Consider the following 56,971-nt stretch of genomic DNA (forward strand, 5'->3'; position numbering starts at 1 on the left):
TAGTGCACGGTCTTGAGCACCATGAACAGCGTGTCGTCGTAGCGCTCCAGCTTGGGCCGCTGGTGGGCCTGCACCGCGTCCTCCACGGCCAGTTCGTGCAGGCCGAAGGTGTCGGCGACGCCCTGGATCTGCTCCTCGTCCGGCTCGTACAGGCCGATCCAGACGAAGCCCTCGTGACGCTTGCGCACCTCGCGCACCGCGTCGGTGTGGGTCCAGCGCCCGGGCAGGCGCTTGCCGTCGATGTACACGCCGCAGTCCACGACATAGGCGGACAGGGGCACCGGGATGGGCGGCGCGACCCGCCCGTTGGTGCGGGCGGACCGACCGCGCAGACCGCTGAACGAGGGCAGGCTGGGCATACGGCCTCCAGTGTTGGACGGTTCGAACAGGGCGAACGCGTCCGGGCCGGACCCAGGCAGTTACACGGACGAGTGAACCTGGTCGGCGGGGACGCGGTACCTACTACTGGCACTGGACATCTGGCGTCCCTCACCTCCTAAGGTCGACGGGCGGAGCGGTGGATTCGCTCACACACCGTTGCAGAGACTACTCCTCGCGGGGCGACACTGTCGTCCCCGGCCGCCGAGGTCCGGGCCACACCTGGGAGGTGGACGTGCAGTTCGGGCGTTATTTCGAGGAGTTCGAGGTCGGCGCGGTGTACAAGCACTGGCCGGGCAAAACGGTCACCGAGTACGACGACCACCTGTTCTGCCTGCTGACCATGAACCACCACCCGCTGCACATGGATGCCCACTACGCGGCCGAGACCACCGACTTCGGCAAGAACGTGGTCGTGGGCAACTACGTCTACTCGCTGCTGCTGGGCATGTCGGTGCCGGACATCTCGGGCAAGGCCATCGCCAACCTGGAGGTGGAGTCGCTGCGGCACATCGCGCCGACCTTCCACGGCGACACCATCTACGGCGAGTCCGAGGTGCTGGACAAGACTCCGTCGAAGTCCAAGGACGACCGCGGCATCGTGTACGTGGAGACCCGCGGCTACAAGCAGGACGGGACGGTGGTGTGCGTGTACCGGCGCAAGGTGATGGTGCCCAAGCGCGCCTACGGCGACAGTCGCGGCGGCGAGCAGCCCGGCCGTCCCGAGCCGAAGCTGTAGGCCGTGAGCGTGGAACGGGCCGCGGCCAGGCTGCGGGAGTTCGCCGAGCGGGACGCCGCGGCGTCCCCGCTCTACCAGCTGCTGGCCGGCCGCGCGGCCGAGGACGCCGAGGTCGCGGCCCTGCTCGGGGACCGCGACCCGCGGCTGCTGCTGGCCGCGGCGCACCGGCTCGTGCAGGCCGACCCCATCCATCCGCTGTCGGCCTACTACGCCACTCTCGGCGGGGCCTCCGGCCCGGACGAGGGCACGTGGCCGCTGTGGCGGCAGTTCGTGCTGGAACGGGCCGACCGGGTCCGGGAGCTGGTGTCGACCCGGTCGCTGCGCACCGACGACGTGCGCAGGGCGGCCCTGGTGTATCCGGCGGTGGCGCTGGCGGCCAAGCAGGCCCGCGGCCCGGTCGCGCTGCTGACCGTCGGCTCGTGCGCCGGCTTCCTGCTGCTGATGGACAAGTTCGGCTACCGCTACCAGACCGGGGCCGCCGGGCAGTTCGCGGCCGGCCCGGCCAAGACGCCGCTGGGCCTGCACTGCGTGCTGGGCGGCGACCCGCCGCCGCTGCCCAAGAAGCTGGCGGTCAAGGCCCGGGTCGGCCTGGACGCCGCGCCGGTGGACGCCGACGACCCGGACGAGTTCGCCTGGCTGGAGGCCTGCGTGTGGGCCGACCAGCCGGAACGGGTGCGCTGGCTGGGTGTGGCCGCCACCATGCTGGCCAAGGAGGGCCCGGAGCTGGTCGCCGGCGACCCGGTGGACGGGCTGGCCGACGCGGCCGGGCGGCTGCCGGCCGAGCTGCCGCTGGTCGTGGTGGACAGCGGGCTGGGGCTGGGCGAGCGGGCCGGCGACTACGTGGCCGCGCTGGGACGGCTGGCCGCCGGGCGGCCGCTGTGGTGGGTCAGCGACGAGCCGTACGACTCGGCCCTGCACGTGCTGATGCCCGGCCGCGATGATCTTCCGGGTGAACCGGGTGAGGGCGTGCTGGGGCTGGTCCGGTGGCTGGACGGGCCGCCGCAGGCCCAGGCGCTGGCCCGCACCGGGCGGCACGGGCAGCGGCTGGAGTGGTTGCCTCCCACCGGGTGACACACGCGCCGTGGCCGCGGTAGCGGCGTTGGTGCTTTCGGGCAGTTCTCCGTGGTCCGGCCCACCCCGGCCCAGATGATCAAGGTGTGATCATCTGGGCCGGGCGTTCCACGAGGTCAGAGTGGCTGCGAGACCGTCCGTGAGCAGGTTGAGACGTTCGAGTGTGGCGAAGGTCTCGGCGTCCACCCAGGCCGCGTCGGCGGCGTCGTCGCCGGGGCGCAGCGTCCCGCCAATTGCCTGGCAGGAGTAGTCATGGATGTCGAAAACGCCCACCGGGGCCGGAAAGGACACCGATCCGATCAGGTGACCGACGATGACGCTGAGTCCCGTTTCCTCCAGTAGCTCGCGCTCGACCGCCCGCTCGTCCGACTCGCCCTGCTCCACTCGGCCGCCCGGCAGCGACCAGCGGCCCTGACCTGGCGGTTTCCCGCGCTTAATGAGCAAAAGTCGACCGCGCGAGTCGTGTGCGATCCCGCCAACGCAGCGAGTACGCTGACCTTCGTCCGAGACCATGAACACGGAGCGTAGCGACTTTCCGCTCCGTGCGAGCAGCGCTGACCCGAGCGCAGTACAAACCTCCCGAAGCGAACCTCGGTGCGGTACAACCTTGTGCAGCGAGGGTGTGAAGGCTGCTTTAAGTACTTGGACGGGGTTGGTCGCCGTGAACCTGAAGAAGATCCTCATCTGGGCCGGCGTTGCGTTGGTGCTCTTCTTCTTGGTGAGCTCACCGATGCAGGCCGCGGGCTTGGTGCACAATGTCCTTGGCTCGCTTCGCACCGGTGCCGAGGCGCTGATCAGTTTCGTGCAGAACCTGTTCTAAGCACCTGGCGGGGAGGGGAACGCGTTCGTGTTCGCACCCAGGGATCCAGACGAGTACCTGCTCGGGACCGAGCGCAGGGTCATCCGGGTGCGTCGGCACTGGGCCACGCTGCTCTGGGACATCTTCGAGGCGGCGGCGCTGCTGACCATCGCCGTGCTGATCTCGCACCTGCTGCCGCTGGACGCGGCGGTGGTGCAGAACATCCTGTGGTACGCGGCGTTGCTGGTGCTGCTGCGGTTCGCCTACTTCGTCATCGAGTGGTGGGTGGAGCGCATCGTCGTCACCGACAAGCGCTTCATGATCACCAGTGGCGTGTTCGTGACCAAGGTGGCGATGATGCCGGTCACCAAGGTCACCGACCTCACCTACGAGCGCAGCCTCGGCGGCCGCATGTTCGGCTACGGGACGCTGATCGTGGAGTCGGCCGGCCAGATCCAGGCGCTCAACAAGATCGAGTACCTGCCCCGGCCGGAAGAGGTCTACGACGCCATCTCCGAGCTGGTCTTCGGCGACAAGAAGGCGCAGGCCGAGCGGTTCTCGATGATCAAGGCGCAGCGCGCCGCCCGCGGCAAGAAGATGGTCCCCTGACGCCCGTTCGACACCGAAGGGCCCCCGACCGCCACCGGTCCGGGGGCCCTTCGTTTTGCCACATGCGCTTCCTATGTGGCGTCTGAACCCACATGGGAAGCGCATGTGAAAAAACGGGGGGGTGGGGCGGAGGGGGCCGGCCCTAGGGTCGCGGGCATGCCTTCGGTGACCCAGCCCGCTGATCTGTCGCTCGTCCGCGACTCCTACGACCGCGTGGCCGACAACTACGTGGAGATGCTCCAGAACGACGGCATGGGCGACATCCGCCGCCATCCCTGGCTGCTCGCCGCCCTGACGGTGTTCGCCGACGCCGTGCGCGGCCTCGGCCCGGTGCTCGACGTGGGCTGCGGCCCCGGCACCGTCACGGCCTACCTGGCCGAACGGGGCGTGGACGTCGCCGGCGTCGACCTGTCGCCCCGCATGATCGAGCACGCCCGCCGGCTGCATCCCGAATGCCGGTTCAGCGTCGGCTCGTCGACCGAGCTGGAGCTGGCCGAGTCCTCCCACGGCGGCCTGATGGGCTGGTGGTCGCTGTTCAACCTGCCCCGCGACGTGCTCGCCGAGGTGCTGGCCAACTACGCCCAGGCCCTGGTCCCGGGCGGCCAGGTGATCATCGGCACCCATGTCGGCGACGGCGAGGTGCAGCGGACCGAGTGCTACGGGGGCGTCCCGGTCAACTGGACCACCTATCGCTGGCAGCCCGAGCAGCTGGCCGCCGTCATCGAGGGGACCGGCCTGAGGATCACCGCCGACCTGCGGCTGCCGCGCGACGAGTTCAGCGGCCCCGGCGTGATCCTGGTGGCCCAGCGGGCCGGGTAGCCGCATATTTCGTGCATGTCAGGGCCGTGAGGCAAGCTGAGGGGCGTGCCCATCGACCTGCATGCCCACACGTCCTGCTCCGACGGGACCGACTCTCCCGCCGAGCTGATCACGGCCGCGGCCGCCGCCGGCCTGGACGTGGTCGCGATCACCGACCACGACACCACCGCCGGCTGGGCCGAGGCGGCCGCGGCGGTGCCGGCGGGCATGCGGCTGATCCGGGGCGCGGAGCTGTCGTGCGAGTCGCCGAACGGCCGGGGCGGCACCTGCACCGTGCACCTGCTGGCCTACCTGTTCGACGCCGAGTCGCCCGCGCTCAAGGCCGAGCAGAGCCGGCTGCGGGCCGAGCGCCGGACCCGGCTGCGGCGGATGGCCGAGCGGATGGCCGCCGACGGCTTCGCCGTCGACCCGGACGACGTGATGGACCGGCTGCCGGCGGACTCGCCCGGCGGCCGGCCGCACCTGGCCCAGGCGCTGATCCGGGCCGGCGTGGTGGCCACCGTCGACGAGGCGTTCGCCAAGTACCTGGGCACCGGCAGCCGCTACCACGCGCCCCGCACGGACACCCCGGTCGAGACGGCCATCGACATGATCGCCGAGGCCGGCGGCGTGACCGTGCTGGCCCATCCCTTCGCCAGCCGCCGGGGCCCGATCGTGACCGCGTCGGTGATCGCCGACCTTGCCGGCCTTGGCCTGTCCGGCGTGGAGATCGACCACCCCGACCACGACGAGCCGACCCGGGCCCGGCTGCGTGCCCTGGCCGCCGACCTGTCGCTGGTCGCCACCGGGTCGAGCGACTACCACGGCACCAACAAGACGGTCCGGCTCGGCCAGGAGACGACCGCGCCGGAGATGCTGGACGCGCTGGTCGACAAGGCCAGCGGCACCCCGGTGGTCGTCGGGTGATCTTCAACCTGGGCCTCTACCTGACCGCCACCATCACCCTCACCGTGATCATGGACCCGCCGGGCAACATCCCGGTGTTCCTGAGCCTGGTCGGGCGCAAGAGCCGGGAGGCCCGCAACAAGGCGGCGCGGCAGGGCGTGCTGGTGTCGCTGGCGGTGATCTCGCTGTTCGCGGTCGGCGGCGAGGCCATCCTCTCCTATCTGGGCATCGGGATTCCCGCCCTCCAGGGCGCGGGCGGGCTGCTGCTGTTGCTGATCGCGCTGGACCTGTTGACCGGCAAGGGCGCCACCGAGCCCGAGGCGGTCGAGGACGTCAACATCGCGCTGGTGCCGCTGGGCACGCCGCTGCTGGCCGGCCCGGGGGCAATCGCCGCGACCATCGTGTTCGTGCGGCAGGCCGACGGGCACGCCGCCAGCTACTTCGCGCTGGCCGCGGCCATCCTGACCGTGCACCTGATCAACTACCTGGTGCTGCGCTACTCCAGCCTGCTGATCCGGCTGATCAAGGACAGCGGCATCGTGCTGGTGGCCAAGATCGCCGGTCTGCTGCTGGCGGCCATCGCCGTGCAGCTGGTGGCCGACTCGGTGAAGGGGTTCATCTCGGGTGCGAGCTGACCGCTACGGTGGGTCGGTGCCAGATCAGCTCGGACTGTTCGAGAGCATGCCGCCCAAACTGGTGCGCGTCACGCCCGCCAAGCTCGCCACCTGGACGGACTGCCGACGCCGCTACCGCATGGCCTACCTGGACCGGCCCACCCCGCCGCGGGCCGGCGCGTGGGCCCACAACACGCTGGGCGCGGTGGTGCACAACGCCCTGCGAGCCTTCTTCGACTTGCCGGTCGAGCGCCGCACCCCAGAGCAGGCCGCGGCCATGGTCACCCGCAGCTGGAAGGGCGACGGCTTCCGCGACGTCGACCAGCAGGCCGAATACCGTGACCGCGCAAGGGAATGGGTGTCGCACTACGTCGAGGACACCGACGTCAGCGGGGATCCGATCGGCCTGGAGCGCTGGGTTTCCGCGCCCGCGGGGCGAATCATCGCCGAGGGCCGCGTCGACCGGATTGACGTCAGGGAAGGCGAACTGGTCATCGTCGACTACAAGACCGGCCGCCACGCGCTCACCACCGACGACGCCCGCGGCTCACAAGCCCTTGCCCTGTATGCGATCGCGGCCCGCCGGACGCTGCGCAAGCAGTGCCACCGGGTCGAGCTTCACCACCTGCCGACACGGTCGGTGGCAGCATGGGAGCACACCGAGGAATCGCTCGCCCGGCACCTGGCCCGCGCCGAGGAGAGCGCCGACGAGCTCACCGTCGCCGGCGACACCTTGGCCGCCGGCGGCGATGCCGACATCCTGTTTCCGCCGGCCCCCGGGCGGCAATGCTCGTGGTGCGACTTCCGGCGCAGCTGCCCGGAGGGCGGACAGGTCGCCGAAGACCTTGAGCCGTGGTCGATGCTGGCGCCGTAGGAGGTGACGTGACCGAGACGATGACCGAGCCCGAGCGGAAGACGAAGCCCCGCCGCAGCGTGCTGCGCGGCGCGAGCGGGGCGGTCGCCGCGTGCGTGGCGATCCTGCTGCTGGTGGTGCTGGCGTCACAGATCTTCTTCCAGCTACAGGGATATCCCGGCCTCGGCTGGCCGGCCGTCGGCGCTCACCTGCTCGCCGCGGCCATCGCCGTGCTGCTGCAACGCGTCGCCGACCGCCGCACCGGCGTCGTGTCGGCGTTGGCGTCCCTCGCCGTCCTCCTCACCGCCGCCGCCACCTTCTGGCTCCTCTGGTGGTCCTGACCCCCACCCCCGATTTTGTGCTTGGAAGGGGGCTTTCCTTCACTCGGAGTGGAGGAAAGCCCCCTTCCAAGCGTTGTTGCGGGGCGAGTTGGGGGTTAGGGGGCGTCGGAGAGCCAGGCGCGCCAGGTGGGGAGGACGGTGCCGAGCAGGCCGTCGGGGTTCTCGGTGTTGGGGGAGTGCTTGGCCCCGGTGACCACGGCGAAGTCGGCGTCGAGGCGGTCGGCCATGTCCCGCTGCGAGGCCACCGACCAGGCGTCGTCCTGCTCGCCGCAGATGACCAGCGCGGAGGCGCCGGCGGTGCGCAGCGCGGCGGCCAGCTTGGTCACCAGGTCCGGCTCGTAGCGCAGGCCGTCGGCCATGCCGAGCAGCCCGGCGGCGGTGGAGCGCACGAACCGCGTGCGCTTGAACTCCTTCAGGTCGACCGGCACCTCGGCCCAGCCCGGATCCTCGGCCGCCCGAGACTCCAGCACCTGGTGCGCGGCCTCCACGCCGTGCTCCCGCAGGATGGCCTCGCCGGTGTCCAGCGCGCTGCGGCGGTCGCCCGGCGGCAGCTCCGCGGGCCCCGAGTCCATCAGCGTGAGGCCGGTGACGGGGGCGTGGGCCAGCACGGCGGCCCGCACCACCAGCCCGCCGTAGGAGTGGCCCAGCAGCAGCACCCGACGGCCGTCGGCGGCGATCTTGGCCACCAGGTCGGCCAGCACCGTGCCCAGCGCCGCCGGCCGGTAGGCCGCCTCCTGGTCCGGCCCTGGCGACTCGTACTGGCCGGGCAGGTCGACGGCCAGCACCTCGATGCCGGCGTCGGAGATCGGGTCGACCAGCGGCGCGAAGTCCTCCTTGGAGCCGGTGTAGCCCGGCACCAGCAGCGCCGTCGCGCCCAGGTCCGTGCCGGCGGCGGGGGCCCGCAGCGCGGCGATCGGACCGTAGCGGCCGGGCAGGTCCACTCGGCCGGCGCGGTTGGAGGTCAGCTGGGACGGTGGCGCGGCGGTCATGACTGGGAGTCTGCCGCACCGTGGATGCAGCGTGTAGTACCGGATCAGCGCATCGCCACGAGCGTGTCGCCACGCTGCTCGAACAGCACGTTGCCGAGCGTGGCCAGCCGCACCTGGCCCTGGTAGCCCTTGCGGTCCACCTTCACGTCCGGGCCGCGCACCCCGGTGGCGGGGTCCATCACCGCCAGGCCGCCCGGCACCGGCACCAGCAGCTTGTCCGCGTACACCGTGCCCGGGCCGAAGGTGCCGTCCAACGTCCACATCGGCTCCAGCGTGGACCCGGACAGCGCCACCGTCTTGGTGCCGGTGAACCAGGTGACGACGCGGGCCCCGATGCTGTTGGTGGTGGTCCAGCTGTTGGGCTCGCAGTCGGTGGCCGGCTGCGGCTGCTGCACGCAGGTGACCGGCACGACCGGCTCGACCAGCGAGCTGGGCGTGGCCGACAGGTCGACGCCGGTCAGCGGCACGGTCTCCACCTGGGACCCGGTGTTGTTCCAGATCACCAGCCGGCTCGGGTTGGGCAGCGCCACCGCCTCCCGCTGGTCGGTCAGCGCTACGATGCGACCGCCGTCGCCCGGCACCTGCACGCTGAACAGCACGTTCGGCTTCTCGGCGTCGCCGTCGGTGCCGCCCGGGCGCAGCACGGTGAACCGGTTGTACTGCTCGTCGGGGCAGCGCTCCAGCACGCCCAGCAGGTTGGGGCCGGCCAGCTCCGAGCTGTAGACGCAGTTCAGCCGGGGCTGCTTGTCGTGGTTGACCTGCGCGGTCACGGTGCCGTACTGCTGGGTCTGCACCAGGTCGGAACGCCACGTGTCGATCAGCTTGGTCCCGCTGGTGGAGACGAACGTGGGGTCGCCGATGAGCTGGGTGTTCATCTCGGCGTCGCCGTTGCGCTGCGCGCCGCGCTTGCCGGTCACCGCGTCCAGCGCGGTGACCTCGCTGCAGTTGTGCGTCTTGTGGTAGACGGCCAGCGCCTTGCCCCAGGCCGCCGACACCGTGCACAGGTCGAGGTTGGTGCGGTCGTAGCTCCACCGCACCGCGCCGGTCACCGGGTCACGCCCGGACACGGTGTGCTTGTCGCCGGTGACCGCGGTCGGGCCGACCACCACCGGCTCGGGCGTGGCCCCGCTCGGCGCCTGCCACAGCTGCTTGAACTCGGCCGGCACCGCCGTCGGCTTGGGCGGCACGGTGACGTTGGTCGAGCCGGTCTGCGACACCGTGGCGGCGGCGTCGGAGTTGCGCCACCACACGGTGGCGCCCCCGGCGACGACCAGCACGATCAGCACGACCGCGGCGTAGTCGCGCTTGCGCCGGAACCGCGTGCGCGGGCCCGCGGGCGCCGGCGGCGGGACGTGCTCGGCGGACTCGTCGAGCACGTCTTCCTCGACCGCGGCGGCCACAGGGGCGCTCTCCTCGGGGCTGTCCACGGGCCCTAGTCTGCCGAACGCTCCGTGTCGCCCGTGTTGGCCTGCTCGCCCGCGGCCACGTCGGCGCCCGAGCGGCGACGGCGACGGACCCGGCGTGGCCGGTCCGACTTGGGCGCGTCCTCGGCGCTGGCCTGCGCCTCGTCGGCCGGCGCGGCGGCCTCGCCCTGCACCACGCCGCCGCGGCTGCGGGTCCGGTTGCGCTTGCGGCGCGGCTTGGTCTCGGCGGTCTCCTCGCCGTCGGCGGCGGCCTGGCCCTGGCCGGCCGGGCGGGACGCGCCGCCGCGGCCGCCGCTACGGCTACGGCTGCGGCCACGGGACTTCTTGCCGCCCGACAGGTCCTCCTCGACCTCGGCCGACAGCCCGGCCCGGGTGCGCTGGCTCAGCGGCAGCCGGCCGGTCACGTCGGTCGGCACGTCCAGGTCGGTGAACAGGTGCTCGGAGGTGGAGTAGGTCTCCACCGGCTCCGGGATGCCCAGGCCCAGCGCGTCGGAGATGCTCTTCCAGCGCGGCTCCTCGTCCCAGTCGACCAGGGTGATGGCCACGCCCTCGCGGCCGGCCCGACCGGTGCGGCCGATCCGGTGCACGTAGGTCTTCTCGTCCTCGGGGCACTGGTAGTTGATGACGTGCGTCACACCTTCGACGTCGATGCCGCGAGCGGCCACGTCGGTGGCGACCAGCACGTCCACCTTGCCCGAGCGGAACGCCCGCAGCGCCTGCTCGCGCGCGCCCTGGCCCAGGTCGCCGTGCACGGCGGCGGCGGCGAAACCGCGCTCGGCCAGCTCGTCGGAGATCTTCTGGGCGGTGCGCTTGGTCTTGGTGAAGATCATCGTCAGGCCGCGCTCGCGGGCCTGCAGCGCGCGGGCCAGCAGCTCGCCCTTGTCCAGCGAGTGCGCCCGGTAGACGAACTGCTTGGTGCGCTCATGCACGGCGCCGGCGTCATTCTCCTCGGCCCGGATGTGCGTGGGCTGCGTGAGGAAGGTGCGGGCCAGCTTGATGATCGGGCCGGGCATCGTCGCCGAGAACAGCATGGTCTGGCGCTGCTCGGGCACCATGCGCAGGATGCGCTCGATGTCGGGCAGGAAGCCCAGGTCGAGCATCTCGTCGGCCTCGTCGAGCACCAGGTTGCGGACCTTGCCCAGCACCAGGTGGCGCTGCTCGGCCAGGTCCAGCAGCCGGCCCGGCGTGCCGACGACCACGTCGACGCCCTTGCGCAGGGAGGCGATCTGCGGCTCGTACGGACGGCCGCCGTAGATGGCCTCGACCCGCACGCCCAGGTGCTTGCCGGCGTCGGTGATGTCGTGCGTGACCTGCAGGCACAGCTCGCGGGTGGGCACCACGACCAGGGCCTGCGGCACGCCGTCGCCCGGCGTGACCACACGCTGTAGCAGCGGCACGCCGAAGCCCAGGGTCTTGCCGGTGCCGGTGCGCGCCTGTCCGATGACGTCGTCACCGGCCAGCGCGATCGGCAGCGTGAGCTCCTGGATCGCGAACGTGCGTTCGATGCCGGCCTCGGCCAGTGCCCGCACGATCTCCTCGCGCACGCCGAGCTCGGCGAACGTGGGGGAGTCCGTGCGCACGGGCGCGCCGGCGGTCAGCGGATGGGACGTGTCGACCTCGGGCAGACCGGCCTCGCTGTGCTCCAGCGTCACCGGATCGAGCCGGGTGTTGTTGCTGACGGTCAGAGTGATCGCCTCTCTCGTACCAGCGCGCACCGGCCTGGCTGGGCCGCTCGACCACGCCCCGGGCGTTGTGTCTCGCCCGGCGGGTCGCGGGAGGGCCGACGAGGTTGTCGTGCGCGCACCCTGTCCACATGGCGGCGCTAGTCACCGCCGTGCTCGGTCAGCCCGGTCGGCGGTGGGACTCGTGGAACCGATCATCCCAGGTCGCGCCGCCGCCATTACCAGGCGTCAGGGCGGGAGTCTACCTGCCCGGACGTCGTTTTGGCTCGTCCCGCGGCGGCTAGGCTCTGCGGATATGAGCGAGGCGGACGAGGTTTTGGCTGAGGGCGTCGCGGATCTGTTGGGGGTGTTGGCATACGGCGAGCTGTCGGCGTTCGATCGACTGGCCGAGGACGCCCGCAGCGCGCCGACCCTGGCCGGGCGGGCGGCGCTGGCGAGCATGGCCGCCGCCGAGATCGGCCACTACCAGCTGCTGGAACGGTACCTGGGGGAGCACGGCGTGGCCATCGCCGACGCGATGGCGCCGTTCTCGGCCGCCTTCGACGCGTTCAACGCGTCCACCGCGCCCCGGTCGTGGCACGAATCACTGGTCAAGGCCTACGTCGGCGACGGGCTGGCCGCCGACTTCTACCGGGAGGTGGCCGGCTGGCTGGACGAGCCCACCCAGAAGCTGGTGCTGGAGGTGCTGGCCGACACCGGGCACTCGGCGTTCGCCGAGCGTGAGGTCAAGGCCGCCTGCGAGGCCGACCGCAAGGTGCGCGACCGGCTCACCCTGTGGGGCCGCCGGCTGCTCGGCGAGGCCCTGACCCAGGCCCAGCACGTCGCCGCCGAGCGGGACGCGCTGGCCGAGCTGATCATCCGCGGCTCCGGCGACCTGGCCGGCATCGGCGCCCTGTTCAAGCGCCTGCAGCAGTCCCACACCAAGCGCATGTCCGCCCTGGGCCTCGGCTGAACCCCCGCGAGTCCCGCCCAGCGTCACAGCGAACGTGTGAAACGGATTCGTCACTTCGCCCTGACGCTCAGCGGGACAGCGGGGGTGTTCGCCACCGGCTGATGGGTCGGTGGGGCAGGGTTGTGACCGGCTCTACTAGCCTTGACATCGAGAGTTGCACGGATCCGGAGGTCAGCGTGGAGATCAAGATCGGCGTCGTGGAGAGCCCCCGGGAGCTCCTCGTCAACAGCGACCTGTCGCCGGACGCGGTCGAGGCGCTCGTCGCCGACGCGTTGGACGGCAAGCAGTCGGTGCTGACTCTGGTCGACGACAAGGGCCGCCGCTTCGTCGTGCCCGCGTCGCGGATCTCGTACGTCGAGATCGGCGCGTCCGACTCGCGCAAGGTCGGCTTCGCCTGAGACGACCGCGAACGGCCCGGTCGGCGGTCGCCGGCCGGGCCGTTGCCCTGTCCGAGACCGGTCGCCCGGGATCAGTCGTTGGCCGGCACCGCGTCCACCGCGAACGGCGGCCGGGACGTGCCGGTGACCCGGTAGCGCTGCCACGGGTCGGGGTCGGACAGCGTGGCCGTGGCCTCGCCCTCCGGGGTGCGCAGCAGCAGCTCCTTGCGGCCGCCCTCGACCAGGTCGGTCACCGCCGGATCGGCGTCGAGCCGGCCGTACCAGTGGTAGCGGCCGTCGATCGGCTGGAAGTAGCCGCGCAGCACCGCGCGCACCTTGACCTGCTGCTCACCGTCGACGAGCACCGCATCGCCGGTGTAGCCCTCATCCCCGTGCTCGTCGGTCATCGCCCTTGTCTCCCTGCGGTGAGTCGTGCTGCACCAGGCGCAGCGGCGGGGTCGGCTCCAGGCTCAGCGGCATCTGCGGGTCGACCACGATGCCGCCCGAGCGCAGCAGGCCGTCCACCGCGAACCAGATGATCTTGGTGAGGTAGTCGCTCAGGCTCTGCCGGGTCATCGACTGGCGCTCCAGCCACCAGTCGCCGGCGCTCTGCACCATGCCGACGGCCGCGTGGGCCCAGGGCTCCGCGCCGCCGGAGTCCATGTCGAAGGCCCGCAGGTAGTCGCCGAGCAGCCGCGCGAGGGTGTTGGCGATGATCCGCTTGTCCTCGGTGGCGATGTCGGTCTCGACCGGCTTGTCGGTGAACGAGCGCCGCACCACGAAGTGGTAGAGCTCGGGAAACTCCTCGATGGTGGCCAGGTAGGAGTCGACCGCGCGGTAGATCCGCTCGTACGGCGTGCCCTCGTCGACCAGGGCCGGCTTGAGCCGGTTCATCAGCAGGTCCGTGCCCCGCTGGCCGACCGCGAGGTACAGGTCGGACTTGTCGGCGAAGTGCCGGTAGAGCACCGGCTTGGTCACGCCGGCCTCGGCCGCGATCTCGTCCATGCCGACCTCGGGGCCGTGCTTGGTCAGCGCCCGGATCGTGGCGTCCACGAACTCCTCGCGTCTGGCCTCACGATGCGCCCGCCACCGCTCTCGGCGTGCGTCCCCGCCATCCGGAGACCTCTTGACAGCTCGACCCATGTGACCCACGCTACCAGAGTTACCGTTACTTCCGGTAACACTAATCGAACTGGTCTGGGCGGAGGAGCGATGGCTCGATCGTTGAAGGTCGCCGACCGGGAGAAGACCGCCGAACGGCTGCTCAACTCCTCGGCCGACAAGTTCTACGACCCCGAGGTGGACATCGACTGGGCGGCGCCGCTGGCCGAGGACAAGTACTACATCCCGGCCCACCGCAGTTCCCTCTACGGCACCGCGCTGTGGGACGGCCTGTCCGAACAGCAGCGCATCGAGCTGACCAAGCACGAGGTGGCCAGTGTGGCCAGCGTCGGGCTGTGGTTCGAGGTCCTGCTGATGCAGATGCTGGTCAAGGCCGTCTACAACACCGATCCCACGACGCGGCACGCACAGTACGCCCTCACCGAGGTCGCTGACGAGTGCCGGCACTCGACGATGTTCGCCCGCATGGTGGAGCGCGTCGGCTGCCCGGCGTACGGGCCCAAGCGCTACGTGCACCAGCTGGGCAAACTGCTGCCGACCATCGGCTACGGGCCGGCCATGTACGGCTCCATCCTCGTCGCCGAGGAGGTGCTGGACCGGATGCAGCGCGAGGCCATGCAGGACGACTCGGTGCAGCCGCTGGTGCGCATGGTCAACCGGATCCACGTGCTGGAGGAGGCCCGGCACGTGCGGTTCGCCCGTGAGGAAGTCGTGCGGGGCATGGAGACCATGGGTCGCGCCGAGCTGGCGTACCAGCGGCAGCTGATCGCCCTGGTGGGCTTTTTCATCTGCCGCAGCATCATCAACCCGCGGGTGTACGCCGCCGTCGGCATCGACCCCAAGGTCGGCGAGCAGGCGGCGCTGCACAACCCGCACTACCGCGACACCATCCACTGGGCCGGTGAGCGGATCATGAGCTTCCTCGACGAGGTGGGTCTCGTCGGCAACCCGGGGATGTCGTTGTGGCGCAAGTCCTTCCTCGTTCGGTGACGCCCTGGGACGTGGCCGCGCGCAGCCGGTTCGTCACCTCCGACGGCACCGCGCTGCACGTGGTCGACGAGGGGCCGGCCGACGCCGCCACCACCCTCGTCCTGGTGCACGCCTGGACCCTCGACCACACCTCGTGGGACCGGGTCGCCTCGTCGCTGTCGCGGACCGTCCGGGTGCTGCGCTTCGACCACCGTGGGCACGGCGGCTCGGCGCCCGCGCCCGTCGGCACCGCCACCATCGACCAGCTCGCCGACGATCTGGCCGAGCTGATCGTGGACCGCGTGCCGACCGGTCGCATCGTGCTGGCCGGGCACTCCATCGGCGGCATGACCATGATGGCGCTGGCCGAACGAAACCCGGACCTGATCGCGTCCCGTGTCACCGGGGCCGCCTTCGTGGCCACCTCTTCCGGCGGTCTGGACGCCCTGACCCTGGGCCTGCCCGGTCCGTTGGCCCGGGCCGTCATGCGCGGCGAACGCGTCGTGAACGCCCGGCTGGCCAAGCTGGAACACCGGTCCCTGCTGGCCAAGCCCCGGCTGGCCGAGCCCGGTCTGCGCTGGCTGCTGTTCGGTCCCCGGCCGCGCCGGGCCGACGTCGCCGCCGCGGCCGAGCAGGTCGCCCGGGTCCATCCGGCCTCGATGGTCGGCTTCCGGACCTCGCTCCGGGACCACTCCCGTGCGGCCGCCCTGTCCGTTTTCCGGGACATCCCCACGGTTGTGCTGGCCGGCGGCGCCGACCGGCTCACCCCCGCCGGGCACTCGCGCCGGATCGCCGCCGAGCTGCCCTGCGCCGAACTGGTGATCTATCCCGGCGCCGGCCACATGCTGCCGTTCGAACGCGGGCTGGAAGTCACCGCCCGGATCGGAGGACTCACGTGATCGCCGACCGCGAGCGGACCGCCGAGCGGCTGCTCAACTCCTCGGCCCGCAACTCCTACGACCCCGACGTCGACATCGACTGGGCCGCCGATCTGCTGCCCGACAAGTACTTCCTGCCCGCCCACCGCTGCTCGCTCTACGGAACTCCCCTGTGGGACGGCCTTTCCGAGCAGCAGCGCATCGAGCTCACCAAGCACGAGCTGGCCAGCATCGCCAGCGTCGGCATCTGGTTCGAGGTCATCCTCATGGAGCTGCTCGTGCGGCACTCCTACAACGCCGATCCGCTGGCCCGGCACACCCAGTACGCCCTCACCGAGGTCGCCGACGAGTGCCGCCATTCCGTGATGTTCGCCCGTCTCATCGAAAAGGTCGGCTGCCCCGCCTACGGTCCCGGCCGCACCGCCCAACGCCTGGGCCGGATCTTCGGCTCCATCGCCTTCGGTCCCTCCATGTTCGCCGGCATCCTCGTCGCCGAGGAGATCACCGACGCCCTGCAACGCGAGTCCATGGCCGATCCCTCGGTGCAGCCCCTCGTCCGCATGGTCAACCGCATCCATGTCATCGAGGAGGCCCGCCATGTCCGCTACGCCCGTGAAGAGGTCCTCCGCGACACCCCTTCGCTGTCCCGTCCCGGCCTCGCCTACCACCGGGCCATGCTCGCCCGCACCGCCTTCATCGTCACCCGGGCCCTCATCCACCCTCGCGTCTACCGTGCCGTAGGCCTCGATCCCTACGAGGCCCGCCGCGTCGCGTGGGCCAACCCCCACTACCGCGACACCCTCCGCTGGGCCGCTTCCAAGCTCACCGCCTTCCTCACCGAGAACAACCTCATCGGCGGCCCCAGCCGCAGGATCTGGCACGCCGTATCCCTGGTCTGACCTGCCCGTTCTCGGCTATCCACAGGCCATTGAGTTATCCACAGCCAGCCGTTTCCAAGATCTTCCCCGCCGCCGGCCCGGTATCCTGGAGGCCTGGGCCAGCCCCCCTTGGGACTGGGCGGGGGCTGGTCTCGATGCTGGGCGAGCCTTGGGATTGGCTGGCTGTCGGTGACTTCGCAGTGTCTCGACGGACGTCGCCGTTGTGGCCAGCGCCCAACGGTTCCGAGGTCTGGTGCGGGGATGGGCCGGACCGTTCGTGTCCGTCACAAACGGTCGCGGGGGAAGCGCGGTAGGACCAGCGCCTCGGGATGCATCTTCATCACCGACCACGGGTGCCCGGTGCCCAGGAACCAGGCGCCGGTGGCGGGGTCGGGCGGCAGGGAGCCGTCGAGCAGCGCCATGAATCCGTCGGCGACCTCCAGCACGCGGGCCACCTCGACCCGATCGCCGGTACGGGAGAAGCCCTGCGACACGGCTAGGTCGTCGAGGATGAGCCACTCACGCAGGCGTTCCACCGGGATGTCGCCGGTGTCGACAGCCCGCTGCCGAGCGGTGGCAGCTATCGCCAGCAGGCGTCGCGCCTGCTCGGGTGTGGGCTGGCCGGCATCGGCGCCGTAGTCGTTCACCGCTGCGGCGACCCGCCAGGGCTCGGCCAAGGACGCCAGCCACGGGTCGTCACCCGCCTCCAGGTCGATCTGCTCGACCAGGTAGGCGAACCACACGTCGAACGCGTCGTCCAAGGCCCAGAAGCCGCGTTCGCCGACGACGACGGTCTTCGACCTGCTCACGGTCAGTGCTGGAGCGGGAAGCCGCCGCCGATGCCGCGCCAGGCGAGGGTGGAGATGAGGGCGACGGCGTCCTCCTTGGACACGCGGCGGTCGGTGTCGAGCCAGAAGCGGGCGGTGACCTGGCTGAGGCCGGTGAGGCCGACGGCGAGCAGGCGGGCGCGGTCGACGTCGAGGGCGGCGTCGGCGGTGATGGTCTCGGTGATGGCGTCCACGCTGGCGGAGGTGGCGCGCTCGATGGCCTGCTGGACGGCGGGCTCGCCGCGCAGGTCGGACTCGAAGACCATGCGGTAGGCCTGACCCTCGTTGTCGACGAAGTCGTAGAAGGCGCCGACGGCGGCCACCACGCGCTGCTTGTTGTCGGTGGTGGACTCCATGGCCTGGCGGACGGAGGCGACCAGGGCGTCGACATGGCTTTCCAGCAGCGCGAGGTAGAGCTCGAGCTTGCCGGGGAAGTGCTGGTACAGCACAGGCTTGCTGACACCGGCCCGCTCGGCGATCTCGTCCATGGCGGCGGCGTGGTAGCCGTTGGCCACGAACACGTCCTGCGCGGCGGCCAGCAGCTGGGCGCGTCGTGCCGACCTGGGCAGCCGCACACCCCGCCCGATGCCCTGTTGTGCCGTCTCCGTCATCTCGCCTCCCGCCAGCGTCGCCCACCCTGATCGAGTCAGATCGGCCGGGTCAACAAACCTTACTCGCCGGTAGCGGCCTGTGGTGACTTCCCTAGGTCCAGACATGTACGGAAGGTGTCGGGACTTCGCTGCCAAGGTGAACGGCAGGCATCATGGGGGCTATGACGACCGTGTCCGCGGCCGCGCCATTCGGAGCCGGCATCCCGCTGCCCCTGCCCGCGCGCCCACGGACGGAGTCGCTGACCAGCGTGCCGCTCTCCAGAGCGGCGCTGCCCCCGCTGGACCTGACGATCCCGCCCTGGCCGGGGGAGCTGATGACCTCGGGCGGCGTGACGCTGCACGTCCGCCGCACGCCGGGGCCGACGCCGGCCGCACCGAAGGCGGTCTTCGTGCACGGCCTGGGCGGCTCGTCCACCAACTGGACGGACTTCGCCGGCCAGTTGTCGGCCCGGGTCGGCGGCCTCGCCCTCGACCTGCCGGGATTCGGCCGCACGCCGCCGCCGGACGGCTATGACTTCAGCATGGCGGCGCACACCGACACGGTGGTGCGCTTCCTGTCCGGACTGAACGAGCCGGTACACCTGTTCGGCAACTCCCTCGGCGGAGTGGTCTCGCTGGCGGTCGCGGCCCAGCGGCCGGACCTGGTGCGCTCGCTCACGCTGATCTCCCCGGCGATGCCGGACCTGCGGCCCGACCCGAGGCGCTGCGCCAACCCGATGATGCCGCTGGCCTTCCTGCCGGTCATCGGCGGCCGGGTGCGCCGCCGGCTGGCCGCGATGACGCCCCGCGAGCAGTCGCTGCAGATCCTGCGGCTGTGCTTCGCCCAGCCATCGCTGGTCCCGGAGCACCGCGTGGACCAGGGCGTGCGCGAGACGATCGAGCGCAACGGCCTGCCGTACTACCGGTCGGCCCTCGCGGCCACCACGATCGGGTTGATTCGATCTTGGTTGGCCCCGGCCCGCAAGTCGGTGTGGCGGGTGGTGCCCAAGGTCGAGGCCCCCTCCCTGGTGGTGTGGGGCACGCAGGACCGCCTGGTCAGCGTGCGCAAGGCCCCGCGCACCGCTCAGCTGCTACAACGCGGCCGGCTGCTGGTCCTGCCCCGTGTCGGGCACTGCGCCCAGATCGAGCGCCCGGTCACCGTGGCCCGGGCCGTGCTGGGCATGTGGGAGGCCGTGGACCGGGGCCGGTGGTGAGGCCCGCCTGCGTGGCGGCGCGTCACGGATGTGGCACTCTGAGTCCGTGACCCGGACGACTGAGGAAGGCCGCGGCGAGGGCAGCCCCGCTAAACCCACGCCGAGCAAGGTCTCGCCGATCCGTCCGGCCGTGACGCGTCGTCCCTCGGAGGAGCGCTACCGCAGCGGCGGCCGCCGCACCGCGGCCCAGCCGCTGGCCGCCTCGTGGCGTCCCGAGGGCAAGGACGAGAAGGCCGAGCCCGGCCGCGGCAAGCCCCGCAAGGGCGTGAAGGGCTTCGCCGCGACGTACGGCTGGCGCGTGTACGCGCTGCCGGTGCTGGTCGTGGTGACGGCGCTGGTCGTGTTCAACGTCTCCCGCGCGCCCGCGCCCGACGCGAACGGCGGCGGCCTCGAAGGCCTGACGGCCCAGAACCCGGTCGCCACCTCCGGCCCGCCGGTGGCCACCGAGAACTCGGCCGTGCCGGTGGACCCGAAGACCGGCACCGCGGTGCTGCCGCAGGGCGACGACTTCCCGCAGGCCGGCGCCGGCACCTGGCACCTGGTGCCGGGCAGCGGCTCGAAGGTCGGCAACGGGCCGAAGCTGTACCACTACGCGGTCGCGGTCGAGGACGGCATCGACGGCTCCTCCTACGGCGGCGACGACGCGTTCGCCAAGACCGTGGAGAACATCCTGTCCGATCCGCGCAGCTGGATCGGCGGCGGCTCGATCTCGTTGCAGCGCGTCGGCCCGGAGTTCAAGAACCCGGACTTCGTCGTCAGCCTGACCACGCCCAACACCGACCACCGGCCGGACATGTGCGGCTACCAGATCCAGTACGAGGCCTCCTGCTGGAACCCGAACTACAAGCGGGTCGTGATCAACCTGGCCCGCTGGATCCGGGGCGCGCTGGCGTTTAACGGGGACATCGGCCTGTACCGCGAGTACGCCATCAACCACGAGGTCGGCCACGTCTTCGGCAACCCGCACGTGGGCTGCGGCGCCGAGGGCGGGCTGGCCCCGGTGATGATGCAGCAGACCTTCGGCGTGTCCGACGACTACGTCTGGCAGCTCAACCAGGCCGACCCCTACAACCGCACCGCGGTGACCAAGGACGGCAAGGTCTGCCGGCCCAACGCCTGGCCCAACCCGCAGGGCGCGCCCGGTGGCCAGTCAACGCAGTGAGCCAGTCCAACCAGTGAGACGACTTTCCCACCGGGAAGACGGTGGGGCAGGCTGGACGTTGAAGTGGGGGCAGGATGAATTCCCCCTGCGTCGAGGAGGAGCAGATGCCGCTTCCGCCGCTCGTTGAGCCAGCCGCGGAGCTGACCAAGCAAGAGGTCGAGCGCTACAGCCGCCACCTGATCATCCCGGATGTCGGGGTGGACGGGCAGAAGCGGCTGAAGAACGCCAAGGTGCTGGTGGTCGGCGCGGGCGGCCTCGGCAGCCCGGCGCTGCTGTACCTGGCCGCCGCCGGGGTCGGCACGCTCGGCATCGTGGAGTTCGACGTCGTCGACGAGTCCAACCTGCAGCGGCAGGTGATCCACGGACAGTCCGACGTCGGGCGGCCCAAGGCCGAGTCGGCCCGCGACTCGATCGCCGAGATCAACCCGTTCGTCAAGGTGAACCTGCACCAGCTCCGCCTGGAGGCGGACAACGTGCTGGACGTGTTCCGGGACTACGACCTGATCCTGGACGGCACCGACAACTTCGCCACCCGGTACCTGGTCAACGACGCCGCCGTGCTACTGGGCAAGCCGTACGTGTGGGGCTCGATCTTCCGGTTCGAGGGCCAGGCCAGCGTGTTCTGGGACGACGCGCCCAACGGTCAGGGTCTCAACTACCGGGATCTCTACCCCGAGGCGCCGCCGCCGGGCATGGTGCCCTCGTGTGCCGAGGGCGGCGTGCTGGGCGTGCTGTGCGCGTCCATCGGCTCGATCATGGTGACCGAGGCGATCAAGCTCATCACCGGCATCGGCGAGACGCTGCTGGGTCGGCTGATGGTGTACGACGCGCTGGAGATGACCTACCGGACCATCAAGATCCGCAAGGATCCGGAGGCCAAGCCGATCACCGAGCTGATCGACTACGAGGCGTTCTGCGGGGTCGCGTCCGACGACGCCCGGTCGGCCGCGGCCGGCCACACCATCACCCCGCTCGAGCTCAAGCAGAAGATCGACGCGGGTGAGGACTTCCTGCTGGTCGACGTGCGGGAGCCGCACGAGTACGAGATCGTCAAGATCCCGGGCTCCGTGCTGATCCCCAAGGACCGGATCCTGTCCGGCGAGGCGTTCGCCGAGCTGCCGCAGGACAAGCCGCTGGTGCTGCACTGCAAGTCCGGCGCGCGGTCCGCGGAGGCGCTGTCCGCCCTGCACCAGGCCGGTTTCAAGGATGCCGTGCACGTCGGCGGCGGTGTCCTGGCCTGGGCCCGCGAGGTCGACCCCAGCCTGCCCACTTACTGACAGTAGTTGCTTGGAAGGGGGCCTTCCTCCACTCGGAGTGGAGGAAGGCCCCCTTCCAAACGTCAGGACACCTGTGGCGGTCCCCCAAAACGGCCGGCGCACAAGGTAGCGTCGCCGACTGTGACGACCTCCCTGCAACCTCCGCCGCCGCACGTGTGCGCGGCCTTCGGCGCGAGGGGCGTGGAGCCGGAGCTGATCGACGGCGGACCGATCTGGCGCTGCGGCGAGGCGGCGATCCGGCCGGCTCCCAACCCGGCCGAGGCGGCCTGGGTGGCGCAGACGCTGGACGGGCTGACCGTGGACAACCTGCGGCTGGGCCGCCCGCTGCGCTCGACGGACGGCCGCTGGGTCGTCGGCGGCTGGTCCGCCACCCGTTACCTGTCCGGCCGGGCCGAGCCCAAGCACGACGAGGTGGTCGCCGTGTCGGTCCGCCTGCACGGGGCCACCGACACGCTGCCGCGGCCGCGTTTCCTGGACGCCCGCAAGGACGTGTTCGCCACCGCCGACCGCGCCGCCTGGGGCGAGGAGCTGGTGGAGCTGGACCAGAACAAGGGCGGCCGGCTGTTCGAGCTGGTCAGCCCGTCCCGGGTGCCGATCGGGCTGAGGTCCCAGGTGGTGCACGGGGATCTGTTCGGCAACGTGCTGTTCGCCGACACGGCGCCGCCGGCGCTGATCGACTTCGCGCCGTTCTGGCGGCCGCCGGAGTGGGCGGCGGCGGTGGTCGTGGTGGACGCGCTGGCCTGGGGCGGGGCCGATCAGGGCATCCTCAAGCGCTGGGCGCACCTGGCCGAGTGGCCGCAGGCGCTGGTGCGGGCGCTGCTGTTCCGGCTGGCCGTGCACGCGCTGCATCCGCGCTCGACGTCCCAGTCGCTGCGCGGCCTGGAGCGGGCCACCACCCAGATTCTCGACATCGTCTGACGCGCACCAGGTTCTGACCTGCGGTGGGAGCACCACGTAACCCGTAGGCAACGCGGGTGACCCGGCGGGGTCACGGATTCTGCCCAGCATTGGCCGTATGACTCGGACACTGGTCGTGATCGGCAACGGGATGGTGGGCCACCACCTGGTGCGCACGCTGACCGAGCGCGGCGGCGACTGGCGGGTCGTCGTGCTGGCCGAGGAACCGCGTCCGGCCTACGACCGGGTGGCCTTGTCCTCGTACGTGGACGGCTGGGACGCCGACAAGCTGAGCCTGCCGCCGGTGAACGTGGAGACCCGGCTGGGCGACAAGGTGGTCGAGATCGACCGCGCGGCCCGGAAAGTCGTCACCGAGCAGGGGTTCGCGCAGGACTACGACGCGCTGGTGCTGGCCACCGGCTCGTATCCGTTCGTGCCGCCGGTGCCCGGCCACGACCGGGCGCAGTGCTTCGTCTACCGGACCATCGAGGACCTGGACGCGATCCGGGCCCACGGCGGCGTGAACGGCGTCGTGATCGGCGGCGGCCTGCTCGGCCTGGAAGCGGCGAATGCCTTACGGCTCATGGGGGTTCGGCCGCAGGTGGTCGAGCTGGCGCCGCGGCTGATGCCGTTGCAGGTGGACGAGGGCGGCGGCGCCCTGCTGCGTCGGGAGATCCTCCGGCTCGGCCTTGACGTCCACTGTGGAGTGTCGGTGGCCGGCGTCGAGGACGACCGGGTGGTGCTCTCCGACGGCAACGAACTTCCGGCCGACATCGTGGTTTTCTCCGCCGGCGTGCGGCCGCGCGACGATCTCGCCCGCACGTTCGGGCTGGAGGTCGGGGAGCGCGGCGGCATCGTCGTCGACGACGGTTGCCGCACGTCCGATGAATCCATCTACGCCATCGGCGAATGCGCCTGCATCGGCGGCCGCGTGTACGGCCTGGTCGCCCCCGGCTACGCGATGGCCGAGGTGGTGGCCGACCGGCTTCTGGGCGGTGACAAGCGCTTCCCCGGCGCGGACACCTCCACCAAGCTCAAGCTCCTCGGCGTCGACGTGGCCAGCTTCGGCGACGCCCACGCGGTCTCGCCGGGCGCCCTCGAAGTCGTGCACAACGATCCGGTTTCCGGCTCGTACAAGAAGATCGTGGTCTCCGACGACGCCAAGACGCTGCTCGGCGGCGTGCTGGTCGGCGACGCCGGCGCGTACGCGACGCTGCGGGCCTTCGTCGGCCGCCCGCTGCCGGCCGATCCCGGATCGCTGATCGCCCCGGCCGCCGCCACCAACACCGCGCTGCCCGACGACGCCCAGGTCTGCTCCTGCCACGGCGTCACCAAGGCGGCCATCGTCGCGGCGATCGGGACCGGCTGCGCCGACGTGCCGTCGCTCAAGACGTGCACCAAGGCCGGCACCGGCTGCGGCTCCTGCGTGCCGACGCTCAAGCAGCTGCTGACCAGTTGCGGCGTCGAGCAGTCCAAGGCGCTGTGCGAGCACTTCTCCCAGTCCCGGGCCGAGCTGTTCGAGATCATCCGGGCCACCGGCATCCGCACCTTCAGCGTCCTGATCGCCGAGTACGGCCGCGGGTCCGGCTGCGACCTGTGCAAGCCGTCGGTGGCCTCGATCCTGGCCTCCCTCAACAGCGGGCACGTGCTGGAGGGCGAGCAGGCGACGTTGCAGGACACCAACGACCACTTCCTGGCCAACCTCCAGCGCAACGGCACGTACTCGGTGGTGCCGCGCATCCCCGGCGGCGAGATCACCCCGCAGAAGCTGATGGTGATCGCCGAGGTGGCGCAGGACTTCGGGCTCTACACCAAGATCACCGGCGGGCAGCGCATCGACCTGTTCGGCGCGACCGTGGACCAGCTGCCGCTGATCTGGCGCCGGCTGGTCGACGCCGGCTTCGAGTCCGGCCACGCGTACGGAAAGGCCCTGCGCACGGTCAAGTCCTGCGTCGGCAGCACGTGGTGCCGCTACGGCGTGCAGGACTCCGTCGGCCTGGCCATCGAGCTGGAGCTGCGCTACCGGGGCCTGCGCTCGCCGCACAAGCTCAAGGCCGGCGTCTCCGGCTGCGCCCGCGAATGCGCCGAGGCCCGCGGCAAGGACTTCGGCGTGATCGCCACCGAACAGGGCTGGAACCTGTACGTGGGCGGCAACGGCGGCTTCACGCCCCGGCACGCCGACCTGCTGGTGTCCGATGTGGACACGGAGACCTTGATCAGAACCATCGACCGGTTCCTGATGTTCTACGTCCGCACCGCGGACCGGTTGCAGCGCACCTCGGTGTGGATCGAGGCCATGGAGGGCGGCCTCGACCACCTGCGCGATGTGATCGTGCACGACAGCCTGGGCATCGCCGCCGACCTGGAGGCCGCGATGCACGCGCATGTGCGCGACTACGCCGACGAGTGGCGCGGCGTGCTGGAGGACCCGGTGAAGCTGGCGCGCTTCAGCTCGTTCGTGAACGCGCCCGGCGTGCCCGATCCGACGATCTCCTTCCGCGAGGAGCGCGGCCAGCGTGTCCCCGTTCAGCTGGGAATTCCGGAGGTGATGGCCCGATGACCGCCGTACAGGAACGCACCTGGACCACCGTGTGCCGCTACACGGACCTGCTGCCCGGCCGAGGAGTCGCCGCGCTGCTGCCCACCGGCGAGCAGGTCGCGGTGTTCCGCACTGATGGCGGACTACACGTATTGTCCAACCATGACCCGTTCAGCTGCGCCGCCGTGCTCTCCCGGGGCATCGTCGGCGACCGGGGAGGGGTGCCGGTCGTCGTCTCGCCCGTCTACAAGCAGGCCTTCGAGCTGGCCACCGGCCGCTGCGTGGACGACGCCGGGGTCGCCGTCGCGACGTATCCGGTCGAGGTCTGGGACGGGTATGTCAGGGTGGGCTCACCGTGACTGAAGTCGACCCGCTCGCCGGCTACACCGTGGGCGTCACCGCCGCGCGGCGGGCCGACGAACTCGCCGCGCTGCTGGTGCGGCGGGGCGCGGCCGTGCAGCACGCGCCGGCGATCCGGATCGTGCCGCTGCTGGACGACGCCCAGCTGCGGGCCAGCACCGAGCAGCTGATGGCCCGTCCGGTGGACATCGTCGTGGTCACCACGGCCATCGGCTTCCGGGGCTGGATCGAGGCCGCCGACGGGTGGGGCCTGGGCGACGACCTGATCAAGCACCTCGGCGACGCCGAGGTGCTCGCCCGTGGGCCCAAGGTCCGGGGCGCGGTGCGGGCGGCCGGGCTGACCGAGAAGTGGGCGCCCGAGTCGGAAAGCAACGCCGAGCTGCTGGAATACCTGCTGGCGCAGGGGGTGGACGGCAAGCGCGTGGCGGTGCAGCTGCACGGCGAGCCGTTGCCGGACTTCGTCAACGCGTTGAAGGCGGCCGGGGCCGACGTCATCGAGCTGTCGGTCTACCGCTGGACCGCGCCGGCCGACACCAATCCGCTGGACCGCCTGCTCGACGCCATCGTCGGACGTCAGGTCGACGCCCTGGTGTTCACCAGCGCGCCGGCCGTGGCCAGCACCCTGGCCCGGGCCAAGGCGACCGGCCGGCGGGAGGCTGTGGTTTCCGCGCTGCGCGGGGACATTCTCGTCGCCTGTGTCGGCACCATCTGCGCCGGGCCGTTCCAGCCCTACGGCGTGCCCTGCGTCATCCCCGAACGAGCTCGCATCGGGTCCCTGGCCCGGGCGCTGGCCGTGGAGCTGCCGGCCCGGGCGCAGCGGATCCAGTTCGCCAGCACCGAGGTCCAGTTGCGGGGGCAGGCCGTGATCGTCGACGGCGACCTGCGACTCATCGCCCCCGCGCCCATGGCCGTGCTGCGCGCGCTGGCCGAGCAGCCCGGGCATGTGGTGTCCCGGCAGCGGCTGATGTCCGTGCTACAGCGGGATTCCACGCCCGTGCAGGAACATGCCGTCGAGACCGCGATCGGCCGGCTGCGCACCGCCCTCGGGCAGCCCAAGCTGGTGCAGACCGTGGTCAAGCGTGGTTACCGGCTGGCCCTGGAGGCCTGATGACCCTGGTGCTGGCCGCCCACGGCACCCGTGACCCGGCCGGCGCTGTTGTCGTCGAGGAGATCGCCGCCGCCGTCCGGCGGCGGCTGCCCGGGATCCCGGTCGCCGTGGCCTACGTCGACGTCCGATCGCCGTCCCTGACCGAGGTGCTGCGCTCGGTCGACGGCCCCGCCGTGGTGGTTCCGGCGTTCTTGGCCGCCGGCTACCACGTTCGGGTCGACGTGCCGGAGCAGATCTTGCTGTCCGGCTGCTCCTCCGTGGTCGTCACCCCGGCCCTCGGGCCCTCCGATCTGGTGCTCGACGCCGTGTACGACAGGCTTGTCGGCGCCGGCTGGGAGCATGGGCACGGCATCGTGCTGGCCGCCGCTGGCTCCTCCGACGCCCGGGCGGTCGCCGACGTGCACCGCGCCGCCCGCCGGCTGTCGGTGCCGACCCGGTCGTCGGTGCAGGTCGGTTTCATCACTTCGGCGAGTCCCTCGGTGCCGGAGGCCGTCGCCGCTGCTCGGACGCCTGATGCCGATCACTGCGTGGTCGACGGCGTCGCTTCGGGTCGCGACCGTCCCGTGGCCATCGCCTCCTGGCTGCTGGCCCCCGGCCTCTTCCATCAGCGCCTCGCCGATATGGGCGCTGACCTGGTGTCCGAGCCCATTGGCGCGCATCCCCGGCTGGTCGACCTGGTCGTCCACCGCGCCCTGGCCGCCGGAATAGTTGACCTCTCAACCATATTGGTGGGACAGTAGGCACAATCCCGTCGAGGAGGCCCGCCATGCCCGCCGTCACCGCCGACACACTCACCCTGCCCCGGCTGCCCGAGCTGCCCGCCGCCGCCATCGAGTGGCGGCCCGTGCTGAAGGTGATCACCGCCGGCAAGTTCCTGGAGGGCGAGGGCTTCCAGGTCCGGCGGCCGTTCCCCAGCGCCGACATGGCCCTGGCCGACCCGTTCCTGCTCCTGGACCACATGGGCGCGGTGGAGTACGGGCCCGGCGAGGCCAAGGGCGCGCCGTGGCATCCGCACCGGGGCTTCGAGACCGTCACCTACATGATCGACGGCGTCTTCGAGCACCAGGACTCCACCGGTGGCGGCGGCGTCATCACCGACGGCGGCACCCAGTGGATGACCGCCGGGGCCGGCGTCCTGCACAGCGAGCTGCCGTCCCAGGAGATGATCGCGAAGGGCGGGCTGTTCCACGGCGTGCAGCTGTGGGTCAACCTGCCCCGAGCCGCCAAGTGGACCCCGCCCCGCTACCAGGACATCGCCGCCCGCGACGCCGCCCTCGTCACCAGCCCCGACGGCGGCGCGCTCGTCCGGATCATCGCCGGCGACCTCGATGGCCACCAGGGTCCCGGCGACACCTACACCCCCATCATCTACCTGCACGCCACCGTCGCCGCCGGCGCTCAGCTCGACCTGCGCTGGCCCACCAACTTCAACGCCATGGCCTACGTCCTGTCCGGCCGCGGCACCGTCGGCGCCGAGGCCCGCCCCATCGCCGAGGGCCAACTGGCGGACTTCGGCTACGGCGAAGCGCTCACCATTCGCGCCGCCGACACCCAGCCCTCCGCCGCCGCCAACGCCATGGACGTGCTGATCCTCGGCGGCCGCCCCATCCGCGAGCCCGTCGCCCGCTACGGCCCGTTCGTCATGAACACCAAGGAAGAGATCTACCAGGCCATGGACGACTTCCAGGCCGGCCGCCTGGCCACCGTCCAGCCCCAGCACCTCGCCCACCGCTCCGCCGCCGACACCGACCTCTGACGCCCTCAGGCGTTATGCCACATGCGCTTCCCATTTGCGCCCGGACGCCACATGCGCTTCCTACTTGCGCTGAGACGTCACATGCGCTTCCTATGTGGCATCAGACGCCATATGGGAAGCGCATGTGGCATAAGGCGTGCTGAGCAGCCCCCGTTTTCAATCCAACCACGCGAACCTGGGAGCGCCGCCCGAGCGGCGAGCGGCGTCCCTCGTCCGGTCACGCCAGCTCGGCGATGATCTCCCGCAGCGCGCCGGCGCACAGCGCTTCGTCCGAGGCGAATCGGGTGGAGACCAGCACATGATGGACGGCCGCCCGATGCCAGAGCAGCCCGTCGACCGACAATTCGGTGACAGCGAGGCGAAACGGCCGGGCCTTGCGGCCCAGTTCGGCCTCCCGAGCCGTGACGAACTCGCCGATCCGCCGGCTGGGCGCGGCGCCGGGCGTCCGGCGGGGCCGGGGATGCTGTGCGGCCTGCGGCCCCAGCGCATCCAGCGCGGCCCGCAGCGCCGGCCGGGCGACGAGTGCCGGCGAGTGGGGCAGCACCGGCAGTGACCGGCGCGGATCGCCAATGTTGTTGCCGCTGGCGAAGTCCAGCACGTCAGCCCACCACCCGGGCCATTCCGCGGCGACGGCCGTCCGGTCCACCACGTCGGTCACCGCGACCGAAGGGACAAGCGGCGGGATCTCCGGCGCGGCCGGCAGCGCCAAGGCGTCCCGCAAGTACAGCGCGACCCGGACGAAGTTGCCGTCGCCCCAGCTGACCTGCCAGGACGGCGTTCCGCTGAACTGCATGGTGTCCCCCCTAGAACAGCCCCAGCTGCGGCTCCTCCGGCGGCTCGGGCACGGCCTCCTCCCAACGATATTTCCGCAGATCGACCTTGCCGTCCACGGACGGCACGCCCTCGGCTTCGAGCAGGCTGAGCTGCTCGTCGGCCAGGTGCGGGGCGCAGGTTCCGTTGGCCCGCAACACACGCTGCCACGGGAGGTCGTGCCCGTTCTGCAACACCCGGCCGACCATCCGGGCGGACGGGGCCCGGGCGATGTCGGCGACGTCGCCGTAGGTGGCGACCCGCCCGGCGGGGATGCGGGCGATCACGGTCCGCACCTGCTCGACGATCACCGGGTCGAGGATCTCGGCATCCATCGGTCAAGCCTCGCAGAGGAACTCGCGCAGCAGCGCACCGACCTCGGCCGGCCGCTCGATGTAGACGGCGTGGCCGCAGTCGAGTTCGTGCACGGTGAGGTCGGCGCCGAGTCGGGCCCGCAGTGAGGCGACCAGTTCCGGTGACACGAAGTCCGCCTTGGCTGCCGGGAGGAGGAGCAGTCGCGTGCCTCGCGGCGGCAACAGGGGGCGGCGGGCCATCTCGCTCCACGCGGTCACGGCCATCGCGGTGGAGTAGCGCCGACGCCAGCGGCCGTCGGCCAGTTGCACGAAGTTGGCCGGCACCTCGAGATCGGCGCCTTCGGCCGACGACCACATCTCGGCGAAGGCGGCCCGCGCGGCGTCGAGGTCGGGCCAGGTGTCCGGCGTCAGCTCATCGAGGGCGATTTCCTCGGCTGTCACCGGGGAAAGCCCGGCCGCGGGGTCCAGCAAGGCCAGCCGCGTCACGCGTTCGGGCGCCCGCGCGGTCACGTGCAGGGCGATCGCCCCGCCGTAGGAGTGCCCGATCAGCGGCGTCCGGTCGAGCCCGAGGACGTCGAGCAGGTCGATGACGTCGGCGGCGTGCTGTTCGAGATGCCACGGAGGCAGCCGGGTGGAATCCCCGTGACCGCGCAGATCCGGTGCTATCACATGGAAATCGGCCAGTTCACGCTCGGCCAGCAGCCGCCACCGGCCGCCGTGCCCGGACAGCCCGTGCAACAGCACGAGGGGCCTGCCGTCGGCAGGCCCGTACTCGTGAACGTGCAGTGTCATGGGCGGATTCTCGCACTGCCCGGACTTTTTCCCACCGAACAAGGGGGATGCGGGGCCACCGTCGATCCGCCGCCAGCTCGACGGGGGCCCCGCAACTCGTGGTCAGCCGGTGAACTTGCCGATCACCTTGCTGAAGTCGTTGGCGCTCTGGGAGACACCCGAGCAGGTGTCGCCGTCGCCGCCGGAGCCGCACGCCCGGTCCCGGTTGGCCGACCAGTAGGTCAGCCGGGCCAGGTGGTTGGTCTGGGCGTAGGACAGGATGCTGTTGAAGTTGGCCAGCGTCACCGTCTCGCCCGCGTTGTCGGTCTTGCCGTTCATCGACGAGATGCCCATGTGCGCGTAGGCCTGCGCGTCGGTCCAGCCGAAGGCCGACTTGAGCTGGGTCTTGAGTCCCTCGGCGGCGGACTTGGTGTGCGCCCACATGTCGCCGCCGCTGCTGAAGTCGAACGGCATGATCGACCAGACGTCCACGTTCGCGCCAAGGGCCTTGCCCTGCTTGATCAGCCGCTGGCCGTCGCCGTCCGGGCCGGAGGTGGTGGTGCCCATGGTCACCACGACCTTGAGACCGGGGTTGTTCTGCTTGACGGTCTTGAGCGCGCCGAGCACCCGGTCCTGCACCGACGGTGTGCTCATCTCGGTGGCCTCGATGTCGATGTCGATGGCCTTCAACGAGTACTGCGTGATCACCTTCTGGTAGGCCGCGGCCAGCGCCGACACGCTCGAGCAGTGCTCACCGAGCTTGTTGCCGCCCCAGCCGCCGAAGGAGACGATCACGTCGCCGCCGGCGTTGCGGATGGCGTTGATCGTGTTCGACGCGGCCGACGCGCCGCCGTCGAACACCGGCGTGCAGCCGCCGTTGGACAGCACAAAAGCGATGGTGAAGGCCTTCAGGCCGGTCGCGGACATCGTCGAGGCGGGGTTCGGCTGCCAGCCGGCTCCCAGGTAGATGTACGGCGATGCGGTCACCGGGTTCACCGCGGCCGGCGCCGCGTCGGCGACCGTGGCGGTCAGGGCCCCAGTGCCCACGAGGCCGGCGGTGAGCAGGGCCGCCAGGCCGCGTCGGGTCAGCTTCATCGACGTCCTCCGCAGGGTGAGTCAGGTCACTTCGGTGCGGCGTCCACTTGGTTGGTCCCCACAGTGGACTAGACCAGTCGAAACCGTCAAGAAGGTAGACGATCGGGATCGGTTCAGATGGTTTTTCTGGGCCGGGTGGCGCAACCAGCATTGCGCCGAACCGCCGTCTGGCGGCGTCGACCCAATCTGGTCTATACCAATTGGGAACGCTTCACCGACCGCCGCGTGGTCCCTGCCCGCTTCTGGAGGTCCGTCATGCGCCTGCGCTCCCTGACCGTCGCCGCGATCGCACTCATGGCCGCATTCACTGCGCCAGTCGCCGCCACGGCCGCATCCGCACCACAGGCCGTGGCCTCGCCGCAGGCCGCCGGCTCACCCATCCCGGTCGCCCCCTACGTCGACATGGGCGAGTGGCCGACCCCGGTGCTGTCCACCCTGGCCTCGGCCGGCAGCCTCAAGGGCTTCACGCTCGGCTTCGTCACCTCGGCCGGCTGCAAGGCCAGCTGGTTCAACGCCTACGACCCGCGCGCCGCCTGGCAGAGCAGCGAAATCGCCAAGATCCGGGCCGCCGGCGGCGACGTCAAGGTGTCCTTCGGCGGGGCCAGCGGCATCGAACTGGCCCAGGCCTGCACCAGCGTCAGCACGCTGGCCGCCGAGTACAACGCCGTGATCAAGGCCTATGGCCTGAAGTACGTCGACTTCGACATCGAGGGCGCGGCCGTGGCCGACCCGACCTCGATCACCCGCCGCTCCCAGGCGCTGGCCCAGGTGCAGGCGGCCAACCCCGGCATCAAGATCTCGCTGACCCTGCCGGTGCTGCCGACCGGCCTGGACGCCAACGGCCTCAACGTGGTCAAGGCGGCCAAGACCGCGGGCGTCACCCTCGACCTGGTCAACATCATGGCGATGGACTACTACATGGGCGCGGCCAACCAGGGCGACCGGGCGGTCGCGGCGGCCAAGGCGACCCAGGCCCAGCTCAAGTCGCTGTACGGGCTGGACGACGCGACGGCGTGGAAGAAGGTCGGCCTCACCCCGATGCTGGGCGTGAACGACTCGCAGAACGAGATCTTCTACCCCGCCGACGCCACCAAGGTGGTCACCTTCGCCAAGTCGGTGCACCTGGGCATGCTGTCCTTCTGGGAGGTCGGCCGGGACGCCAACGCCTGCACCGGCGCGCTCTACCGGTGCACCAACGTGCCGCAGTCGCCGTACCAGTTCTCCAAGATCTTCGCCGGCTACACCGGCTGAGCGAGCGGGCCTCACCCCACCCTGCGGGGTGAGGCCCGCGCCGGGAGGTGAACCGGGCCGGGAATTGGTGCGTACCAATTTCCGACCCGGTCTCACTGTCCCTGGAGGATCCCCGATGACCATTCCCCCCGCCCGCCGCAAGGCGCTGATGGTCGGCGGAGTGATGGCCGCCGCCGTGGTGGTCGGCATGGGCGCGGTGTTCGGCGCCAGTTCGCACGACGCCAACGCCGCCGCCAACAACCCGGCCCGGCCGGCCGCGGCCGCGGCGATCACCGTCGCGCCGTACGTGGACATGGGGCTGTCCGCCGACAAGCTGAGCCAGTTCGCCAGCGCCAGCGGCATCAAGTCGTTCAGCCTCGCCTTCGTCAACTCCGCGGCCGGCTGCAAGGCCAGCTGGTTCAACGCCCACGCCATCTCCGAGGGCTTCGGCCTGGCCCAGATCAACCAGCTGCGGGCGGCCGGCGGCGACGTGAAGGTGTCCTTCGGCGGGGCCACCGGCACCGAGCTCGCGCTGGCGTGCGCCAACGTCAGCCAGCTCGCCGCCCAGTACAGCTCGGTGGTCAAGGAGTACAAGCTCACCCACATCGACATGGACGTGGAGGGCGCGGCCGTGGCCGACAAGGCCTCCATCGACCGCCGCTCGCAGGCGTTGGCCATGGTGCAGAAGCAGAATCCCGGCCTGAAGGTGTCGCTGACCCTGCCGGTGCTGCCGACCGGCCTGGACGCCAACGGCCTCAACGTGGTCAAGTCGGCCAAGGCCGCCGGCGTGGCGCTGGACGTCGTCAACATCATGGCGATGGACTTCGGCACCGCCGAGAAGGACATGGGCGCGCGGGTGATCCAGTCCGCGCAGAGCACCGAGAAGCAGCTCAAGACCGTCTTCACCGGACTGTCCGACGCGCAGGCGTTCAAGATGCTCGGCATCACCCCCATGCTCGGCGTCAACGACACCCAGACCGAGGTCTTCAGCGTCGCCAACGCCAAGGCAGTGGTGAACTTCGCCAACCAGCAGCACGTCGGCTACCTCGGCTACTGGGAGCAGAGCCGCGACGCCAACGCCTGCAACGGCGCGCTGTTCCAGTGCACCAACGTGCCGCAGAAGGCCTTCGACTTCGCCAAGGTGTTCGCCGGCTTCAAGGGTTAGTCGTCGAACGGGTCGTCCGCGACCGAGCCGTACTCCGACTCGTCGGAGTCGTCCGGGTCGAGCAGCGCGAACCTCGTGCCCAGCGGGTCGGCGAACACCGCCACCCGGCCCAGCGCCGAGGAGTACGGCTTGAACCGCAGCCGGGCCCCGAGCCGGCGGGCCCGGTCGACGGACGCCTCGAAGCCCAGGTCCGGGTCGACCGCGAACTGGGCGATCCACCGGGCCGGCACGTCCTCCGGCGTGTCCAGCGCCATCCGCACGCGGGCGAGGACCGAGTCCTCGCCCGCGTACCACACCATGTGGTCGAAGCGGCGGCCGTCGCCGAACTGCTTCTGGCCGTAGTCGAAGACCGCGCCGAAGAACCGGTCGGCCAGGGTCGCCCGCCAGGTGACCAGTTCGGCCCAGGCCAGCGAACCCGGCACGCCCACGGTGAAGTGATGGCCCTCGTCGCACTGGCACAGGCCGACCGCGGTTCCGGTCGGATCGAGCAGGATTGCCTTGTCTCCGTTGCGATCCCGCAGTCGGCCGCCGTATCGGGCGGCCAGCCGCGAGGTCGTGTCTATGTCGGGGGTGGCCAGGTACGGGGTCCAGCCCAGCGCGGGTTCGGCGGTCTTGCGCAGTCCGGCCACCGGCTCGCCGTACAGCGTCGCGGTGTCGCCGTCGAACTCCCAGCCGAAAAGGCGGCCGTAGAAGCGCTTGGTGGTGTCGGGGTCGGGTGTGGCGATCTCAAGCCAGCACGGGCTGCCGAGGACCGGCTTCGTGATGACGGACATGGGGTCGCCTCCTCAAGGTGTCGAAGGAGTGGCCGCCTTGAGTATCTCATTACCAACCCTTTACCTACAACCTCACGACGCCGCCCCTGACGCTTGGAAGGGGGCTTTCCTCCACTCCGAGTGGAGGAAAGCCCCCTTCCAAGCTCGACGGGGGCTGGTTGCGCGGGACTGTCAGACTCGCGTGCTTTGATCGATCCGTGGCACGCAGAAGCACTCCACTCGCCTTGGTGCGCCGGCCGGCACAACCGCCGCCCCGGCCGCGGTGGGGCGCGACCGCCCGTCGGGTCATCGAGCACGAGGGCGGTCCGCTCCGGCTGATCGGCGGCCCGGGCACGGGCAAGACGACGCTGCTGGCCGGCGTCGCGGCCGACCGCGTCCTGAACACGGGCGTGGACCCGGAGAGCATTCTCGTGCTGACCTCCAGCCGGAAGGCCGCGGTGGCGCTGCGGTCGCAGATCACCCGCCTGCTCAAGGATCAAGGCCCCTCGCGCACCGCCCGTGAGCCCTTGGTCCGCACCGTCCACTCCTACGCCTTCGCGGTGCTGCGCCTGGTGTCCATTCGGGAGGGTCTGCCGCCGCCCCGGCTGTTGGCCGGCCCCGATCAGGACGCGATGGTGCGCGACCTGCTCGCCGGGGACATCGACGACGGCGCGGCCTACTGGCCGGACAGCCTGCGGCCGGCGCTCGGCATTCCGGGCTTCGCCGGGGAACTGCGCGATCTCATCCTCCGCGCGGCCGAACGCGGTCAGGGGCCTGAGGATCTGCTCCGTCTCGGTCGCGAGCAGAGCGTGCCGGAATGGGTCGCGGCGGGCCGGTTCTGGCGTCAGTACGAGGAGGTCACGCTGCTGGCCGGCAGCGAGGCGCAGGAGTCGGCGGCGCCGGCCTACGACGCCGCCGAGCTGGTCTCCAGCGCCCTGCTGGCCTTCGACCTCGACGCGCAGCTGCTGGCCGACGAGCGCGCCCGGGTCCGGCACCTGCTCGTCGACGACGCCCAGCATCTCGACCACCAGCAGTTCGCGCTGGTCAGGGCGCTGGGCGCGGCGGCCCACGAGTTCATCGTGGCCGGCGACCCGGACCAGGCGATCTTCTCCTTCCGGGGCGCGGATCCCACGCTGTTCACCGACCACGACGACGGCCCGCTCGAAGTGCTGAAGGTCGATCACCGGATGGCGCCGGAGATCCGCAAGGCGGTCGGCCGCCTGCACGCCCGGCTGCCGGGAGCCGGCCCGCAGCGGGAACTGCTCGCCCGTGAGGACGAGGACCGTGGCAGCGTGCAGATCCGGCTGCTCGCCTCGGCGGCCCAGGAGGCGACCTGGATCGGCGACCAGCTCCGCCGCGCGCACCTGCTGGACGAGGTGCCGTGGTCGGAGATGGCGGTGCTGGTGCGGTCGACCGTGCACTCGCTTCCCGTGCTGCGTAGGGCACTTCTCGCCGCCGGCGTGCCGCTGGCGGTGCCGGTCGACGAGCTGCCGCTGGCCCAACTCCCGGCGGTGCGGCAGTTCCTGGTGCTGCTGCGGTGTGCCGACGACGCGTCCATGTTGGACCAGGACACCGCCGCGTATCTGCTCGAATCACAGCTCGGCGGCGCGGACACGTTGGCGCTGCGGCGATTGCGCCGGGGCCTGCGGCGGCTGGAGCTGGCCGCCGGCGGGGACCGCTCCAGCGGCGAGCTGCTGGTCGACGTGATCAACGACAACGACCTGCTGGTGGCCCTGGAGGACAGCGAGGCCGTCCCGGTGCGCCGGATCGGCACGTTGATCAGGACGTCCCGCGAGGCCATCGCCGCCGGCGCGAGCGTGGAACACGTGTTGTGGCAGCTGTGGAAGGACAGTGGCCTCGAACAGCGCTGGGCCGCGATGGCCACGCGGGGCGGCCCGACCGGCGCGCAGGCCGACCGCGACCTGGACGCCATCGTCGGCCTGTTCGACGCGGCCGCCCGCTACGTCGACCGGCTGCCCGCCGCCAGCGTCGCCGGCTTCGCCGATTACCTCACGGCGCAACAGATCGTCGGTGACTCGCTGGCCCCGACCGCGCCGCTGGGCGAGGCCGTCACGGTGATCACCGCGCACGCCGCGGCCGGTCGGGAGTGGACCGTCGTGGCCGTGCCGGGAGTGCAGGAGGGCAGCTGGCCGGATCTGCGCACTCGGGGCACTTTGCTTGGCGTGGAACGAATGCGGGACCTGCTCGACGGCGTCGACCCCGGCGACGTGGTGTCCGCGACCGCGCCGCTGCTGGCCGAGGAGCGCCGGCTGCTGATCGTCGCCACCGGCCGGGCCAAGCGCACGCTGCTGGTCAGCGCCGTGCGTGGGGAGGACGAGCAGCCGTCCCGGTTCCTCGACGAGTTGGAGGGCACCGCCGCCGATCCGGAGGCCGCCGTCCGGCCGGTGTTCACGCCGCCGCGCGGGCTGGTGCTGTCCGAGTTGGTCGGCGAGCTTCGCCGGGTCAGCTGCGACGCCGAGGCTGACCCGGCCAGCCGCCGCCGGGCCGCCGGACAGCTGGCCCGGCTCGCCGCCGCCGGGGTTCCCGGCGCCCATCCCGGTTCCTGGTACGGGCTGCCGGAGGTGTCCACCGACAGTCCCTTGTGGACGGACGAGGACACGGTCAGCGTGTCCCCGTCGACCATCGAGGTGCTGTCCAAGTGCCCGCTGCGCTGGATGGTCGAGCGGCACGGCGGCGAGGATCCGGCCCAGCTCGCCTCGATCACCGGCACCCTGGTGCACGCCCTGGCCCAGGCCGCCGCCAGCGGCGTGGACCGGCTCGAACTCCAGGTCCGGCTCGACCAGGCCTGGGCCGCGGTCGACGCCGGCGCCCCGTGGTTCTCCCGCCGCGAGCGCAACCGGGTGCAGAAGATGCTCGACACCTTCATGGCCTGGTTCAACCGCAGCCGGGCCGAGCTCACCCAGGTCGCGGTGGAGCGCGACCTGTCCATCGAGGTCCCCAAACAGGCCGACGGCCCCTGGCTGCGGGTGCGCGGCCGCGTCGACCGCCTCGAAGTCGACGACCAGGGCCGGCCCGTGGTCGTCGACATCAAGACCGGCAAGCAGCCCGTCAGCCGGGACGACGCCCAGGAGCATCCGCAGCTCGCCGTCTACCAGCTGGCCACCCAGCTGGGCGCGTTCGAGGAGCTCGGCCTCGGCGAGGACCCAGGCGGCGCCCGGCTGCTCTACGTCTCCAAGGAGGACAAGAAGACCGGGGCCACGGAACGGGTGCAGGCCCCGCTGGACCCGGACTCGTCCAAGGTGTGGCTGGCCACGGTCCAGGAGGCCGCGTCCTCCTGCGTCGGGCCGGAGTACACCGCTAGGGAGAGCCCGGACTGCCCGCGCTGCCCGGCGCGGACGTCCTGCCCGCTGCACGAATCGGGGCGTCAGGTGGGGGAGTGATGGATACGACGCGATGACTGCGGCGGCGACGCCGCTTCGGAGGTGGCCCAGGCCGCGGTCGTGCGCAGCCAGGTGTCCACGGCCCAGCGCCAGCGCAGGGCCTCGGCCAGGGAGCCCTCGGGCGGGGTGAAGCCGGTGAGCTCGCCCAGGCGCCGCAGGCGGTGCTTCACGGTGTTGGGGTGCACGTGTAGCGCCAGCGCGGTGGCGTCGACACGGCCGCCGTGGTCGAGGTAGGTCAGCGCGGTGGACGCCAGCAGCCGGTGGAACTCGTCGGTGCCGGCGAGGCCGGCCAGCAGATCGTCGGCGAGCATCCGGCCCAGGGCCGGGAAGCTGTCGGTGACCAGGTCGACGGCCAGCTCGGTCAGGCGCAGCGGCCCGACCAGGCCGCGGCAGCGCCCGGTCTGGAGGGCGGCCCGGCAGGCCTGGTAGGCCGCGCCGAGGTCCTTGGGCAGCACCGGGGGCGTGACGACGACGAGCACGTCGGCCACCGACGTGAGGTCGGGCAGCTGCACGGCGACGCCGCACACCAGGCCGTCCACGGTGACGCAGAAGGTCTCGGCCAGCGCCGCCTCGGCGCGGCGGGCCTGGCGCGGGTCGCTCACGTCGGCCAGTACCACGTGGTAGTGCCGGTCCTCGGCCAGTCCGGTGTTGACCACGCCGGTGACCGGGCCGCCCTTGAGCAGTTCGCGCAGCGCCTGCACGCGGGCGGCCTGGGCGGTGCGGGCCAGCCGGAGCTCGGTCTCCCGGTAGGCCTCGACCAGGCGGTTCTGGAGCTTGTTGGCGTAGCCGTCCAGTTCGAGCAGCGCCGCCACGAAGTCGTCGGCGAGCATCTCGTGCTGGCGCAGGCGGCCGCCGAGCTCGCGCAGCACGTGCGCGCGCCCGGTCTGGAAGCCGGCGAGCAGCGCGGACAGCGGCACGCCCTGGAGCGCCCGGTCGGTGGCGAGGCGGTCGGCGACCTCCACGCCAAGGCCGGTGGAGTCGATGAAGGCGGCCGACGCCACGCCCAGCAGGGCGGCGATGTGCCGGCGCACCTCGCCGACCGGGAGCGCGGCCACCTGGGGCGACTGCGCGCGCACCTCGGTCACGACGCCGTCGAGCACGTCCGGGTCCGCCCGCATCTGCTCCATGATGCGGCGCAGCGTGGCGCGCCCCGCCGTCTCCTCGGCCATGATCACCTCGGTCACCTCAGGACAGCGATCCGAGCACGGCCGGGTCGACCTTCGACACGCGCTCACGTTGGGGGAACGTGCCGACGGGCACCCGAGCGACTTCGGCGCCGGTGCGGTAGTCGATCACCGACACCGCGTTGGCCTGGCTCAGCGACACGTAGCAGTAGTTGCCGTTGGCGCTGGTCTGGCCCCAGTAGGGCAGGCTGCCGGTCGGGTAGTTGACGAACGCCTTGTCCACCAGGCCGTCGGTGCTCACCAGGGCCACGTAGTCGTCGATGGTGCCGACGTCGCACAGCGTGCTGCCGTCGCCGGACAGGGCCAGCCCGTGGTGGGCCGAGTTCTTCGGGTAGTCGTCCGGCTTGAGCGACTTGGCGTGTTCGCTGAAGGGCTGGTTGACCGTGGCCACGATCTTGCCGGCGTTCAGGTCGTACTTGACGAAGCCGTTGAGGTAGGACAGCTGCGCGTAGAAGGTGTTGCCGTCCGGCGCGATCAGGTTGGGCCGGATGCCGTGCGGGAACGTCCAGGTCTTGACTACCTGGAGCGTGGTGGTGTCGATCTTGGTCAGCTGGAACGCGCCCTTGGCCCACTCCAGCGACTGCGGCAGCGAGATGGTGCCGATGCTGGAGTTGTAGACGTACCGGCCGTCGGCCGAGTAGTCGTTCTGGTGCGGGTAGGCGCCGGTCGGGGCCGAGCCGACGATCGCGCCGGTCGCGGTGTCGATGAACTGCGCCTTGTTGGCGGTGGTGGCCGACACCACGAACCGGGTGCCGTCCGGGGACAGCGCCGCGTGGTCGGCGTGGAAGCCCTCCAGCCGGGTGTGCCACAGCTCCCGCTTGGTGGCCACGTCGAAGGCGGCCACGTCGTCGAGGTTGCCGCGGGAGACGATCAGCCGGCGGCCGTCGGGCGTCAGGGCCAGGTCGTCGACGAACCGGTCGCCGCCCTCGATGCCCTTCACCGTCTCATAGCCGATCCGCTGGATCGGGTCCATCTCGTTGATCCGCTGCTGCAGGTCGGGAATGACGTTGAAGCTGCCGAGGTTGGCGAAGCCGTTCTCGTCGATGAAGCTCACCGAGCCGGTCTGGCTGTTGCCCACGAGCAGGACGTCGCGGAGCGCGGTGACGTGCGGTGTGGTGGGGCTGGCGGCGGCCGCGGGAGCGGCCGCTGTGGCCGCGGCAACCGCGGCGGCCAGCAGGATGCGCACGGTCGGCATCGGCCTAGTCTGGGTTAAATCGGTGTGACCCAGATAGGCGCGTCCGGACCAATGTGAAACTTCTTCATTGTCGTTCGCCGACAACGGCTGCCCCGATCGGCCGACGGCGGGTCCGTTTCGGTCCCCGAGGTCCCACGACCTAGCGTGGTCACGTGCAACTGGTCAGCCCGCAGGAGGTGTCGGCCGCGCTCGGCCTGCCACCGCCCACGGACGAGCAGGCCGCGGTGGTCGCGGCCCCGGCGCAGCCGGCGCTGGTGGTCGCCGGCGCGGGCGCGGGCAAGACCGAGACGATGGCCGCCCGCGTGGTCTGGCTGGTGGCCAACGGCCTGGTCACCCCGGACCGGGTGCTCGGCCTGACCTTCACCCGCAAGGCCGCCCGCCAGCTGGGCGAACGCGTCCGGGCCCGGCTGCGCCGGCTGGCCGGCTCCGGCCTGCTGGACCGGCTCGACCCCGGCGGCGACCGGCGGGCCCTGGTGCTGGCGACCGAGCCGACCGTGCTCACCTATCACGCCTACGCCGGCCGCCTGGTCGGCGAGCACGGCCTGCGCCTGCCGGTCGAGCCCGGCGCCCGGCTGCTGACCGGCACCGCGTCCTGGCAGCTCGCGCACCGCGTGGTGGCGACGTGGACCGAGGACCTGGACACCGACAAGGTGCCGGCCACCATCACCGGCTACCTGCTGGCGCTGGCCGGCGAGCTCGCCGAGCACCTCGTCGAGCCGGACAAGATCCGGCAGCACGCCGAGTGGCTCCAGCGGGCCATCGAGTCCGCGCCCAAGGGGCCGCGCCAACGGGCCGAGCTGCCCACGACGCTGCGGGAGATCATCGCCGCGCAGCGGTTCCGGGTCGCCATGCTGCCCCTGCTCGACGCGTACCAGCTGCGCAAACGCAAGGAGGCGGCGCTCGACTTCGCCGACCAGATGGCGTTGGCCGCCCAGCTGGCCAGCGGCTTCCCCGAGGTCGCGGCGGGCGAGCGGGCCCGGTACGGGGCCGTGCTGCTCGACGAGTACCAGGACACCGGGCACGCCCAGCGGGTGCTGCTGCGTTCGCTGTTCGGCCAGGGCGAGCCGATGCCGGTGACCGCCGTTGGCGATCCCGCACAAGCGATCTACGGCTGGCGCGGGGCCAGCGCGGCCAACCTGCCCCGGTTCACCACCGACTTCCCGCTGACCGATTTCCCTGGGGCCGACAAGCGCCCGGCCCCGAAATACGGCCTGCTGACCAGCTTCCGCAACCCGCCGGAAGTCCTGGCCGTGGCCAACGCCCTGTCCGGGCCGCTGCGCGCCGCCGGTCTCGACGTCGACGAGCTGCGGGCCAAGCCCGGCGCGACACCCGGCGACGTGCACTGCGCGCTACTGCCCGACGTGCGCACCGAGGTCACCTGGTTCGCCGACGAACTAGCCGGCCGTTGGGAAGCCCAGTACGACGCCACCGGCAAGCCGCCGACGGCTGCCGTGCTGGTGCGCCGCCGGGCCGACATGGGGGCCATCGCCCATGCCCTGCGTGAACGCGGCCTGCCGGTCGAGGTCGTCGGCCTCGGCGGGCTGCTGGACGAGCCCGAGGTGCGCGATCTCGTCAGCGCCCTTCGAGTGCTCATCGAACCCCTCGCCGGCACCGCCGCCGCCCGTCTGCTGACCGGCTCACGCTGGCGGCTCGGCGCCGCCGACGTCGCCGCGCTGTGGGACCGGGCCGGCCAACTGGCCGGCCGGCAGCGGCCCAGCAGCGGCGACGATCCGTTGGCGGCGATCACCGACGCGCTGCCCGGTGAGCACGCCGAGCAGGCCGGACTGGTCGACGCCATCGACGACCCCGGCGAACCCGAGAACTACTCGGAGGCCGGCTACAAGCGGATTCGCCGGCTGGGCAACGAGTTGGCCATGCTGCGCCGCCGGCAGGACCAGCCCCTGCCCGACCTCGTCGCCGACGTGGAACGCACCCTGCTGCTCGACATCGAGGCCACCGCCCGTCCCGGCCGGGTCGGCCGGGCCCATCTCGACGCCTTCGCCGACGTCGTCGCCGACTACGCCTCCGCCAGCCCGTCGGCCACCCTGCCGTCGCTGCTGGACTACCTGCGCACCGCCGAGAACGCCGAGGACGGGCTGGAACCCGGCGAGGTCGAGGTGGCCGAGGACCGGGTGCAGATCCTCACCATGCACGCCGCGAAGGGCCTGGAGTGGGAGATCGTCGTGGTGCCGCACGTGGTCCGCAACGTCTTCCCCGGGCCGCGCAAGTCGTCGTCGTGGCTGAAGAACATCACCGAGCTGCCGGCCGATCTCCGTGGCGACAGCCAGGACCTGCCCAGGCTCAACCTCGCCGGCGCCTCGAACCGCAAGGAGGTCGAAGAGGCGATCGCCATCCACAACGAGGAGTTCGAGGAGCGACGCCTCGTCGAGGAGCGGCGGCTCTGCTACGTCGCGCTGACCCGTTCCGAGCGAGTCCTGCTCGTGTCCGGCCACTGGTGGGGCGAGACCGGCGAGAAACCCCGTGGCCCCTCGGAGTTCCTGGACGAGGTGCACGCCGTGCTCACCGACGGCGACCGCCCGCCCGGCATGGTCGACGAGTGGGCACCCGCTCCGGCCGAGGACGAGGCCAACCCCCTCATGGCCGATGTCCGCACCGCCCGCTGGCCCGTCGACCCCCTGGCAACGCGGCGGGAAGCCGTCGCCGAGGGAGCCATGATGGTGCTTTCCGCACTGGCCGAGTTGACGGACCCCGACGCCGCCGCGGCCAGGAAAGCCGAAGCGGCCAGGGAAACCGGCACGGCCGGAGCAGCCGAGGTGATCACGGCGGCCGGGGCGGAGGCGCTCGAAGCAGTCGAGCCGGCCGAAGGAGACGACGCGGCGGAGGAAGCCGAGGAGCCCGTTGGCGAGGGTGACGTCGAGCCCGAGACGTTCGAGGACGATGCGGATCCCGAGGGGTGGGCCGCTGATGTCGATGTGCTGCTGGCCGAGCGGGAGGCGGCGCGGAGTCGGCGTGAGCTGGTGGCGTTGCCGGACCAGTTGACGGTGAGTCAGCTGGTGGAGTTGGCCGACGACCCGGACGCGTTGGCGCGGCGGTTGCGGCGGCCGTTGCCGTTTCCGCCGAATCCGTTGGCGCGCAGGGGCACGGCGTTTCACACCTGGCTGGAGCAGCGGTTCAAGTCCAACCGGCTGTTCGACATCGACGAACTGCCGGGGGCGGCGGACGACACGGCCGGGCAGGAGACCGACGCGGACCTGGCCCGGCTGCGGGCGGCGTTCCTGGCCAGCCAGTGGGCGGACCGGGTGCCCGTCGACGTGGAGGTGGCGTTCGAGACCGAGGTCGACGGCGTGGCGATCCGGGGCCGCATGGACGCGGTCTACGCGGACCCGGACGGGGGCTGGACGGTCGTCGACTGGAAGACCGGCGCGGTGCCGGACGAGGACAAGCTGCCGGCGTTGTCGGTGCAGCTGGCCGCCTACCGGCTGGCCTGGGCGGCGCTGAAGAACGTGCCGGTGACCAAGGTCCGGGCCGCCTTCCATTACATCCGCCACGACCACACGCTGCGCCCGACCGACCTGCTCGACGCCGACGGCCTCAAACTCCTCCTCAGCACCGTCCCCCGCGCCTAGGGGTGTTGGTCGGCGCCGTCCCAGTGTTGGAGGAGCACGGCGCCGGGGGCGGTGACGTGGGCGTAGAGGACTTCGAGCAGCCAGCGGCTGAACGGGGAGGGGCCGAACTCGCTGGCGCGGTCCTCGGGGGCGACCTCGACCCGGGCGGGCCCCTCGTCGCCGGCCCGGACCAGGCCGACGCCGTAGTAGTCGAGCTCGATGAGCGGCCACGGGTCGTAGTCCGGGCTCTCGGGCACCAGCACGGCGCACGGAGCGAGCGTCATCAGCGTCCCGCAGGCCTCCAGGGCCTGCTCGACGGTCGACTCGGTGACCAGGATGCCGATCAGCTCGATCGCCGACACCGGCACCACGTCGTGGAACGCCGGCTCGAACCACGAGTGGAACCAGGACGGGTCCGGGGCCGGCGGCCAGCCGTTCTCGGTGCGCCAGCGGTGCACGTCCGCGCGCAGCCGAACCACCGCCGACACTCGTTGACCGAGCACGGCCACATCCGAGATCACCGTGCCCTGCCATCCCAGGGCGGACACAGCGTGCTGGGTTCGCGACTGCACGCGATCATCCTATGGTCAGGGTCGCCGCGGCGACAGGGTCTTGCAGATGGCCAATTGCAGGAAACATACGGCTCAGGCGGCCGAACGGCTCACCCGAAGCGCCCAGATCACCAAGGGAACCTGGAGCGGAAGGCGGGCGACAGTGGCCAACTGCTGGCCACGGGACCGGCCGCGGGCGTCCACGGCCATCTTGATGTTGGCCGGGAAGACCGCCGTGAACAGGGCGGCCGCGGCCAGCCCGCCCAGCCGCCGGGTGCGCGGCGCGGCGACCGCGGCGGCCACCGCCAGCTCGGCCACGCCGGACACATACGTCCAGGTCCGGGCGCTGCCCGGCAGGGCCGTCGGCACGATCCGGTCGTAGGGCTTCGGATAGGCGAAATGGGTCACGCCCGCGGCCGCCAACAGGGCGGCCAGCGCGAGCGCCGGACGGGGGGAGGTCATGGACCGAGAGTGGCACGCCGGATCCCTTCGCGGCGAGGTGAAGCGGGTCTCAGCAGGTCGAACCGGATATTGTGGGGAAGTTACCACGGTGTGCCCATGATCGGTTGAAAACTAACCTAAGCGGGGGAGGTGATCATCGGGCAGTCGGGCCGTTACCCTGCGGCAGCATGAGCAGCAGCGGGGACGACGGCCTCGCCGGACAGCCGGGACACGCCCTGGTCGGCGTGGTGCGCATGCCGGCCGCCGGCATCAGCCCGATCCGCACGATCGTCCGCCGGCTGCTGTTGGCCCTGGCGGCGCTGCTGGTCGCGGTGGTGGTCGTCTACCTCGACCGCGGCGGCTACCGGGACGCCAACGCCGCCCCGGGCCACGGCCTGAGCCTGCTGGACTGCCTCTACTACTCGATGGTGTCGCTGACCGCCATCGGCTACGGCGACATCGTGCCGGTCACCGAGGCCGCCCGGCTGGTCAACGTCCTGGTCGTCACGCCGCTGCGGGTGCTGTTCCTGATCCTGCTGATCGGCACCACCCTGGAAGTGCTCACCGAGCGTTCCCGGCAGTCGTTCAAGATCCAACGCTGGAGGTCGAAGGTGCGCGACCACGTGGTCGTCGTCGGGTACGGCACCAAGGGCCGCGCCGCGGTCTCCGCGCTGCTCGGCGAGGGCACCGATCCGGGCCAGATCGTCGTGGTCGAGACGGCCAAGCCCGCCCTGGACGCCGCGTCCGCCCGCGGCCTGGTCACCGTCAACGGCTCCGGCACGCGGTCGGACGTGCTGCGGGTCGCCGGCGTGCCCAGGGCCCGGGCGATCGTGGTGGCCACCAACCGCGACGACACCGCGGTCCTGGTCACGCTGACCGCCCGCGAGCTGGCGCCGAAGGCGCACATCGTGGCCTCGGTGCGGGAGGCGGAGAACGAGCACCTGCTCCGCCAGTCCGGCGCCGACCAGGCGGTGGTGTCCAGCGAGACCGCCGGCCGGCTGCTCGGCATGGCCACCAGCACGCCGAGTGTGGTCGCCATGGTCGAGGACCTGCTCACCCCCGACGTCGGCCTGGCCATCGCCGAACGGGACGTGGAGGACGGCGAGGTCGGCGGCTCGCCGCGGCACCTGTCCGACATCGTGCTCGGCGTGGTGCGCAACGGCGTGCTCTACCGCGTCGACGCTCCCGAGGCCGACGCGATCGAGACCGGGGACCGCCTGCTCTACGTCAAGAAGGTCACGCCCGCCTGACAACAGCGGATCGGGCCGCCCGTCGTTTTCCCGCCCTTCGTTGGTTATGCCCGTGACCGGCCGGCGCTACCTTCCGTGTCGGCCCCTTCACCCTGCGGGAGGACACATGGCACGGCGCTTGCCCCTGCCCATCAGCGGCGTCGCGGCGGTATTCGCCGCGGCGGCCGTCTTGCTCTTGCCCCAGGCCGCCGCCACCAGCACGGTCGCCGCCACCGAGAGCACGCAGCCCGCCCAGCCGACCTTCGTGTACCGGGTCACCGGCGCGACGGCCAGCGCGGAGAAGCTGTTCGCCTACGGCTTCGACGTGCTGGAGGAGCGGGACGGCAACGACCTGTTCGTGCTCGGCTCCGCGGCCGAGGGCGACCGGCTGCGCGCGGCCGGCTTCGCCGCCAGCACCGAGACCGCGATGAGCCCGCCCAGCTGGGCGCCGCCCAAGCCGCGCAGCGCCAACAACCCGACCGCGGCCGACGCCGGCGAGACGTACTACGGCGGCTACCACACGGTCAACGCCCAGTACGCCCACATGGACCAGGTCGCCCAGCAGCACCCGGACCTGGCCACCACCTTCACCTACGGCCAGTCCTGGCTGAAGTCCAAGGGCCAGGCCGGCTACGACCTCAAGGGCATCTGCATCACCAAGAAGCAGGCCGGCGACTGCGCCCTCAACCCGAACTCGGCCAAGCCGCGGTTCTTCCTGATGGCCCAGATCCACGCCCGCGAGATCACCACCGGCGACGTCGCCTACCGCTGGATCGACTACCTGGTGAGCAACTACGGCGCCAACAGCACGATCACCGCGCTGCTCGACTCCACCGAGATGTGGGTGGTGCCGATCGCCAACCCCGACGGCGTGGACATCGTGCAGCAGGGCGGCAACTCGCCCAACCTGCAACGCAAGAACGCCGACAACGCCAACGGCGGCAACTGCGGCTTCGGCGGCCAGACCGGCGTCGACCTCAACCGCAACTACAACACCCACTTCGGCGGCGCGAGCACGTCCACCGATCCGTGCAGCGAGGTCTACAAGGGCCCGGCGGCCGACTCCGAGATCGAGAACACCTCGATGGAGAAGCTGTTCCGCAACCTGTGGCCGGCCCGCCGCACCGGCACCGGCGTCACCGACCCGGCGCCCGCCGACACCGCCGGCATCATGATGACGATGCACAGCGACGGCAGCGTCGTCATCTTCCCGTGGGACTACAGCTCGTCCGTGCACACCGGCAACGACGCCTCGCTGCGCGCCATCGGCAAGCAGCTCGGCGCGATCACCGGCTACCCGTACGGCCAGGCCGGCCAGGTGCTCTACAACGCCTCCGGCAGCACCGACGACTGGTCCTACGACAAGCTCGGCGTGGCCAGCTTCACCATCGAGGTGGGCGACAACGCCGGCAAGGGCTGCAGCGGCTTCCTGCCCAAGTACTCGTGCCAGTCCAGCTTCTTCTGGCCCAAGATGCAGCCCGCCCTGGTCTACGCCGCCCAGCAGGCCAAGGCCCCGTACCAGAACCACTGACCCGGCGACGAGAAAGGGGCTCCAGGCCGACCAGGCCTGGAGCCCCTTTCCTTGGCTGTCCAAGGCGAATCGCGTCCGCCCCACCCCCGCGGGACCGGACCCGGTTGCCGGGTCTGAACGTGGCGCGGGTGGTCCCTACCTGAACCCCAGCGGCAGGTAGGGACCACCCGCGCCGGGACTCACCCCACGGTGTAGCTGTAGGGGAAAGCCTTGAGCGAGTCGCCGGCGCTGGCGAACTGGTTGTAGTCGTCCAGGTAGAGCACGCCGGACACCTTGGCGCCCTTGGCCGCGGTCGGCGTGATCGTCACGGTGATCGTGCCGCTCTGGCCGGGTTGCAGCACCAGCGGCGTGACCGCCGGCGCGTTGGCCTGCACGGTGCCCAGCCAGGCGTTGCCGGTGGACGACGTGACGGCCGGGTCGAACACCTGGGTGTGCGCGACCAGCCCGACGTTGCCGGTGTCCTTCTTGCTCGGGTCCTGGAACGGCCCGATCTGGTTCAGCTGGGCCAGCCAGAGGCCCGGCGTCAGCTGCGGCGAGCTGAGCGAGGCGATGGCCACGTTGCCGGGGCCGGACCGCTTGAGCACGTCGGGCAGGCCGGCGTACGTGGACAGCTCCAGGTCGATCGGCTCGGCCGCGGACGCCGCCGCAGTCAGGCCGGTCGTCTCGGTCGGCACGCGGAACTGGGTGCCGTTGTACTGCGGCAGCGGGATGTCCGAGGCCTGGTTCAGCGGCAGCACCTGGAGGTCGTCGAGCTGGGTGGAGCGGCCGTCCACGAAGTACGACAGCGCCGCCTTGCCGGTGTTGCGCACCTGGAGCTGGATCGTGGTCGGCTTGCCGGCCGGCAGCACGTGCGGCAGGTTGCCCACGCGAGCGTCGACCACGTTGTAGCGCAACGAACCCGAGAACTGCTGCGAGGTGGCGGTGCCGGCGACCGGGTTGGCGGCCGCGAGCACGAACGTCCACAGGCCCGGCGCCGGGTCACGCCGGTAGACCTGCACCGAGCGGCCGTAGCCGGTGGGGTTGTTCTTGGCGTCCACCGACACCACGTTGTTCTGCGCGCTCAGCAGCTGGCCGTCCGGGCTGACCAGGTAGCCGTTGACCACCTGGTTCGGGTCGCCGGCCAGGGTGAGATCGATGCCCAGGTCGCGCTGCCCGCGCGGCACGTCGAACCGGTAGACGTTGGTCTGCGCCGGGCCGCCACCGCGGCCGTTGCCGCCGGTCAGCGAACCGGTGAAGGACCCGCCCCAGCTGGGCAGCTTCGTGCGCAGCACCAGCGGCACCGCCAGCTGCTTGCCCTTGCTGCCGTTGAGCTGCACGGCCGCGGCCAGGTCGCCGGGGTTGCCCGGATTGGACACGAGCACGTGGAAGGTGCCGCTCTGGCCCGGCTTCAACGTCAGCGAGGACGGGAACACGGTGCCGACGGTGACGTACTTGCTGGTGGCGAACTCCAGCGGGATCGTGCCCTTGGCGCCGTGGGCCAGCGCCCGGGTCTGGATTACGGCGGTCCAGGTGCCGGCCTTCGGCGAGTGCACGTCGATGTGGCCGAAGCCGGCGACGCCCTGGCCGAACGAGAAACCGCTGAGCGTGCCGCTCGGGTCCAGCAGCAGCATGTACACCCGCTGCCCGGAGGCGGTGGCGGTCGGGTAGGCGAAGGTCGCGTCGAGATGGTCGGCGCCGGCCGGCACCGCGAACGTCTTGGTGGTGTAGGCCCACTTCGTGCCGTTGCCGTTGGTCCATGTCGGAGCCGTGGCCGAGGTGGCGTCGATGCTCACGCTGCTGTGTTCGTCCGAGACCTGCTTGGTCAGCGTCCGGTTGTGGGCGGTGACGGTCTGGGTGTCCGCGCCGGTGTTGGTGACCTTCAGGTCCTTGGCCTGCGGCTGGTTCGGACTGCCCTCCGCCAGGATTTGGGTCTGGTCCACGACCAGGTTGTCCCCCTGCGCGGCCGGCGAGCCGTTGCCGTCCTTGACCGACTCGGCGGCGCGCACCGCCTCGTAGGCGTTGAGCAGGCCCGCGCCCTGGCGGTCGGACGGGTCCAGGTTGTCGGTCGCGGTGCTGGTCAGCAGCTGCTTGACCAGCTGCGGGGCTGGCCGCACGCCGTGGTGGGTGCGTTCGTACGCCTCGATCACCAGCGCCGCCGCACCGGCGATCAGCGGCGCGGACATGCTGGTGCCGCCGAACGCCTCCAGCGACGAGGCTGCGCCCTTTCCGTTGGTGCAGCCGGTGTAGAGGGTCAGGTTCGGCGTGCACAGCGCCCAGCCCTCGTCACCGGGGGCGATCAGGTCCACGACCCGGCCGCGCTCGGTGGTGCCGCCGGAGCTGATCGAGGAGACGTTGTCGTTGGCCCACTTGCCGTTGAAACCGGGCAGGTTCGGCCACAGCTGGCCGTAGATGCGATACGTGGTGGACGCGCCGGCGGCGATGATCGCCGGGTCGCTGGCCACATTGCCGACGGTGCCGTTGATGCCGGCGTCGCCGGAGCTGGCCACGATGGTCACGCCGGCCGCGATGGCCGCGCGGTTGGCCACCGACCACGGGTCGGTGTTGTTGTCCGGGTACGGGTTGCTGCCCAGCGACTCGTTGATGACGTCGACCTTGGCCACGTTCACCGCGTAGTCGACGGCCTGCACGATGGCCGAGGTGGTGCCGTAACCGTTGGAGGCGATGGCCTTCAGGCCGACCAGCGTCGCGTCCGGGGCGACGCCGCGGACGCGGATCGTGCAGCCCTTCGGCAGCTGGGACGCGGCATTGGTGTAGTCGGCGAGATCGTAGGTCTGGCGGCCCTGGGCGGCGATCGCGCTCGCGTCGCCGAACGCCTCGTTGCCCTCACCGGGCACGGTGACGCCCTCGCCGCTGAAGTCCTGGTAGTCGCTGAACACGCGGCTGCCGTCGGCCCGCTTGAAGTCCGGGTTGTCGATGTCCACGTTGTCGGCGATGAAGGCGACCTTGACGCCCTTGCCGGTGGCCAGGTTCGCGGCCTGCGGGGTGCTCGGGTCGTCGTAGGCGACGTGCGTGGTCTGCAACGCCTCCGGCTCCAGCAGCGGCTTGGCCGGGTCGGTCGGGCACGCCCCGGCAGGCGCCGTCGCGGCGGGCGCCTGGTCGGTGGCGGCCGGCGTCTCGGCCCGGCGCACCGACAGGTCCGGGTACACCGCCTGCACGCGAGGGTCGCTCGCCAGGTGCTGCTGCTCGGCCCCGGTCAGCTTGGCCGCGAAGCCGTTGACCACGCTGAACTGCTTGACGTCGGCCGCGCCGGTCTGCTTGGCCTGGTCGACCAGCGGCTGCTGGTCGGACTGGGTGAGCTGGCGGCGGTGGCTGTTGTCGCCCTTGGTCACCGGGGCGTCGGGGTGCTGGTCCTTGAGGACCACGATCACCGACTCCTTGGCGCCCGTGCTCAAGTCACCCGGCGCGGCCGACGCCGCGGCCGGCACGACCGGCGCGAGCACCATCGCGCTGGCCGCGAGCGCGGCCAGTGGTCTTAAACGCATCTCTGGCTACTCCGAACTTCGGGGGAACACCCACGTGTGCGACCACTCTTTGTCGCGGCCGAAGCGGGGTCAACCAACGAAAGTCGGGAGCTGGCCGGCCTCAGGTCCGATATTCCACATCGGACAGTGGCCGATTCGGCCGAACGGCCGGCGCCCTCGGCGGGGCGCCGGCCGTTCGATCCGAATTGTCCGATCAGGACTCAGGAGTTGGCCCAGGACTCCAGCATGCGGCGGGCGATGGAGGTCACACCGGGCAGGATGAGGCCGGGGCCGGTGCCGCCGTTGGCGAGGGCGGCTCGGACCTCGTCGCGGTGGACCCAGCGGGCGTTCTCGATCTCGCCGGCGGCGGGCACCAGGGGGACGGCGGGATCGCCGAGGGCGGTGAAGCCGACCATCAGGGACCGCGGGAAGGGCCATGGCTGGCTGCCGAGGTAGCGGACGGCGTCGACGGTGATGCCGACCTCCTCGCAGATCTCCCGCACGACACAGGCTTCCAGGGACTCGCCGCCCTCGACGAAGCCGGCGAGCACGGAGTAGCGGTCGGGCGGCCAGATCGGCTGGCGGGCCAGCAGGACCTGGTCGCCGCCGTCGTGCACGAGGCAGATGACGGCGGGATCGGTACGCGGGTACTCCTCACGTCCGCAGCCGGTGCAGTGGGTGGCCCAGCCGGCCCGCTTGGGCTCGACGGGGGAGCCGCACTTGGCGCAGAAGCCGGCGTTGTCGTGCCAGCTGAGCACGGCGACGGCGGTGGTGAGCAGACCGGCGTCCTCGGCGCTGAGCAGGCCGCCGGCCAGCCGGAGGTCCTGCCACACCGGCTCGTCGGTGTCGGGCAGCACGGCGTCCCAGCCCATGCCTTCCTGCACCGGCCCGTCGGGCTCGGCCCGCACGGCCCAGTAGCAGACGCCGTCCTGCTCGCCGAGCAGCACGGCCCCGGCCGGCGGCACCGGGCCGAGCGCAGCGGTGGAGCGGAAGTCCAACACCGGCCGGTCGCCGGCCCGGCCCATGGGGGCCCGCCCACGCCGGTCGACCGGCAGCAGCCGGGCCGACGGCCAGAGCCGGGTCAGCTCGTCGGCGTTGTCCCGCAACAGGTCGTTGCGAGGCACGGCGGTGCGGGACAACGCCGGCAGCTCGTCGAGCTGGAACCCGGCGGAGGTGCCCGTGGCCTCGCTCGCGCAAGAGGTCGTCACGAGAGCACCACGCCGCCCAGGGCTCGGAACTCCGGCGCGAGCACGTCGGCGTCGCCGACCACGATGCCGGTGAACCGGCTGGGCGCGAAGAACTTGCGCGCGGCCTCGGCCACCTGCTCGACGGTGACGGCGGCCAGCCGCAGCGGCTGGTCGCGCAGCCAGTCGTAGGACAGGCCGACCGCGCCGAGCGCGGCCAGCGTGGCGCACAGCCCGGCCTGCGAGGAGGTGGAGGTGAGCAGCGAGCCGATGGCGTACTGCTTGGCGTTGTCCACTTCGGACTCCGACGGCGGCGAGACGACCAGCCGGCCGAGCTCGTAGCGGGTCTCCCAGAACGCCGCCGGCGTCACGCCGCTGGCGGTGTCGGCCTCCACCAGCACGGTGGCGGTGTCCTTGGTGAACTCGAAGTACGAGTGCGCGCCGTAGGTGTATCCCTTGTCCTCACGGATGTTCTCCACCAGCCGCGAGGAGAAGTAGCCGCCGAACACCAGGTTGGCCACCTGGAGCGCCGCGTAGCCGGGGTCGGTGCGGGGCACGGTCTGCGCGGACAGCCGCAGCTGCGACTGCACGGCGCCGGCCCGGTGGATCAGCTGCACGTCGCCGGGCGTCAGCTCCGGCAGCGTCGGCAGCACCGAGGCGCTCGCGTCGGACTGCCAGCCGGACAGCACGCTGCCCACGGTGGACACGGCGGCGTCCGGGTCGATGTCGCCGACCAGGACCAGCAGCGAGCCGCGCGGCACCACGGCCGCCTTGTGCAGGGCCCGCACCTGCTCCGGGGTGACCTCGCCGATCTCGGCCGCTTCCGGCATTTCCTTGGCGTACGGGTGGTCGCCGTAGCGGTGCTTCTGCAACGCCTCCCGGGCGATGACGCTCGGCTGCGACCGGGCCATGGTGATGCGCTCGACGAGGCGCTCCGACTCCCGGGCCACCTCCTCGTTCCGGTACACCGCACCGGTGAGGGCGTCGCCGAGCACGTCCAGCAACACGTCCAGGCCGCTAGCCAGGGCGCTGCCGCCGACGCTGAGGCGCTCCGGGTCGACCACGGCCGACATGTCGCCGCCCACGGCGGCGAGGTCGGTGTCGAACTGCGCGCGGTCGCGGCGCTCGGTGCCGGTCAGCAGCACGTTGGCCAGCACCTCGGCGCGGGCCGCGTGCAGCCGCTCGGCGCCGGCGAACGGGATGCGCAGCCGCAGCTCCACGATCGGCACGGATTCCTTGCGCACGGCCACGACCCGCAGCCCGTTGGGCAGCACGGTGTCCACAAGGGACGGTTGCGTCGCCGCGGTCTGCTCACCCAGCGGCGGCAGCGGACGCGGCCCCTGCTCGGTGTGGCCGATCTGCTCGGCCGTGCGGTAGCTGACAGAAGTCACTGGTTGCCTCCGGCGGCGGGAACGACGAGCACGGCCCGGGAATCCGGCCGCAGGGCCTTGGCGGCGGCCGCCACCTGGGCGGTGGTGACCGCGCGGATCCGCTCCGGCAGCTCCGAGGCCAGCTCGGCGCGGCCGTGCAGCAGCTCCGCGGCGCCGAACGAGAGCGTGCGCGAGGTGATGCGGTCGTGGTCGCGGTGCATGGACGCCGCCCAGCGCGCGGCCACCCGGGCCAGCTCGTCCTCCTGCGGGCCGGTCGCGGCCAGCTTCTCCAGCTCGTCGTCGATCACACCCAGCAGCCGGTCCACGGACACCTCGGGGGTGTGCATGGCGGTCACCGTGAACGTGTCAGGGTCACGGGCGTCCAGCGGCCCGAACAGGCCCGCGCCCACCGAGATGTCGGTGACCAGGGGCTCGCGGTGCACCATGCGCTGCTGCAACCGCGAGGCGTCGCCGTCGGACAGCACCGCCGCCAGCACCACGTTGGCCAGGTAGCCGTCGAGGTCGGTGGTCGGGTCGGGCAGGCGGTAGCCGACCGCGAGCGCCGGCAGCGGGGCGTGCGGGTCCTCGTGCACGGCCCGCAGCTCGCCCTGCGGGTGCGGCTCGGCGAACGACGGGCGCGGCGGCGCGGGTCGGGCCGGCACGTCGCCGAAGTGCTTGTGCACCAGCTCGGTCGCCCGCTCCACGGTGAAGTCGCCGGCCACCGTGAGCACCGCGTTGACCGGCGCGTAGTAGGTGTCGAAGAACTGGGCGCAGTCGTCCAGGTTGGCCTGCTCCAGCTCGGCGAAGTCGCCGTACCCGTTGTGCGCGTTGGGATAGGTCGAGTAGAGCACCGGCGGCAGCCAGATCCACGGGAACCCGCCGTACGGGGTGTTCAGCACCCGCAGCCGGATCTCCTCCTTGACCACGTCGATCTGGTTGTTCAGGTTCTCCTGGGTGATGCGCGGCGCGCGCATCCGGTCCGCCTCCAGGAACAGCGCCCGCTCCAGCGCCGCCGAGGGCAGCGTCTCGAAGTAGTCGGTGTAGTCCGGGTGGGTGGAGCCGTTGAAGGTGCCGCCGGAGGACTGCACGTGCCGGAAGTGCGCCAGTTTCTCCAGGCTCTCGCTGCCCTGGAACATCAGGTGCTCGAACAGGTGCGCGAACCCGGTCCGGCCCTCGGGCTCGGAGCGGAAGCCCACGTCGTAGTGCACGCTCACGCCGACCACCGGGGCTGTGCGGTCGGGGGCGAGCACCACGCGCAGGCTGTTGGGGAGAGTGAACCTGTGCAGTTCCGGTGCGGCCATGACACAGAGACTACGACGTGACGGCGTCCGGCTCGGCCGTGCCGTGGTGATCAACCCTTACGCGGTGTCTGCCCACGGCTGAACTGGTGCGCTCGCTGTGTCCGCGGTCACACTGGACGGCGCAGGGGTCCTCCCTAGGGCTTCAGCGACCGCAGGTGACCGCCCTGCGCCAGCACCCCGTCCAGGGAGCTGAGGAAGGCCGGGAAACGGCTGGCGAAGCGGTCCAGGTCGCGGGACTGCTCGGCCTCGCCGAACCAGTACAGGCCGGGCGTGCCGTCGGCGTCGGGGTCGAGGCCGCGGAACGTGGTCAGCCAGCGGTCGGTCTGACCCAGCACCACCGCGTAGGGCAGCGACCGGGAGAACACCATCTCCCGGTCGCCGTCCGGGATGTCCGTGGGCGACACGGTCGTCAGGTACGTCAGCAGACCGCGCACCTGGTGCAGCAGTGCGCTGCCGCGCCGCGTGCGTGCCGGCATGGAGCGCGAACCGGCGGCCAGCGCGGCCCCGGCGATGATCACGGCCAGGCCCAGCAGCGCGTGGCCGATCGTGAGCGCGAGGATCACCGTGAGCACGATGCCCAGCGCGGCCACGGTGACGCCGCCCCACCACCAACGGCTGCGCTCGGTGTCGGGACGCCGCGTGAACCAGTCCTTGGCCACCACGTCGGAGTAGAGGGCGCTGCTGACCGCCGCGAGGTTCACGCCCTTGCCGCGCAGCTGCGAGAGCTGCACCTGGTCGGCGTCGCCCAGCAGGGACTGGTACACGGCCTTCTCGTACGCCGTGAGCGCGTCGTCGGCGGGGTTGCGGCGCACGATGCGCCAGTCGATGACGCCCTCGCCGCTGGGCACCTCGTCGATCCACAAGTAGTTGCGCACCGCCAAGTCGATGACGGTCGCGGTCACGTCCACCACGTCGACGTGCTCGTCGATGACGGTGCCGACCTGGCCCGGCAGCACGCCGTCGGGGGAAGCGAAGGCCACGTGCCCGTCGGCGTCCTTGCCCAGCACCTGCACCGGGCCCACGTCGCCGGCCAGCGCCTTGGCGTCGCGGCCGCGGGCGTACCAGAGCAGGCCGAGGCCGGCGAGCAGCAGCACGATCAGCACCACCAGGCCGATACCGGTCTCCGTGGTCAGCGCGAACGCCGACGCCAGCGCGTTGGTCTGCACCACGCGCTCGTTGACCGGGACCGTGCCGTTGGGCAGGCCGATGGCGAAGTCCACGCGCTGCCCGGGCGTGAGCGTGTCGTGCTCGGCGGTCGGCACGCCGCCCTCGCCGATCTGCGACAGACCGCACGCGGTGGTCGAATCCGGTTCGCCGGCCAGGCAGGTGATGGACTGCGGCTCGGCCGGCGTCACCACCGACACCGTGAGCCGATCGATCGTCACATCCCAGCCGCTGGCCACCTGCCAGCGGACGTCCTCGTGCGTGCCCTGGTCGGCCACGGCCCCGTCGACCACGTAGCTGACGGTCGACTCGCCCGCGCCCAGGTGCACGGTCAGGTTCTGGTCGTCCACCGAGGCGTTGCCGTTGCCGGTCACCTTGGCCTGCGTGACGGTGTACACGCGTTCGGTGTCCGGCCCCGCGGTCAGCCGCAGCGGGGCGGTGCGGTTGGCGGACTTGCCGGCCGGCACGGTGACCCGCTCGCTGACCGTGAGCTTGCCGTCCCGCTCGACCTTCAGCGCGATCTGCGACTGCACGCCGTCGGACGGGGCCGCCGCCGCGAGCGGGGCAAGCCCGGCGCCGGCGACGGAAAGCGTGAGGGTGGCCACGGCCAGGCCCCAGTTGGTGAACACGGGAGCGGACAATAGTGCAGGCCGCCTATCCTTGCGGCGATATCCACCGAGGGGGCGACGGCTAGCTCGTGCCGCCCATGAACGACAGGGCGTAGATGGACAACCGGGGCGCGTTCCACGATCCGCTGCTGGAGCCCGGTCGTTTTCCGAGTGCCACTCCGGTTCGGTCGCGGGCCTCCGTGCAGCGGTATATGACGCTGGGCGCGCTGGCGCTCGTGTTTCTGCTGGTGTTCGGCATCGACGCCATCGGCCCCACCGAGTCGGTCGCCGGCGTCGCGCAGGCCGAGGCGCCGCGCGCGGTGGTGGCGCTGGCGACCAACCCGCTGCTGACCTACTCGGCCTCGCTGGCCCAGAACACGTGCACGCTGCCGAAGTTCGGCCGTGGCCTCGAGCAGTTACGCGCGTACCTGACCGCCGAGCTGTCCTGTCTGGACGCCGCGTGGAAGCCGCTTGTCACCGCGCTCAACATGCCGTTCGAGCCCACGACGCTTGTGATGGACTCCAGCTCCGGCGAGTGC

Annotated in this window: 53 protein-coding genes (2 of these 53 running past the window's edge); 30 read left to right on the forward strand and 23 right to left on the reverse strand. The window is 71.5% G+C overall.

Annotation, left to right across the window (positions count from 1 at the left end; translation table 11 throughout):
* Positions 1–359, reverse strand: the 5' portion of a protein-coding gene (gene corA, locus ACIG5F_RS33475) for a magnesium/cobalt transporter CorA (protein ID WP_396523931.1). The gene continues 727 nt to the left of window position 1, outside the view; the window shows 359 of its 1,086 coding nt (coding positions 1–359); it begins with the start codon at positions 357–359; the stop codon falls past the left edge of the window.
* 254 nt (positions 360–613) lie between these two features.
* Between corA and ACIG5F_RS33480 the strand changes: the two genes are divergently transcribed.
* Complete coding sequence (locus ACIG5F_RS33480) at positions 614–1,117, forward strand: MaoC family dehydratase (RefSeq protein ID WP_396523932.1); 504 nt, start codon at positions 614–616, stop codon at positions 1,115–1,117.
* A 3-nt stretch (positions 1,118–1,120) separates the two neighbouring features.
* Positions 1,121–2,188 (forward strand): DUF2332 domain-containing protein, encoded by a 1,068-nt coding sequence (locus ACIG5F_RS33485; protein ID WP_396523933.1) that lies wholly within the window; start codon positions 1,121–1,123, stop codon positions 2,186–2,188.
* 90 nt (positions 2,189–2,278) lie between these two features.
* Here the strand turns inward: ACIG5F_RS33485 and ACIG5F_RS33490 are convergent, their stop codons facing one another.
* The gene (locus ACIG5F_RS33490; RefSeq protein WP_396523934.1) at positions 2,279–2,701 is read right to left on the reverse strand and encodes an NUDIX hydrolase; all 423 of its coding nucleotides are present in this window, start codon (positions 2,699–2,701) and stop codon (positions 2,279–2,281) included.
* 148 nt (positions 2,702–2,849) lie between these two features.
* Between ACIG5F_RS33490 and ACIG5F_RS33495 the strand changes: the two genes are divergently transcribed.
* The 7 genes from ACIG5F_RS33495 to ACIG5F_RS33525 all read left to right on the forward strand — a co-directional run bounded on the left by ACIG5F_RS33495 (position 2,850) and on the right by ACIG5F_RS33525 (position 7,108).
* On the forward strand, positions 2,850–3,008 hold the full coding sequence (locus tag ACIG5F_RS33495; protein ID WP_211763649.1) for a hypothetical protein: 159 nt from the start codon (positions 2,850–2,852) through the stop codon (positions 3,006–3,008).
* 27 nt (positions 3,009–3,035) lie between these two features.
* Positions 3,036–3,596 (forward strand): PH domain-containing protein, encoded by a 561-nt coding sequence (locus ACIG5F_RS33500; protein ID WP_396523935.1) that lies wholly within the window; start codon positions 3,036–3,038, stop codon positions 3,594–3,596.
* A 156-nt stretch (positions 3,597–3,752) separates the two neighbouring features.
* Positions 3,753–4,415 (forward strand): class I SAM-dependent methyltransferase, encoded by a 663-nt coding sequence (locus tag ACIG5F_RS33505; protein ID WP_396523936.1) that lies wholly within the window; start codon positions 3,753–3,755, stop codon positions 4,413–4,415.
* 36 nt (positions 4,416–4,451) lie between these two features.
* Positions 4,452–5,321, forward strand: coding sequence for a PHP domain-containing protein (locus tag ACIG5F_RS33510; RefSeq protein WP_396524023.1), 870 nt, complete (start codon positions 4,452–4,454; stop codon positions 5,319–5,321).
* Positions 5,318–5,935, forward strand: coding sequence for a MarC family protein (locus ACIG5F_RS33515; protein WP_396523937.1), 618 nt, complete (start codon positions 5,318–5,320; stop codon positions 5,933–5,935). Before ACIG5F_RS33510 ends, ACIG5F_RS33515 begins: the two co-directional genes overlap by 4 nt.
* A 16-nt stretch (positions 5,936–5,951) precedes the next feature.
* On the forward strand, positions 5,952–6,788 hold the full coding sequence (locus ACIG5F_RS33520; RefSeq protein WP_396523938.1) for a RecB family exonuclease: 837 nt from the start codon (positions 5,952–5,954) through the stop codon (positions 6,786–6,788).
* An 8-nt stretch (positions 6,789–6,796) separates the two neighbouring features.
* Positions 6,797–7,108, forward strand: coding sequence for a hypothetical protein (locus ACIG5F_RS33525; protein WP_396523939.1), 312 nt, complete (start codon positions 6,797–6,799; stop codon positions 7,106–7,108).
* Positions 7,109–7,203: 95 nt separating this feature from the next.
* Here ACIG5F_RS33525 and ACIG5F_RS33530 read toward each other — a convergent pair whose 3' ends face one another.
* From ACIG5F_RS33530 to ACIG5F_RS33540, 3 genes are read right to left on the reverse strand one after another with little or no spacing between them, the layout of a single operon-like run.
* A complete protein-coding gene (locus tag ACIG5F_RS33530) occupies positions 7,204–8,097 on the reverse strand; it encodes an alpha/beta fold hydrolase (protein WP_396523940.1) in 894 nt (297 codons plus the stop codon).
* A 44-nt stretch (positions 8,098–8,141) separates the two neighbouring features.
* Positions 8,142–9,524: a hypothetical protein gene (locus ACIG5F_RS33535; RefSeq protein ID WP_396523941.1), complete on the reverse strand. Its 1,383-nt coding sequence runs from the start codon at positions 9,522–9,524 to the stop codon at positions 8,142–8,144.
* 5 nt (positions 9,525–9,529) lie between these two features.
* On the reverse strand, positions 9,530–11,173 hold the full coding sequence (locus ACIG5F_RS33540; protein ID WP_396524024.1) for a DEAD/DEAH box helicase: 1,644 nt from the start codon (positions 11,171–11,173) through the stop codon (positions 9,530–9,532).
* Positions 11,174–11,498: 325 nt separating this feature from the next.
* Between ACIG5F_RS33540 and ACIG5F_RS33545 the strand changes: the two genes are divergently transcribed.
* Both ACIG5F_RS33545 and ACIG5F_RS33550 read left to right on the forward strand, forming a co-directional pair.
* Positions 11,499–12,155, forward strand: coding sequence for a ferritin-like fold-containing protein (locus tag ACIG5F_RS33545; RefSeq protein ID WP_396523942.1), 657 nt, complete (start codon positions 11,499–11,501; stop codon positions 12,153–12,155).
* A 176-nt stretch (positions 12,156–12,331) separates the two neighbouring features.
* Positions 12,332–12,553 carry a DUF3107 domain-containing protein gene (locus ACIG5F_RS33550; RefSeq protein WP_396523943.1) on the forward strand — a complete coding sequence of 74 codons (222 nt, stop codon included), beginning with the start codon at positions 12,332–12,334 and terminating at the stop codon, positions 12,551–12,553.
* A 71-nt stretch (positions 12,554–12,624) separates the two neighbouring features.
* On the opposite strand, the gene ACIG5F_RS33555 is transcribed toward ACIG5F_RS33550, so the two are convergent.
* Together ACIG5F_RS33555 and ACIG5F_RS33560 are read right to left on the reverse strand one after the other, a co-directional pair.
* Positions 12,625–12,939 carry a DUF4873 domain-containing protein gene (locus ACIG5F_RS33555; RefSeq protein WP_396523944.1) on the reverse strand — a complete coding sequence of 105 codons (315 nt, stop codon included), beginning with the start codon at positions 12,937–12,939 and terminating at the stop codon, positions 12,625–12,627.
* Positions 12,917–13,585, reverse strand: a complete 669-nt coding sequence (locus ACIG5F_RS33560; protein WP_396523945.1) for a TetR/AcrR family transcriptional regulator — start codon at positions 13,583–13,585, stop codon at positions 12,917–12,919. The genes ACIG5F_RS33555 and ACIG5F_RS33560 overlap by 23 nt, the downstream gene beginning before the upstream one ends.
* A gap of 159 nt (positions 13,586–13,744) precedes the next feature.
* On the opposite strand from ACIG5F_RS33560, the gene ACIG5F_RS33565 reads away from it, so the two are divergent.
* From ACIG5F_RS33565 to ACIG5F_RS33575, 3 genes are read left to right on the forward strand one after another with little or no spacing between them, the layout of a single operon-like run.
* Positions 13,745–14,644: a diiron oxygenase gene (locus ACIG5F_RS33565; protein WP_396523946.1), complete on the forward strand. Its 900-nt coding sequence runs from the start codon at positions 13,745–13,747 to the stop codon at positions 14,642–14,644.
* A complete protein-coding gene (locus ACIG5F_RS33570; protein ID WP_396523947.1) occupies positions 14,641–15,522 on the forward strand; it encodes an alpha/beta fold hydrolase in 882 nt (293 codons plus the stop codon). The genes ACIG5F_RS33565 and ACIG5F_RS33570 overlap by 4 nt, the downstream gene beginning before the upstream one ends.
* Positions 15,519–16,400 carry a diiron oxygenase gene (locus tag ACIG5F_RS33575; RefSeq protein WP_396523948.1) on the forward strand — a complete coding sequence of 294 codons (882 nt, stop codon included), beginning with the start codon at positions 15,519–15,521 and terminating at the stop codon, positions 16,398–16,400. Before ACIG5F_RS33570 ends, ACIG5F_RS33575 begins: the two co-directional genes overlap by 4 nt.
* A gap of 263 nt (positions 16,401–16,663) precedes the next feature.
* On the opposite strand, the gene ACIG5F_RS33580 is transcribed toward ACIG5F_RS33575, so the two are convergent.
* Positions 16,664–17,188, reverse strand: a complete 525-nt coding sequence (locus ACIG5F_RS33580; protein WP_396523949.1) for a hypothetical protein — start codon at positions 17,186–17,188, stop codon at positions 16,664–16,666.
* A gap of 2 nt (positions 17,189–17,190) precedes the next feature.
* Positions 17,191–17,817, reverse strand: a complete 627-nt coding sequence (locus tag ACIG5F_RS33585; RefSeq protein ID WP_396523950.1) for a TetR/AcrR family transcriptional regulator — start codon at positions 17,815–17,817, stop codon at positions 17,191–17,193.
* Between the two features lie 161 nt (positions 17,818–17,978).
* On the opposite strand from ACIG5F_RS33585, the gene ACIG5F_RS33590 reads away from it, so the two are divergent.
* The 9 genes from ACIG5F_RS33590 to ACIG5F_RS33630 all read left to right on the forward strand — a co-directional run bounded on the left by ACIG5F_RS33590 (position 17,979) and on the right by ACIG5F_RS33630 (position 28,109).
* Positions 17,979–19,010 (forward strand): alpha/beta fold hydrolase, encoded by a 1,032-nt coding sequence (locus ACIG5F_RS33590; protein WP_396523951.1) that lies wholly within the window; start codon positions 17,979–17,981, stop codon positions 19,008–19,010.
* A gap of 46 nt (positions 19,011–19,056) precedes the next feature.
* Complete coding sequence (locus ACIG5F_RS33595) at positions 19,057–20,172, forward strand: DUF3152 domain-containing protein (protein ID WP_396523952.1); 1,116 nt, start codon at positions 19,057–19,059, stop codon at positions 20,170–20,172.
* A 104-nt stretch (positions 20,173–20,276) separates the two neighbouring features.
* Positions 20,277–21,449, forward strand: a complete 1,173-nt coding sequence (gene moeZ / locus ACIG5F_RS33600) for an adenylyltransferase/sulfurtransferase MoeZ (protein WP_396523953.1) — start codon at positions 20,277–20,279, stop codon at positions 21,447–21,449.
* A 120-nt stretch (positions 21,450–21,569) separates the two neighbouring features.
* Positions 21,570–22,367, forward strand: a complete 798-nt coding sequence (locus ACIG5F_RS33605; protein WP_396523954.1) for a TIGR02569 family protein — start codon at positions 21,570–21,572, stop codon at positions 22,365–22,367.
* A 97-nt stretch (positions 22,368–22,464) separates the two neighbouring features.
* Positions 22,465–24,906 (forward strand): nitrite reductase large subunit NirB, encoded by a 2,442-nt coding sequence (gene nirB / locus ACIG5F_RS33610; RefSeq protein ID WP_396523955.1) that lies wholly within the window; start codon positions 22,465–22,467, stop codon positions 24,904–24,906.
* A complete protein-coding gene (gene nirD, locus ACIG5F_RS33615) occupies positions 24,903–25,244 on the forward strand; it encodes a nitrite reductase small subunit NirD (protein ID WP_396523956.1) in 342 nt (113 codons plus the stop codon). The genes nirB and nirD overlap by 4 nt, the downstream gene beginning before the upstream one ends.
* Positions 25,241–26,353, forward strand: coding sequence for a uroporphyrinogen-III synthase (locus ACIG5F_RS33620; protein WP_396523957.1), 1,113 nt, complete (start codon positions 25,241–25,243; stop codon positions 26,351–26,353). Before nirD ends, ACIG5F_RS33620 begins: the two co-directional genes overlap by 4 nt.
* Complete coding sequence (locus ACIG5F_RS33625) at positions 26,353–27,093, forward strand: sirohydrochlorin chelatase (protein ID WP_396523958.1); 741 nt, start codon at positions 26,353–26,355, stop codon at positions 27,091–27,093. The genes ACIG5F_RS33620 and ACIG5F_RS33625 overlap by 1 nt, the downstream gene beginning before the upstream one ends.
* 26 nt (positions 27,094–27,119) lie before the next feature.
* A complete protein-coding gene (locus ACIG5F_RS33630) occupies positions 27,120–28,109 on the forward strand; it encodes a pirin family protein (RefSeq protein WP_396523959.1) in 990 nt (329 codons plus the stop codon).
* Between the two features lie 217 nt (positions 28,110–28,326).
* On the opposite strand, the gene ACIG5F_RS33635 is transcribed toward ACIG5F_RS33630, so the two are convergent.
* The 4 genes from ACIG5F_RS33635 to ACIG5F_RS33650 all read right to left on the reverse strand — a co-directional run bounded on the left by ACIG5F_RS33635 (position 28,327) and on the right by ACIG5F_RS33650 (position 31,099).
* Complete coding sequence (locus ACIG5F_RS33635) at positions 28,327–28,902, reverse strand: hypothetical protein (protein WP_396523960.1); 576 nt, start codon at positions 28,900–28,902, stop codon at positions 28,327–28,329.
* A gap of 10 nt (positions 28,903–28,912) precedes the next feature.
* A complete protein-coding gene (locus tag ACIG5F_RS33640; RefSeq protein ID WP_396523961.1) occupies positions 28,913–29,254 on the reverse strand; it encodes an MGMT family protein in 342 nt (113 codons plus the stop codon).
* Between the two features lie 3 nt (positions 29,255–29,257).
* Positions 29,258–30,025: an alpha/beta fold hydrolase gene (locus ACIG5F_RS33645; protein WP_396523962.1), complete on the reverse strand. Its 768-nt coding sequence runs from the start codon at positions 30,023–30,025 to the stop codon at positions 29,258–29,260.
* 102 nt (positions 30,026–30,127) lie between these two features.
* Positions 30,128–31,099 (reverse strand): chitinase, encoded by a 972-nt coding sequence (locus ACIG5F_RS33650; RefSeq protein ID WP_396523963.1) that lies wholly within the window; start codon positions 31,097–31,099, stop codon positions 30,128–30,130.
* A gap of 255 nt (positions 31,100–31,354) precedes the next feature.
* Here ACIG5F_RS33650 and ACIG5F_RS33655 point away from each other — a divergent pair, with 255 nt between their 5' ends.
* Positions 31,355–32,350, forward strand: coding sequence for a chitinase (locus tag ACIG5F_RS33655; RefSeq protein ID WP_396523964.1), 996 nt, complete (start codon positions 31,355–31,357; stop codon positions 32,348–32,350).
* A gap of 115 nt (positions 32,351–32,465) precedes the next feature.
* Positions 32,466–33,494, forward strand: a complete 1,029-nt coding sequence (locus tag ACIG5F_RS33660) for a chitinase (protein ID WP_396523965.1) — start codon at positions 32,466–32,468, stop codon at positions 33,492–33,494.
* Here ACIG5F_RS33660 and ACIG5F_RS33665 read toward each other — a convergent pair.
* A complete protein-coding gene (locus tag ACIG5F_RS33665; RefSeq protein ID WP_396523966.1) occupies positions 33,491–34,267 on the reverse strand; it encodes a VOC family protein in 777 nt (258 codons plus the stop codon). The genes ACIG5F_RS33660 and ACIG5F_RS33665 overlap by 4 nt on opposite strands.
* Before the next feature lie 197 nt (positions 34,268–34,464).
* On the opposite strand from ACIG5F_RS33665, the gene ACIG5F_RS33670 reads away from it, so the two are divergent.
* Complete coding sequence (locus tag ACIG5F_RS33670; protein ID WP_396523967.1) at positions 34,465–37,647, forward strand: ATP-dependent helicase; 3,183 nt, start codon at positions 34,465–34,467, stop codon at positions 37,645–37,647.
* Here ACIG5F_RS33670 and ACIG5F_RS33675 read toward each other — a convergent pair.
* Together ACIG5F_RS33675 and ACIG5F_RS33680 are read right to left on the reverse strand one after the other, a co-directional pair.
* Positions 37,632–38,831 (reverse strand): helix-turn-helix domain-containing protein, encoded by a 1,200-nt coding sequence (locus tag ACIG5F_RS33675; RefSeq protein ID WP_396523968.1) that lies wholly within the window; start codon positions 38,829–38,831, stop codon positions 37,632–37,634. The two genes, ACIG5F_RS33670 and ACIG5F_RS33675, sit on opposite strands and share 16 nt — an antisense overlap.
* Before the next feature lies 1 nt (position 38,832).
* Complete coding sequence (locus ACIG5F_RS33680; RefSeq protein ID WP_396523969.1) at positions 38,833–40,026, reverse strand: YncE family protein; 1,194 nt, start codon at positions 40,024–40,026, stop codon at positions 38,833–38,835.
* A 158-nt stretch (positions 40,027–40,184) separates the two neighbouring features.
* On the opposite strand from ACIG5F_RS33680, the gene ACIG5F_RS33685 reads away from it, so the two are divergent.
* Positions 40,185–43,613, forward strand: a complete 3,429-nt coding sequence (locus tag ACIG5F_RS33685; protein WP_396524025.1) for an ATP-dependent helicase — start codon at positions 40,185–40,187, stop codon at positions 43,611–43,613.
* Here the strand turns inward: ACIG5F_RS33685 and ACIG5F_RS33690 are convergent.
* A complete protein-coding gene (locus ACIG5F_RS33690; RefSeq protein ID WP_396523970.1) occupies positions 43,610–44,164 on the reverse strand; it encodes a hypothetical protein in 555 nt (184 codons plus the stop codon). The two genes, ACIG5F_RS33685 and ACIG5F_RS33690, sit on opposite strands and share 4 nt — an antisense overlap.
* A gap of 72 nt (positions 44,165–44,236) precedes the next feature.
* Positions 44,237–44,605: a MauE/DoxX family redox-associated membrane protein gene (locus tag ACIG5F_RS33695; RefSeq protein WP_396523971.1), complete on the reverse strand. Its 369-nt coding sequence runs from the start codon at positions 44,603–44,605 to the stop codon at positions 44,237–44,239.
* Between the two features lie 167 nt (positions 44,606–44,772).
* On the opposite strand from ACIG5F_RS33695, the gene ACIG5F_RS33700 reads away from it, so the two are divergent.
* Both ACIG5F_RS33700 and ACIG5F_RS33705 read left to right on the forward strand, forming a co-directional pair.
* Positions 44,773–45,834 (forward strand): potassium channel family protein, encoded by a 1,062-nt coding sequence (locus tag ACIG5F_RS33700; RefSeq protein WP_396523972.1) that lies wholly within the window; start codon positions 44,773–44,775, stop codon positions 45,832–45,834.
* A gap of 106 nt (positions 45,835–45,940) precedes the next feature.
* Positions 45,941–47,344: a M14 family zinc carboxypeptidase gene (locus tag ACIG5F_RS33705; protein ID WP_396523973.1), complete on the forward strand. Its 1,404-nt coding sequence runs from the start codon at positions 45,941–45,943 to the stop codon at positions 47,342–47,344.
* Between the two features lie 179 nt (positions 47,345–47,523).
* Here ACIG5F_RS33705 and ACIG5F_RS33710 read toward each other — a convergent pair whose 3' ends face one another.
* The 5 genes from ACIG5F_RS33710 to ACIG5F_RS33730 form a co-directional block, all read right to left on the reverse strand.
* Positions 47,524–50,826 carry a S8 family peptidase gene (locus tag ACIG5F_RS33710; RefSeq protein WP_396523974.1) on the reverse strand — a complete coding sequence of 1,101 codons (3,303 nt, stop codon included), beginning with the start codon at positions 50,824–50,826 and terminating at the stop codon, positions 47,524–47,526.
* Between the two features lie 200 nt (positions 50,827–51,026).
* Positions 51,027–52,013 carry an NAD(+) diphosphatase gene (gene nudC / locus ACIG5F_RS33715; protein WP_396523975.1) on the reverse strand — a complete coding sequence of 329 codons (987 nt, stop codon included), beginning with the start codon at positions 52,011–52,013 and terminating at the stop codon, positions 51,027–51,029.
* Positions 52,010–53,380 (reverse strand): M16 family metallopeptidase, encoded by a 1,371-nt coding sequence (locus tag ACIG5F_RS33720; RefSeq protein WP_396523976.1) that lies wholly within the window; start codon positions 53,378–53,380, stop codon positions 52,010–52,012. Before ACIG5F_RS33720 ends, nudC begins: the two co-directional genes overlap by 4 nt.
* Complete coding sequence (locus ACIG5F_RS33725) at positions 53,377–54,660, reverse strand: M16 family metallopeptidase (protein ID WP_396523977.1); 1,284 nt, start codon at positions 54,658–54,660, stop codon at positions 53,377–53,379. The genes ACIG5F_RS33720 and ACIG5F_RS33725 overlap by 4 nt, the downstream gene beginning before the upstream one ends.
* Positions 54,661–54,794: 134 nt before the next feature.
* Positions 54,795–56,453, reverse strand: a complete 1,659-nt coding sequence (locus ACIG5F_RS33730; RefSeq protein ID WP_396523978.1) for a DUF2207 domain-containing protein — start codon at positions 56,451–56,453, stop codon at positions 54,795–54,797.
* 191 nt (positions 56,454–56,644) lie between these two features.
* On the opposite strand from ACIG5F_RS33730, the gene ACIG5F_RS33735 reads away from it, so the two are divergent.
* Positions 56,645–56,971: the beginning of a neutral zinc metallopeptidase gene (locus ACIG5F_RS33735; protein ID WP_396523979.1), read on the forward strand. Its footprint extends 468 nt past the window's final position; only the first 327 of its 795 coding nucleotides appear in the window; the start codon lies at positions 56,645–56,647; the stop codon falls past the right edge of the window.

It is taken from the genome of Kutzneria sp. NPDC052558, assembly GCF_044547355.1.
Lineage (GTDB): Bacteria > Actinomycetota > Actinomycetes > Mycobacteriales > Pseudonocardiaceae > Kutzneria.

Bases quoted from the DNA above. Each gene is read 5' to 3' on its own strand.
- ACIG5F_RS33490 (WP_396523934.1), bottom strand. From the start codon at position 2,701: ATGGTCTCGGACGAAGGTCAGCGTACTCGCTGCGTTGGCGGGATCGCA.
- ACIG5F_RS33505 (WP_396523936.1), top strand. From the start codon at position 3,753: ATGCCTTCGGTGACCCAGCCCGCTGATCTGTCGCTCGTCCGCGACTCC.
- ACIG5F_RS33530 (WP_396523940.1), bottom strand. From the start codon at position 8,097: ATGACCGCCGCGCCACCGTCCCAGCTGACCTCCAACCGCGCCGGCCGA.
- ACIG5F_RS33545 (WP_396523942.1), top strand. From the start codon at position 11,499: ATGAGCGAGGCGGACGAGGTTTTGGCTGAGGGCGTCGCGGATCTGTTG.
- ACIG5F_RS33555 (WP_396523944.1), bottom strand. From the start codon at position 12,939: ATGACCGACGAGCACGGGGATGAGGGCTACACCGGCGATGCGGTGCTC.
- ACIG5F_RS33565 (WP_396523946.1), top strand. From the start codon at position 13,745: ATGGCTCGATCGTTGAAGGTCGCCGACCGGGAGAAGACCGCCGAACGG.
- ACIG5F_RS33585 (WP_396523950.1), bottom strand. From the start codon at position 17,817: ATGACGGAGACGGCACAACAGGGCATCGGGCGGGGTGTGCGGCTGCCC.
- ACIG5F_RS33590 (WP_396523951.1), top strand. From the start codon at position 17,979: ATGACGACCGTGTCCGCGGCCGCGCCATTCGGAGCCGGCATCCCGCTG.
- moeZ (WP_396523953.1), top strand. From the start codon at position 20,277: ATGCCGCTTCCGCCGCTCGTTGAGCCAGCCGCGGAGCTGACCAAGCAA.
- nirB (WP_396523955.1), top strand. From the start codon at position 22,465: ATGACTCGGACACTGGTCGTGATCGGCAACGGGATGGTGGGCCACCAC.
- nirD (WP_396523956.1), top strand. From the start codon at position 24,903: ATGACCGCCGTACAGGAACGCACCTGGACCACCGTGTGCCGCTACACG.
- ACIG5F_RS33625 (WP_396523958.1), top strand. From the start codon at position 26,353: ATGACCCTGGTGCTGGCCGCCCACGGCACCCGTGACCCGGCCGGCGCT.
- ACIG5F_RS33630 (WP_396523959.1), top strand. From the start codon at position 27,120: ATGCCCGCCGTCACCGCCGACACACTCACCCTGCCCCGGCTGCCCGAG.
- ACIG5F_RS33635 (WP_396523960.1), bottom strand. From the start codon at position 28,902: ATGCAGTTCAGCGGAACGCCGTCCTGGCAGGTCAGCTGGGGCGACGGC.
- ACIG5F_RS33640 (WP_396523961.1), bottom strand. From the start codon at position 29,254: ATGGATGCCGAGATCCTCGACCCGGTGATCGTCGAGCAGGTGCGGACC.
- ACIG5F_RS33645 (WP_396523962.1), bottom strand. From the start codon at position 30,025: ATGACACTGCACGTTCACGAGTACGGGCCTGCCGACGGCAGGCCCCTC.
- ACIG5F_RS33650 (WP_396523963.1), bottom strand. From the start codon at position 31,099: ATGAAGCTGACCCGACGCGGCCTGGCGGCCCTGCTCACCGCCGGCCTC.
- ACIG5F_RS33655 (WP_396523964.1), top strand. From the start codon at position 31,355: ATGCGCCTGCGCTCCCTGACCGTCGCCGCGATCGCACTCATGGCCGCA.
- ACIG5F_RS33660 (WP_396523965.1), top strand. From the start codon at position 32,466: ATGACCATTCCCCCCGCCCGCCGCAAGGCGCTGATGGTCGGCGGAGTG.
- ACIG5F_RS33665 (WP_396523966.1), bottom strand. From the start codon at position 34,267: ATGTCCGTCATCACGAAGCCGGTCCTCGGCAGCCCGTGCTGGCTTGAG.
- ACIG5F_RS33680 (WP_396523969.1), bottom strand. From the start codon at position 40,026: ATGCCGACCGTGCGCATCCTGCTGGCCGCCGCGGTTGCCGCGGCCACA.
- ACIG5F_RS33695 (WP_396523971.1), bottom strand. From the start codon at position 44,605: ATGACCTCCCCCCGTCCGGCGCTCGCGCTGGCCGCCCTGTTGGCGGCC.
- ACIG5F_RS33700 (WP_396523972.1), top strand. From the start codon at position 44,773: ATGAGCAGCAGCGGGGACGACGGCCTCGCCGGACAGCCGGGACACGCC.
- ACIG5F_RS33705 (WP_396523973.1), top strand. From the start codon at position 45,941: ATGGCACGGCGCTTGCCCCTGCCCATCAGCGGCGTCGCGGCGGTATTC.
- ACIG5F_RS33710 (WP_396523974.1), bottom strand. From the start codon at position 50,826: ATGCGTTTAAGACCACTGGCCGCGCTCGCGGCCAGCGCGATGGTGCTC.
- ACIG5F_RS33725 (WP_396523977.1), bottom strand. From the start codon at position 54,660: ATGGCCGCACCGGAACTGCACAGGTTCACTCTCCCCAACAGCCTGCGC.